41 protein-coding genes, 1 tRNA gene and 1 rRNA gene are annotated in these 43,554 nt (G+C 60.6%); 20 read left to right on the top strand and 23 right to left on the bottom strand.

Annotated features, from left to right (window positions below):
* Positions 1-428: 428 nt before the first annotated feature.
* Positions 429-971, top strand: a complete 543-nt coding sequence (locus ACRCYW_RS16320; protein ID WP_438551091.1) for a gamma carbonic anhydrase family protein — start codon at positions 429-431, stop codon at positions 969-971.
* 103 nt (positions 972-1,074) lie between these two features.
* Here ACRCYW_RS16320 and polA read toward each other — a convergent pair whose 3' ends face one another.
* Positions 1,075-3,840, bottom strand: a complete 2,766-nt coding sequence (polA, locus tag ACRCYW_RS16315; protein WP_438551090.1) for a DNA polymerase I — start codon at positions 3,838-3,840, stop codon at positions 1,075-1,077.
* A 402-nt stretch (positions 3,841-4,242) separates the two neighbouring features.
* On the opposite strand from polA, the gene elbB reads away from it, so the two are divergent.
* Entirely contained in the window at positions 4,243-4,893 is a 651-nt protein-coding gene (elbB, locus tag ACRCYW_RS16310) for an isoprenoid biosynthesis glyoxalase ElbB (protein WP_438551089.1), read from the top strand.
* A 164-nt stretch (positions 4,894-5,057) separates the two neighbouring features.
* Here the strand turns inward: elbB and ACRCYW_RS16305 are convergent, their stop codons facing one another.
* From ACRCYW_RS16305 to fieF, 4 genes are all read right to left on the bottom strand, one after another.
* Positions 5,058-5,267 carry a cell division protein ZapB gene (locus ACRCYW_RS16305; RefSeq protein WP_349920353.1) on the bottom strand — a complete coding sequence of 70 codons (210 nt, stop codon included), beginning with the start codon at positions 5,265-5,267 and terminating at the stop codon, positions 5,058-5,060.
* 248 nt (positions 5,268-5,515) lie between these two features.
* Positions 5,516-6,796 (bottom strand): hypothetical protein, encoded by a 1,281-nt coding sequence (locus ACRCYW_RS16300; protein ID WP_438551088.1) that lies wholly within the window; start codon positions 6,794-6,796, stop codon positions 5,516-5,518.
* Entirely contained in the window at positions 6,797-7,576 is a 780-nt protein-coding gene (gene cysE / locus ACRCYW_RS16295) for a serine O-acetyltransferase (protein ID WP_438551087.1), read from the bottom strand.
* Between the two features lie 8 nt (positions 7,577-7,584).
* Complete coding sequence (gene fieF, locus ACRCYW_RS16290) at positions 7,585-8,496, bottom strand: cation efflux pump FieF (RefSeq protein WP_438551086.1); 912 nt, start codon at positions 8,494-8,496, stop codon at positions 7,585-7,587.
* An 86-nt stretch (positions 8,497-8,582) separates the two neighbouring features.
* On the opposite strand from fieF, the gene ACRCYW_RS16285 reads away from it, so the two are divergent.
* From ACRCYW_RS16285 to trmL, 3 genes are all read left to right on the top strand, one after another.
* Complete coding sequence (locus ACRCYW_RS16285) at positions 8,583-9,275, top strand: response regulator (RefSeq protein ID WP_438551085.1); 693 nt, start codon at positions 8,583-8,585, stop codon at positions 9,273-9,275.
* The gene (locus tag ACRCYW_RS16280) at positions 9,272-10,627 is read left to right on the top strand and encodes an ATP-binding protein (protein ID WP_438551084.1); all 1,356 of its coding nucleotides are present in this window, start codon (positions 9,272-9,274) and stop codon (positions 10,625-10,627) included. Before ACRCYW_RS16285 ends, ACRCYW_RS16280 begins: the two co-directional genes overlap by 4 nt.
* 69 nt (positions 10,628-10,696) lie before the next feature.
* Complete coding sequence (gene trmL, locus ACRCYW_RS16275) at positions 10,697-11,161, top strand: tRNA (uridine(34)/cytosine(34)/5-carboxymethylaminomethyluridine(34)-2'-O)-methyltransferase TrmL (RefSeq protein ID WP_438551083.1); 465 nt, start codon at positions 10,697-10,699, stop codon at positions 11,159-11,161.
* Positions 11,162-11,238: 77 nt separating this feature from the next.
* Here the strand turns inward: trmL and dinF are convergent, their stop codons facing one another.
* The 4 genes from dinF to lexA form a co-directional block, all read right to left on the bottom strand.
* Positions 11,239-12,609 (bottom strand): MATE family efflux transporter DinF, encoded by a 1,371-nt coding sequence (gene dinF, locus ACRCYW_RS16270; protein ID WP_438551082.1) that lies wholly within the window; start codon positions 12,607-12,609, stop codon positions 11,239-11,241.
* Between the two features lie 22 nt (positions 12,610-12,631).
* Positions 12,632-13,258 carry an SCO family protein gene (locus tag ACRCYW_RS16265; RefSeq protein ID WP_438551081.1) on the bottom strand — a complete coding sequence of 209 codons (627 nt, stop codon included), beginning with the start codon at positions 13,256-13,258 and terminating at the stop codon, positions 12,632-12,634.
* Between the two features lie 227 nt (positions 13,259-13,485).
* A complete protein-coding gene (locus ACRCYW_RS16260; protein ID WP_438551080.1) occupies positions 13,486-13,776 on the bottom strand; it encodes a hypothetical protein in 291 nt (96 codons plus the stop codon).
* Between the two features lie 371 nt (positions 13,777-14,147).
* On the bottom strand, positions 14,148-14,774 hold the full coding sequence (gene lexA, locus ACRCYW_RS16255) for a transcriptional repressor LexA (RefSeq protein ID WP_438551079.1): 627 nt from the start codon (positions 14,772-14,774) through the stop codon (positions 14,148-14,150).
* Positions 14,775-14,988: 214 nt separating this feature from the next.
* Here lexA and plsB point away from each other — a divergent pair, with 214 nt between their 5' ends.
* Positions 14,989-17,412 (top strand): glycerol-3-phosphate 1-O-acyltransferase PlsB, encoded by a 2,424-nt coding sequence (gene plsB / locus ACRCYW_RS16250; RefSeq protein ID WP_438551078.1) that lies wholly within the window; start codon positions 14,989-14,991, stop codon positions 17,410-17,412.
* Between the two features lie 86 nt (positions 17,413-17,498).
* Here plsB and ubiA read toward each other — a convergent pair whose 3' ends face one another.
* Complete coding sequence (ubiA, locus tag ACRCYW_RS16245) at positions 17,499-18,362, bottom strand: 4-hydroxybenzoate octaprenyltransferase (RefSeq protein ID WP_438551077.1); 864 nt, start codon at positions 18,360-18,362, stop codon at positions 17,499-17,501.
* Entirely contained in the window at positions 18,359-18,910 is a 552-nt protein-coding gene (locus ACRCYW_RS16240) for a chorismate--pyruvate lyase family protein (protein WP_438551076.1), read from the bottom strand. Before ACRCYW_RS16240 ends, ubiA begins: the two co-directional genes overlap by 4 nt.
* 145 nt (positions 18,911-19,055) lie before the next feature.
* Here ACRCYW_RS16240 and ACRCYW_RS16235 point away from each other — a divergent pair, with 145 nt between their 5' ends.
* A complete protein-coding gene (locus tag ACRCYW_RS16235; RefSeq protein WP_438551075.1) occupies positions 19,056-19,481 on the top strand; it encodes a flagellar basal body-associated protein FliL in 426 nt (141 codons plus the stop codon).
* Between the two features lie 79 nt (positions 19,482-19,560).
* Positions 19,561-19,731, top strand: coding sequence for a hypothetical protein (locus ACRCYW_RS16230; RefSeq protein WP_438551074.1), 171 nt, complete (start codon positions 19,561-19,563; stop codon positions 19,729-19,731).
* Positions 19,732-19,811: 80 nt separating this feature from the next.
* On the opposite strand, the gene ACRCYW_RS16225 is transcribed toward ACRCYW_RS16230, so the two are convergent.
* The 4 genes from ACRCYW_RS16225 to ACRCYW_RS16210 all read right to left on the bottom strand — a co-directional run bounded on the left by ACRCYW_RS16225 (position 19,812) and on the right by ACRCYW_RS16210 (position 22,562).
* Positions 19,812-20,156 (bottom strand): DUF2799 domain-containing protein, encoded by a 345-nt coding sequence (locus ACRCYW_RS16225; RefSeq protein WP_438551073.1) that lies wholly within the window; start codon positions 20,154-20,156, stop codon positions 19,812-19,814.
* 185 nt (positions 20,157-20,341) lie between these two features.
* Positions 20,342-20,464 (bottom strand): hypothetical protein, encoded by a 123-nt coding sequence (locus ACRCYW_RS16220; RefSeq protein WP_349920384.1) that lies wholly within the window; start codon positions 20,462-20,464, stop codon positions 20,342-20,344.
* A gap of 72 nt (positions 20,465-20,536) precedes the next feature.
* Positions 20,537-21,517: an acrylyl-CoA reductase (NADPH) gene (gene acuI, locus ACRCYW_RS16215; protein WP_438551072.1), complete on the bottom strand. Its 981-nt coding sequence runs from the start codon at positions 21,515-21,517 to the stop codon at positions 20,537-20,539.
* Positions 21,518-21,539: 22 nt separating this feature from the next.
* Positions 21,540-22,562: a LacI family DNA-binding transcriptional regulator gene (locus ACRCYW_RS16210; RefSeq protein ID WP_438551071.1), complete on the bottom strand. Its 1,023-nt coding sequence runs from the start codon at positions 22,560-22,562 to the stop codon at positions 21,540-21,542.
* Positions 22,563-22,816: 254 nt separating this feature from the next.
* On the opposite strand from ACRCYW_RS16210, the gene ACRCYW_RS16205 reads away from it, so the two are divergent.
* The 5 genes from ACRCYW_RS16205 to ACRCYW_RS16185 all read left to right on the top strand — a co-directional run bounded on the left by ACRCYW_RS16205 (position 22,817) and on the right by ACRCYW_RS16185 (position 27,188).
* Entirely contained in the window at positions 22,817-23,260 is a 444-nt protein-coding gene (locus tag ACRCYW_RS16205; protein ID WP_438551070.1) for a PTS sugar transporter subunit IIA, read from the top strand.
* Positions 23,261-23,294: 34 nt separating this feature from the next.
* The gene (locus tag ACRCYW_RS16200; protein WP_438551069.1) at positions 23,295-23,582 is read left to right on the top strand and encodes a PTS sugar transporter subunit IIB; all 288 of its coding nucleotides are present in this window, start codon (positions 23,295-23,297) and stop codon (positions 23,580-23,582) included.
* Positions 23,583-23,650: 68 nt separating this feature from the next.
* Positions 23,651-24,907, top strand: coding sequence for a PTS ascorbate transporter subunit IIC (locus tag ACRCYW_RS16195; protein WP_438551068.1), 1,257 nt, complete (start codon positions 23,651-23,653; stop codon positions 24,905-24,907).
* A 225-nt stretch (positions 24,908-25,132) separates the two neighbouring features.
* Entirely contained in the window at positions 25,133-26,134 is a 1,002-nt protein-coding gene (locus ACRCYW_RS16190) for a glycosyltransferase family 9 protein (RefSeq protein WP_438551092.1), read from the top strand.
* 4 nt (positions 26,135-26,138) lie between these two features.
* A complete protein-coding gene (locus ACRCYW_RS16185; protein WP_438551067.1) occupies positions 26,139-27,188 on the top strand; it encodes a glycosyltransferase in 1,050 nt (349 codons plus the stop codon).
* A 49-nt stretch (positions 27,189-27,237) separates the two neighbouring features.
* On the opposite strand, the gene ACRCYW_RS16180 is transcribed toward ACRCYW_RS16185, so the two are convergent.
* Genes ACRCYW_RS16180 through rfaD form a run of 4 tightly spaced genes read right to left on the bottom strand, consistent with a single transcriptional unit; the run spans position 27,238 to position 32,019 of the window.
* Positions 27,238-27,990 carry a glycosyltransferase family 25 protein gene (locus ACRCYW_RS16180; protein WP_438551066.1) on the bottom strand — a complete coding sequence of 251 codons (753 nt, stop codon included), beginning with the start codon at positions 27,988-27,990 and terminating at the stop codon, positions 27,238-27,240.
* Positions 27,987-29,249 (bottom strand): O-antigen ligase family protein, encoded by a 1,263-nt coding sequence (locus ACRCYW_RS16175; RefSeq protein WP_438551065.1) that lies wholly within the window; start codon positions 29,247-29,249, stop codon positions 27,987-27,989. Before ACRCYW_RS16175 ends, ACRCYW_RS16180 begins: the two co-directional genes overlap by 4 nt.
* Position 29,250: 1 nt before the next feature.
* Positions 29,251-31,011, bottom strand: coding sequence for a polysaccharide deacetylase family protein (locus ACRCYW_RS16170; RefSeq protein ID WP_438551064.1), 1,761 nt, complete (start codon positions 31,009-31,011; stop codon positions 29,251-29,253).
* A 48-nt stretch (positions 31,012-31,059) separates the two neighbouring features.
* A complete protein-coding gene (gene rfaD, locus ACRCYW_RS16165) occupies positions 31,060-32,019 on the bottom strand; it encodes an ADP-glyceromanno-heptose 6-epimerase (RefSeq protein WP_349920396.1) in 960 nt (319 codons plus the stop codon).
* 156 nt (positions 32,020-32,175) lie between these two features.
* On the opposite strand from rfaD, the gene ACRCYW_RS16160 reads away from it, so the two are divergent.
* The 5 genes from ACRCYW_RS16160 (at position 32,176) to ACRCYW_RS16140 (ending at position 38,326) form a co-directional block, all read left to right on the top strand.
* Positions 32,176-32,820, top strand: a complete 645-nt coding sequence (locus ACRCYW_RS16160) for a TetR/AcrR family transcriptional regulator (RefSeq protein ID WP_438551063.1) — start codon at positions 32,176-32,178, stop codon at positions 32,818-32,820.
* 177 nt (positions 32,821-32,997) lie between these two features.
* On the top strand, positions 32,998-34,188 hold the full coding sequence (locus ACRCYW_RS16155; RefSeq protein ID WP_438551062.1) for a glycine C-acetyltransferase: 1,191 nt from the start codon (positions 32,998-33,000) through the stop codon (positions 34,186-34,188).
* Positions 34,189-34,278: 90 nt separating this feature from the next.
* Entirely contained in the window at positions 34,279-35,304 is a 1,026-nt protein-coding gene (tdh, locus tag ACRCYW_RS16150) for an L-threonine 3-dehydrogenase (protein WP_438551061.1), read from the top strand.
* A gap of 209 nt (positions 35,305-35,513) precedes the next feature.
* Positions 35,514-35,966 (top strand): c-type cytochrome, encoded by a 453-nt coding sequence (locus ACRCYW_RS16145; protein WP_438551060.1) that lies wholly within the window; start codon positions 35,514-35,516, stop codon positions 35,964-35,966.
* Between the two features lie 83 nt (positions 35,967-36,049).
* Positions 36,050-38,326, top strand: coding sequence for a putative bifunctional diguanylate cyclase/phosphodiesterase (locus ACRCYW_RS16140; RefSeq protein ID WP_438551059.1), 2,277 nt, complete (start codon positions 36,050-36,052; stop codon positions 38,324-38,326).
* Positions 38,327-38,377: 51 nt separating this feature from the next.
* On the opposite strand, the gene rep is transcribed toward ACRCYW_RS16140, so the two are convergent.
* On the bottom strand, positions 38,378-40,390 hold the full coding sequence (gene rep / locus ACRCYW_RS16135; RefSeq protein ID WP_438551058.1) for a DNA helicase Rep: 2,013 nt from the start codon (positions 40,388-40,390) through the stop codon (positions 38,378-38,380).
* A 153-nt stretch (positions 40,391-40,543) separates the two neighbouring features.
* Here rep and ACRCYW_RS16130 point away from each other — a divergent pair, with 153 nt between their 5' ends.
* A complete protein-coding gene (locus ACRCYW_RS16130) occupies positions 40,544-41,764 on the top strand; it encodes an aminotransferase class V-fold PLP-dependent enzyme (protein ID WP_438551057.1) in 1,221 nt (406 codons plus the stop codon).
* A 12-nt stretch (positions 41,765-41,776) separates the two neighbouring features.
* Positions 41,777-42,214, top strand: coding sequence for a SufE family protein (locus tag ACRCYW_RS16125; RefSeq protein WP_438551056.1), 438 nt, complete (start codon positions 41,777-41,779; stop codon positions 42,212-42,214).
* Between the two features lie 69 nt (positions 42,215-42,283).
* Here ACRCYW_RS16125 and tcdA read toward each other — a convergent pair whose 3' ends face one another.
* From tcdA to rrf, 3 genes are all read right to left on the bottom strand, one after another.
* Positions 42,284-43,090, bottom strand: a complete 807-nt coding sequence (gene tcdA, locus ACRCYW_RS16120; protein ID WP_438551055.1) for a tRNA cyclic N6-threonylcarbamoyladenosine(37) synthase TcdA — start codon at positions 43,088-43,090, stop codon at positions 42,284-42,286.
* A 157-nt stretch (positions 43,091-43,247) separates the two neighbouring features.
* A tRNA-Asp gene (locus ACRCYW_RS16115) sits at positions 43,248-43,324 on the bottom strand.
* A 97-nt stretch (positions 43,325-43,421) separates the two neighbouring features.
* Positions 43,422-43,536 (bottom strand): 5S ribosomal RNA (rrf, locus tag ACRCYW_RS16110).
* Positions 43,537-43,554 lie beyond the last annotated feature (18 nt).

Genomic DNA, 43,554 nt, shown 5'->3' with positions numbered 1-43,554 from the left:
TCAATGAATTGCTGAATTAACTGCTGCAACTTTCGTTGCGTTGGTCACTTCATCAGACATTGAAAATCAAAAATTGTTTTTGATGCTCGATGCTGTGAGTGCCCACACAGATTGCTTGATTCAAATTGTTAAAGAGCGTTGCAACGTTTCGTCGCTGCGGGAGTGGCATTCTACTCAACCGCCTTCTCGAGTCAAGCCTTATTTTCAAAGGCTTTTCGAGGCATCGACCGGCTTGTTTGCGTTGCCGCTTGCCCTGTCGATGGAGGCGCATTATAGGGAGCTGAATTCTTCTGGCAACCCCTGTACTGCAATAAATCGTCAAAAATCCGCATTTAGTTAGTTATTCATAGCCAAGCACAGCTTTTATACAAACTTATCCACAGATGGGGGCCCGAATTGCTAGAATGACCGAAAACAAGGAGGCCAAGATGGACCTGAGACTGAGACCCTACAAAGGAAAAAGCCCGACACTGGGCAAGCGAGTATATGTCGATCCCTGTGCCACCCTGGTGGGGGATATCGAGCTCGGCGACGATGCCAGCATCTGGCCCCTGGTGGCGGCACGGGGGGACGTCAACCACATCCGCATCGGCGCTCGTAGCAATGTGCAGGATGGCACCGTGCTGCACCTCAGTCGCAAGAGTGCCAGCAACCCCAACGGTCATCCCTTGCTGATCGGCGAGGATGTCACCGTGGGCCACAAGGCCATGCTGCACGGTTGCACCATAGGGGACAGGGTACTGGTCGGCATGGGCGCCATTCTGCTGGACGGGGTGATAGTAGAAGATGATGTGATGATCGGTGCCGGCAGCCTGGTACCGCCCGGCAAGCGACTGGAGTCCGGCTTCCTCTATATGGGCAACCCCATCAAGCAGGCCCGTCCCCTCAAGCCGGCCGAGCTCGCCTTCCTCAAGACCTCAGCCGACAACTATGTACTGCTCAAGGATGAGTATCTGCAAGAAGTAGAATAAGAGGTGGAATGATGACAACGAGAAGCCCGGCACGTGCCGGGCTTCTCTGCTTATGCTTCTCTTTATAAGGCCAGTGATATGGCCAACCGCGCGGATGACGGGATCAGTGGGCCTGATCCCAGTTGTCGCCTACCCCGGCCTCCACCACCAGCGGCACGTGCAGGTCGGCTGCGGCCGACATCTTCTCCTTGATGATGGTGACGTACTCTTCCAGCTTCTCCTCGCGGATCTCGAACACCAGTTCATCGTGCACCTGCATCAGCATATGGATGGAGCCATCTGTGATGCCCTGGATCCAGCCATCGACGCCAATCATGGCGCGCTTGATGATGTCGGCGGCCGTGCCCTGCATGGGGGCGTTGATCGCCGCCCGCTCCGCGCCCTTGCGCAGGCCGGCGTTGCGGGACTTGATGTCCGGCAGGTAGAGTCGGCGCCCAAACAGGGTCTCGACGTAGCCCTGAGCCTCCGCCTGCTGGCGGGTACGCTCCATGTAATCCAACACCCCCGGGTAGCGCTCGAAGTAGAGATCCATGTACTTCTGTGCCTCGGCCCGGCCGATCCCCAACTGCTTGGCGAGACCGAAGGCGCTCATGCCATAGATGAGGCCGAAGTTGATCGCCTTGGCGCTGCGGCGCATGTCGGTGGTGACCGCCTCCAGCGCGACGCCGAATACCTCGGCGGCGGTCGCCTTGTGAATGTCTTTGCCCTCGGCAAAGGCGGTCAGCAAGCCCTTGTCACCGGAGAGGTGGGCCATGATGCGCAGTTCGATCTGGGAGTAATCCGCCGCCACCAGCTTGTAGCCGGCGCTCGGGATGAAGGCCTGCCGAATGCGACGCCCCTGCTCGTTGCGCACCGGGATGTTCTGCAGGTTAGGATCCGTGGACGAGAGCCGGCCGGTCGCCGCCACCGCCTGATGATAGGAGGTGTGCACCCGCCCGGTCTGGGGCTTGATCATCAGCGGCAGCTTGTCGGTATAGGTGGACTTGAGCTTCGCGAGGCCCCGGTGCTCCATCAGCAGTTGCGGCAGCTCATAGGTCTCCGCCAGCTCGGCCAGCACCTCTTCGGCGGTGGAGGGGGCGCCCTTGGGAGTCTTCTTGATGATGGGCAACCCCAGCTTGACGAACAGGATCTCGCCGAGCTGCTTGGGGGACGAGAGGTTGAACTCCTGCCCCGCCAGTTCGTGGGCCTGGCGCTCCAGTTCCCCCAGTCGCACCTCTATCTCCTGGCTCTGCTGATGCAGCAGCTTGGGCTCTATGGTGGTCCCCATCAGCTCCATTCTGGCCAGCACCGGCAACAGGGGCAGCTCGATCTCGGTGAATACCTTGGCAAGCTCCGGCAATTTGCTCAGGTTGCCCCACAGGGTCTGGTGCAGACGCAGGGTGATGTCAGCATCTTCCGCAGCATAGGGGGCCGCCTGCTCCAATTCGATCTGGTTGAAGGTGAGCTGCTTGGCCCCCTTGCCGGCGATCTCCTCAAAGGAGATGGTCTCGACCCCGAGGTACTTGCTGGCGAGGGAATCCATGTCGTGGCGGCTGGCGGTGGAGTTTAGCACATAGGACTCGAGCATGGTGTCGTAGGCGATGCCCTGCAGGTCGATGCCGTGGTTTTTCAGCACGTTGCGATCGTATTTGAGATTCTGGCCAATCTTTGGACGAGCAGGATCTTCCAGCAGGGGCTTGAGCTTGCCCAGTACCAGCTCTTCGCTCAGCTGGGTCGGTGCCCCCAGGTAGTCGTGACCGAACGGCACATAGGCTGCCTTGCCCGGTTCGATGGCAAAGGAGACACCGACGACGCGCGCCTCCATGTAATCCAGACTGGTGGTCTCGGTATCGAAGGCAAACAGCGGGGCGGCCTTGAGGCGCGTCAGCCAGTCGTCAAACTCGGCCTCGTCCAGGATGCAGCGATAGTCGGTCTCGATGGCGGCGACTGGAGTGTCCTCGTCGGAGACATCCTGACTCGCACTCTCGCCACCGCTGGCCCCTTCATCACCGGATTCCAGCTCCTTGATCAGGTTGCGCAGTTCGTACTCGCGGTAGACCGCCAGCAGGGATTCCTTGTCGATCGGGCCCAGTTGCAACTGTTCCAGTTCCTGCTCCAGCTCGACGTCGGTCTTGATGGTCGCCAGCAGATAAGAGAGGCGCACCTGCTCTTCCTGCTCGCGGAACTTGTCGGCGAACGCCTTGGAGCCACGAAAACCGAGGGCGGCCACCTTGTCCAGGTTGGCGGCGATCTCGTCTATGCTGCCTATCCCCTGCAGCAGGGCCAGGGCCGTCTTCTCGCCCACCCCCGTCATGCCGGGAATGTTGTCCACCTTGTCCCCCATCAGGGCCAGGTAGTCGATGATGAGCTCGGGCGGCACGCCGAACTTTTCTATCACCCCTTCCCGATCCGTGGTCACGTCCTTCATGGTGTCGATCAGGGTGACATGGTCGGAGACCAGCTGCGCCATGTCCTTGTCCCCCGTGCTGATAAGCACGGGCAGCTGCTTCTCGGTGGCCTGACGGGCCAGGGTGCCGATCACGTCGTCCGCCTCGACCCCCTCCACCATCAGGAAGGGGAATCCCATCGCCTTGATCATCTGATGGATGGGGGCGACCTGGCTGCGCAGATCGTCCGGCATGCTGGCACGGGTCGCCTTGTATTCGGGGTAGATGTCGTCGCGGAAGGTTTTGCCCTTGGCGTCGAACACCACGGCCACGTGGCTGTCGGGGTACTGCTTGCGCAGGCTGCGCATCATGTTCGCCATCACCCGGACGGCGCCGCTTGGCAGCCCGGTCGATGTGCGCAGATCGGCCTGCTGGGAAGCGAAGAAGGCGCGGTAGAGATAAGAAGAGCCGTCGACCAGGATGAGGGGATTGCTAGAGGCCATGAAAATAGTCCTGCCAAGAATAAACAGTCGCTAGGATGCCACAGGGCCAGCACCACACCAAGTGGCGGGCATGCATGCTTTGGCGTCGGGGGCGAGCACTTTTTCTGTGGATAACTCTGTGTTCAAAATTGCAGACTCGCCGATACCACAGTGATCAAGCTGTGTTCAACAATATAAAATCGATTTTAAAACAATAAGATATAAGCACACCTAGAGTTCATCATTTCATTAGGATGATCTCGATCAATGTGGAAAAAATTTTAAGGGGGTCAATACGGCAGGATCCAAAACGAAACAATCCTAGCACAGCGGGATGACTTGACCAGCGAGAGGCAAGGGATAACCATACAAAAAACCAACAATCTACCCTGGCTCACATTTTCATCAATAAAGGAGTTCACCATGAAAAAAGTGGCAGTGATCTTGAGTGGCTGCGGCGTCTTCGACGGGAGCGAGATCCATGAGGCCGTCATCAGCCTGCTGGCGCTGGCCCGCCAAGGGGCCCAGGTCCAATGCTTCGCGCCGAACGTCCCCCAGCTGCATGTCATCAACCATCTGACCGGTGAGGTGAGTAAGGGAGAGAGCCGCAATGTGCTGGTCGAAGCGGCCCGCATCTGCCGCGGACAGATCAAGGACGTGGCTGAGCTGGATGCAGCCGATTATGACGCCCTGCTGCTGCCGGGTGGCTTCGGCGCCGCCAAGAATCTGTGCGATCTCGCCACCCAGGGCGCGAACTGCCGGATCCAGCCGGATGTACTCAGGGCCTGCCAGAGCTTCGCCAAGGCGCGCAAGCCGGCGGCCTACATCTGCATAGCGCCGGCCATGATCCCCCTCATCTACGGTGCCGGCACCCTGGCCACCATAGGCAATGACGAAGGCACCGCCAACGCCATCGAAGCCATGGGCGGCAGTCATCTCAACTGCCCGGTCAGCGAGTTCGTGGTGGATCAGGAGCGCAAAGTGATCTCGACCCCCGCCTATATGCTGGCCCAGAACATAGTGGAAGCGGCCGACGGCATCGAGAAAACGGTCAAACAGCTGTTGACCCTGTAATCGCAGCCCCTGGCTTCCGGGACTTGGCCTGCCCAGGCGCAAGCTCGGCAATCGTGGCTGCCATAGCACAAGCTGCTGCGACTGCCTCTGCAATATTCTGCCAGAAAACAAAAGGGCCGCTTATGAAGCGGCCCTTGTCATTCTTGCCAGCAGAAGCAGCTGGATTAGATGGCTTCGCCCATCTGATCCATCTTGCCCAGCAGGGCGCGCAGACGCTCTTGCCATGCAACGTGCTCGTTGCGCAGCTGATGGTTCTCGTCTTGCAGCTTGCTGTTCTGCTCTTTCAGCTCGTCCAGCTCCATCTTCAGCAGGGAGATGTTGTCGACGGCGGATTGGACTTTGGATTCGAGTTGCTCAAGGACTTCTAGTGACATATGTGCATACCTGTTTGTTCAATTGCGATGCCCCGAAGCGGGCGATTCAAGCGCGTGAGACGAGCATACCCCGATGCGCTCGGCACAAACAAGACGGTGCGCCGGAAAATGCGCCCTCCATCCCCGTATTGCCTAAATATGCGTCTATTTTTCTCGCAGGCAGCATGAACAGCGGGCTGGGCTGAAGGAGGCAGCTCGACGACGCGGTGAAACCCGGGGCCGGGCGGCCTCTCTTGCCGCCGCGATCATCAGCCATTCAGGGCGATGAAGCCCCCCATCAGCAGGCAGGCCACTCCGTACATCAACAGGCCGTAGAGCAGGTTCCAGCGCAGCAAGAGGCCGGCGCTCAGGTTGTAGCGCGATGCCAGCGCCAGGTTGGAGCCGGACAGCGGGCTGGTGCCGGTAGCGAGCCCCCAGCCCAGCAGGAAGCACATGCCGAGCAGGCTGGGGTCCGGCGAGAGGGGCCACAGCAGGGGCGCCAGTCCGGAGATGCTGATGAGCGGGTGCACGCCTACGATGGCCACCAGGAAGATCAGCAGCAGGGTCAGGCTGGCCTCCAGCCAGCCGAAGTGGTTGAACAGCGGCAAGCCGTGGCCACCCCCGAGATCCAGCACAGACAGCGCGCTGTTGATGCCCGCCGCCAGCAGGCCGGCCCCCAGGAACAACACCAGCTGGCCGCCGATGGCGGGGAAGCGCTCCACCACCTGGCGCTTGAGGGCGGCTCCGCGCCCGGCGTGTGGCATGAACAGCAGCGCCAGCAGGGGCGCCACCAGGGCGATCACCGCGAGTATGCTGAGGCTCGGCCAGAACTGGTGCACCAGCAGCACCAGCAATGCCAGGGTCACCGGCAACCCCAGCGTCTGCAGTCGCAGCGGATAGCCGGCGAAGCCCGCCACCCCGAGCCGTTCCACCTGCCAGGCGGTCAGCCCCATGGCCAGCAAGGCGGCGATGATGCCGAACGGCAATATGCTGGAGAGTTGCAAACCGGGGGCATAGGTCAGGGCCACCGCCATGGCGACGAAGAAGGGGGACCAGAAGGCGGCGGCGCAGAAGATCCGGCTCAGCACCATCACCTGGCGCCGCTCCAGGGTGCCGTTTTTCTCCAGCCGATCGCCGATGATGAAGAGCACCGAGAGGTTGATGACGGCCCCCAGCAGGTTGAGGGTGGCCATGGTGCTCCAGAGCCCCTTGCGCCCTGACCAGGAATGGGAACCGGTCAGCAGGCCGGAGGTAGCGAGGTTGAGGGTACTGACGGCGGCAAACATGGTGAGCATGTTGATGTTGGGCAGCAGCCAGGCGCCCGGGCTCAGGCTGGCGCCGCGCCACCAGGAGAAGAGCAGCAGCAGAAGCGCAGCTCCATACAAGGCCAGAGCCTGGCGCCGCGCGGCCCCTACCAGCCAGGGCCAGGTGAGCAAAGAGGCGACCCAGGCGGCAATGGCTGCCGGCCAGGGGGAGAATCCCAGATAGAGATGCAGCAGATTGAGCAGCCACATCCCCAGGATCAGGAAGCCTGACCAGCGCTTGACCACCTAGATGTTCTGATTCATGTCGAAGGAGGGTTTGTCACACTCCGGTCGGCCCACTATCTTGGCGGGCACCCCGGCCACCGTCGTATGGGGAGGCACGGGATTGATCACCACGCTGCCGGCCCCTATCTTGGCGCCCACGCCGACCTCGATATTGCCGAGCACCTTGGCCCCCGCCCCTATCATGACCCCTTCCCGGATCTTGGGGTGACGATCACCGCTCTCCTTGCCGGTCCCGCCCAGAGTCACGCTCTGCAGGATGGAGACATCGTCCTCGATCACCGCCGTCTCGCCGACCACTATGCCGGTGGCATGGTCGAACATGATGCCCTTGCCGATCCGCGCGGCCGGGTGCACGTCGACCCCGAACACCACGGAGATCTGGTTCTGCAGATAGAGGGCGAGGGAGCGGCGACCCTGGCGCCACAGCCAGTTGGCGACCCGGTAACCCTGCAGGGCGTGGAACCCCTTGAGGTAGAGCAGCGGGGTGGAGAAGAGATCGACCGCCGGGTCGCGCTCCTGCACGGCGCAGATGTCCGCGGCCACCATGGCCAGCAGCTCGGGCTCGCTGCGCAGGGCCAATTCGATCACCTCTCGCAGGGCGATGGCCGGCATGGTGGTGCTGTCGAGCTTGTTGGCCAGCTGGAAGCTCAGCGCCGATCGCAGATCCCCGTGGTTGAGGATGGTGGAGTGGAAGAAGCTGGCCAGCATGGGCTCCTGGGCCGCCATGCACTGCGCTTCTTGCTGAATTTTTTGCCAGGTATTGGCAACCAGATCGTCCATGTTACAGCCTACTGTTGTTCAGGGTGAGGGCCTTGTTGTTCTTTTGTCAGCACCGAGATGGGGTCCATGTGAATGATCACATCCATTCGCTCAAACGCCAGGCGTACCGCCAGTTCAGCCTCGTCGGCTATCTGATGAGCCTTGACCAGAGGCAGCTGATCATCCAGTTCCAGATGCAGTTGTGCGAAGCGGGTCGGCCCGGATTGGCGGGTACGCAGATCGTGAACGCCATGCACCCCTTCTACGGCGCAGCAGAGGGTCATTATTCTCGCTTGTTCTTCCGCTGGCAACTGACGATCGAGCAGGGCCTGCACCGATTCGTAGCCGATCTGGGCGGCCCCCCACACCAGGAACAACCCGATCAGGATGGCAAACAGACCGTCGGCCCAGTACCACCCCTGCCCCGCCAGCACCAGGGCCAGCAAGACGCCGGCGTTGAGCAGCAGATCGGAGCGGTAGTGCAGCATGTCGGCCTTGATGGCCACGCTCTGGGTGCGTTGTACCACCCAGCGCTGGAAGCTGACCAGCAGCAGGGTCAGCAGGATGGAACCGCCGCTGACCCAGAGACCGGCCTCCAGCCGCTGCACCGGTGCCTGATTGAGCAGGGAAGAGATGCCGTGCATCATCAGCAGCAGGGCCGAGCCCGAGATGAAGGCCGACTGGATGAGCCCCGCCAGGGACTCCGCCTTGCCGTGCCCGAAGCGATGCTCGTCATCCGCCGGTACCAGGGCGTAGCGAATGGCGAACAGGTTGATGAGGGAGGCGCTCACGTCCATGAAGGAGTCGGTGAGCGACGCCAGCAGGCTGGAGGAGTCCGTCATCAGCCAGGCGACCAGCTTGCCGATGATCAGCAGGGTTGCGACGGTGACCGCCGCCATGCTGGCCAGGGTGACCCAGCGAGAATATTGTTGATGGCTCAAAACCGGCTTTCCTCTGGCGCGTAAAAACCTATTATACCCTGACCGGAACGTCAGCTTGACGTTCAAAATCAACGGAGTGACTCCAGATGAACAAAATACTCCTGGTCGACGACGATCTCGAGCTGACCCAGTTGCTGACCGAGATCCTCACCCTGGAAGGGTTCGAGGTGACGGTGGCCGAGGACGGGGAAGAGGGTCTGCAGCGGCTGGCCGAGCAGAGGTTCGATCTGGTGTTGCTGGATGTGATGATGCCGAGGCTCAACGGCTTCGCCATGCTGACCCGGCTGCGCAAGCGCTACGAGACCCCGGTCCTGATGCTGACCGCCCGTGGCGACAGCCAGGACAGGGTCAACGGGCTGGAGGCCGGCGCCGACGACTACCTGGCCAAACCGTTCGACGATCGCGAGCTGCTGGCCAGGGTGCGCGCCATACTACGCCGCACCCAGAGCACGCCCCCCCAGCGCGGCGCCTCGGACGAGTTGAGATTCATGGATCTGGTGCTGCAACCCGGCCTGCAGCAGGCCCGTTGCAACGATGAGCTGCTGGAGCTCACCGCCACCGAGTTCGGCCTGCTGGAGTGTCTGCTGCGCAGTCCTGGCCAGATCGTCAGCAAGAATCTGCTGTCCGAACAGGTGCTCGGCAAGAAGCTCGAACCCTTCGATCGTGCCATCGACATGCACCTGAGCAACCTGCGCAAGAAGCTGCCGGAGCGGGCCGATGGCCAGCCCCGCTTCAAGACGGTGCGCGGTCGCGGCTATCTCTGGCTGGAGCAGGCATGACTGCCATTCGATCCTTCGGCGGCCTCTCCACCCAGATCTTCCTCTGGTTCTGGTTCATGCTGCTGGTTTTGCTGGCCGCCGTGGTCATATTGCCCACCCTGGATCCCCGCAACATCATCCCCCTGCCCGAACACGAGGTGACCCGGATGAACAACAACCTGCGGGCGCTGCAGGCGGGGGCAGCGCCGAGCCAGGACTTCGACCTGATGCAGGCCATCAATGCCGCCGGCCTGCTGCCGGTGGACAACGTCTACCTGCGGGACGCCAAGGGGCAGATGCAGTCCACCACCCGTCTCAGCAAGTTCGTCATCCGCTTCATGCTGGATTCGGACAACCCGGCCAAGCCCATGCTCGGCAGCGAGCACCAGAGAGCCATCGCCGGCCCCTTCCTGATGCGTCATCACGGCCAGGACTACCATGTCTACTTCGGCCTCAACGTCGAGAACTCCTACCTCTTCCTGTTCATCCAGATCCTGGATCACCCCATCCAGATCCTCGGCATCGCCATGCTGGTCAGCACCCCGCTCTGCCTGCTGCTGGCCTGGCGATTGACCCGCCCCATCTTGCAGCTGCAGCAGTCCGTCTCCCAGCTGGCGGAGGGCAAGCTGGAGACCCGGATCCCCAACCTGGGGAGGCGGGACGAGATCGGCCAGCTCGCGGATCATGTCAGCCACATGGTGGATACCCTCAAGCGCATGATCCAGAAGCAGAAACAGCTGCTCTCCGACATCTCCCACGAGCTGCGCAGCCCCCTTACCCGCATCCAGCTGGCCCAGGCGCTGATCCGCCGCAAGCAGGGGGACAGCAGCGAGCTGGCCAGGATCGAGGCCGAGATCGCCCGACTCGACAAGCTGATCGGCGATCTGCTGGATCTCTCCCGGGTGCAGCAGCACGTGGAGGCCCCCGTGGTGCTCCCCCTGGCGGATCTGCTGGAGCCCATCCTGGACGACGCCATGTTCGAGGCGAACCAGAACGGCAAGCAGCTGCGGCTGCCGCCCCTGCCGGCGGAGTCCATCCGCATGTGGCCGGAGCTATTGGCGCGGGCCCTGGAGAATCCGCTGCGCAACGCCCTCAAATATGCGCGGGAGTTCATCAAGGTGGACTGGTATCGGGAAGGGCGGGAGTGGGTGATGACCATCCGGGATGACGGCCCCGGCGTGCCGGTGGAGCAGCAGGAGCAGCTGTTCCTGCCCTTCTTCCGGGTGGATGACGCCCGCAATGCCAAGACGGGCGGGACCGGGCTCGGGCTCGCCATCGCCGCCGAGGCCATAGCGCGCCACGGCGGCACCATCCGGGCCAGCAACAACCAGCCGAACGGCCTGGTCATCACCGTACGCCTGCCCATGGCGTGACAATCCCTTTTCATCACGGCGGGCGCTGGGTATGCTGGCGCCCCTTATCCCGTCCCTCAGGACCCCGCCATGCTCGACATCGTGCTCTACCAGCCGGAAATCCCCCCCAATACCGGCAACATCATCCGTCTCTGTGCCAACACGGGTTACCGGTTGCACCTGATAGAGCCGCTGGGATTCGAGTGGGACGACAAGCGGGTGAAGCGGGCCGGGCTCGACTACCACGAGTTTGCCGAAGTGAAGCGCTGGCCGAGCTATGAGGCGTTTCTGGCGGCGGTGGCGCCGACCCGGGTCTTTGCCTGCACCACCAAGGGACGCACCGCTCACTCGGCGGTCCGCTTCGCCCTGGGGGATGCCCTGCTGTTCGGGCCCGAGAGCCGCGGCCTGCCGGCGGAGATCATCGAGAGCCTGCCGTTCGAGCAGCGCCTGCGCATCCCCATGCTGCCCCAGAGTCGCAGCATGAACCTGGCCAACGCAGTCTCGGTGTTCGTCTATGAGAGCTGGCGCCAGTTCGATTATCAGGGCGCCCTCTGATCCGCTCGTGCCAGGTGCCTGCAATCAGGGCTGGCTATCGCAACCCTCCAGGCTAACCGTTCATGTCGGCTGAACGGTCAGGCTGATGGCTCCGGCCTCGCCTGCTCCAGCAGACGGCCATCACGCTCCAGGCGCCAGCATAGCCAGCCCAGGGTCAGCCCACGCCCCGTCATCAGGGCCGCCATGGCGGCCCACAGGGCTGCCACACCCCACGCCTGACACAGCCACCAGATGGGGAAGAAACCGGCGAACACCGCCACCAGCATGCTGTTTCGCATCTCCCGTGCCCGGGTCGCCCCGATGAAGACCCCATCCAGCAGATAGCACCAGACCGCCAGCAGCGGCATGGCCACCAGCCAGGGCAGCTGGCGGTTCGCCTCGGCGATCACCGCCGGGATGTCGGTGATATGGGCGATGAGCAATCCGCCCCCCAGGGCAAACGCCAGGGTGAAGCCCAGGGCGATCAGTCCGGCCCAGCCCAGGTTAAGGGCGATGGCCTCCCGCAGCCCCTGCCTGTCCCGCCGTCCGATGGCGCGCCCCACCATGGCCTCCACCGCGTAGGCAAAGCCATCCAGCCCGTAGGAGATGAGCATCAGGAAGTTGAGCAGCACCGCATTGGCGGCCACCGCCACGTCCCCGAGCCGCGCCCCCTGCAGGGTCATGAAGGCGAAGCAGAGTTGCAGACAGAGGGAGCGGATGAAGATGTCCCGATTCAGGCCGAGCAGCCGCCGCAGCGCGGGCCACTGCCGCCAGCGCCGCCAGGCGCCGTGCCACACCTCGGCCGACAGGTGACGCAGACGGCGACTCACCAGCCAGAGCCCGAGCCCAAGCGCGCAGTAATCTGCCAGCAGGGTGGCGCTGGCGACCCCCTTGACCTGCCAGCCCAGCCCCAGCACGAACCAGGCATCCAGCACCATGTTGACCAGGTTGCTGAAGATCAGCAGCAGCATGGGACTGCGGGCATCCTGCATGCCCAGCAACCAGCCCATGATGACCAGGTTGCACAGGGCCGCCGGGGCGTTCCAGATCCGGATAGACACGTATTCGTTGGCGTAGAACTGTACCTCGGGCGAGCCACCACTCAGCGCTATGAGCGCCGGCAAAAAGGGCAACAACAGCAGCAGGAGCGCGGCGCCGAGGCCGACCGCTAGGCCGAGCGCCCGCGCCAATGTATCCAGTTGCCCCTCGGCACTGGCGGCGCCATGGGCCTGGGCGGTCAGGCCAGTGGTGGACATGCGCAGGAAGCCAAGCAGCCAGAAGATGAGATTGATGAGGGTCGCCCCCACCGAGACGCCGCCGAGGAACCAGGCCTGGCCGAGGTGCCCTATCACCCAGGTATCCACCAGCCCCAACAGAGGGGTGGTGACGTTCGAGAACACCATGGGCAGGGCCAGGGCAAACACGGCCCTATGGCGCCTGGGGTCGCGCAACCAGGGTGGGATCAGCATGAGCAGAAGACCAATTGAGGATTCACTCGTCCGCCAGCCGCACTATCTTGGCAAAGTCGGACACCATCCCATCCATCGACACCTGGGGCACCAGACCGGGCCCCGTCTTGGGACGGAACACGGCCACCAGCTTGCCCGCGGGGTCGATCAGCACGATGGAAGCCGAATGGTCTATCAGGTAGCCCTTATCGCCGTGTTCCACGATGGAATAGACGAGCCCCAGGTTGCGAATGAAGGGGAACAAGTTCCGGTGAGGAGCCGTTGCCGCCTTGAACTCGGGCTGGAAGAAGGCGGTGTAGTTTTTGAGGCGGGCGCTGTCATCGCGCTTGGGATCCGCCGAGACGAAGACCACCTGGCTGCTGGGAGCGATCTTTTTCAGCTCGGGGTAGGCGGAGCGCATCTCCGCCAGCGTGGTCGGGCAGATGTCCGGGCAATAGGTGTAGCCGAGAAACAGGAAGGTCCAGTGCCCCACCAGGCTGGCCTGGGTAAAGGGCTTGCCATCCCCGTCGGTCAGGGTGAAGGGATTGATGTCCCGCCCCGCCGGATAGTAGTCGGCCTGCTCCGGCTGGGCAGGCCTGGTCCAGTAATAAACGACCATGATGCTAACCACCAACAGCATGAAAAACAGGGGGTAACGGGGTTTGACCATATAAAATTGAGCCTTGCCAGGGGTATCAGCCAGAGGATCGGGCCAAATGAAGGGTTATTGTAACCTGCCTGCCCCTGTTTCTGGCTACTCCGGGGTCTGAATACCTCGCAAGACCCGACCTCGTCTGGGCTGGCAGCCGGTCGTCCTTGCCCCTGCCAGGCTGGCATGTGCCCAAGAAACAGAAGCCCCACACAAGGTGGGGCCAGGAACAAACGGGTGACGGGCACTCAGGGCCGCCACCGCTGCCGCACCTGGGGACGCCTGACGACGGCATGCAGAGGGACGACAGGAGCTGTCCAGGGTGCATCCGGCAAGCCGATGTCGTGATGGCGACGAAACAGGCGCACCAGGCGCACTATCTTGTCCTTGGGACACCCTAGCCAGATGGTCCAGCCACTCCCCTTGTGGTACACCCAGAGCGCATAGAACCACGTCATCCGGCTGCCCTTGATGAAGCGGGTGATGGAGGATGCGGGGGCCGTGTCCGGACCCGGATCCCATGGTGAGCTTGAAGCCATACCTGTCCTCCTTGCGCAACAGGCTACGTCGATCTGCGCCCTTGCCAGGGACAACACAGGATCACGTACTGACGCTATGGGCCGCTTCGGGTGAGCGACTCTCCCTTCTATCCCGCGCCGCCCCAGCGGCATCGGTGCTGCATCCCTGCGGCCTTATGCTGGCCCGCTCGGGCTATCAACCGGGGTATGGCGACCCCTCGGCCCACCGGCGCGAAGCGAGCCATATCCAAGGATATATCTGAAATGCCGGCCCTGCGGCGGTGGCGTGGTCTGAGGAGAACAAAAATGACGGGGAGGAGGAGGGGCAACGGAAACGAAAGGCACAGAAACGACACGGCCTCCCGCAGGAGGCCGTTTGATGGCTGCCGGCATCACATCCAGTCGGCGTTGCGGATAACCCCGACCGCCAGGCCCTCTATGGTGAGGTGCTGGCTGGCGAGATCCACCGAGATGGGGGAGAGCTCTTCGTTCTCCGGCAGCAGCCACACCTGGCTGCCCTTGCGCTGGAAGCGTTTGACGGTGACATCCTCGTCGAGTCGGGCGACCACCACCTGGCCATTGCGCACATCCTGGGTCTTGTGCACCGCCAGCAGATCCCCGTCCATGATGCCGATGTTCTTCATGCTCATGCCTTGGACCCGCAGCAGGAAGTCTGCCCGCGGATGGAAAAGGGCGGGATCCACCTGATAGTGGCTCTCGATATGCTCCTGGGCCAGTATGGGCTCGCCGGCGGCGACCTTGCCGATGAGGGGCAGGCCACTCTCTTCCGCCGGGGCTTCCTCTTCCTCGAGCAGCAGACGGATGCCGCGGGAGGTGCCGGGCATGATCTCGATGACCCCTTTCTTGGCCAGGGCTTTCAGATGTTCCTCGGCCGCATTGGCCGACTTGAAACCAAGCTTCTGGGCAATCTCGGCACGAGTCGGCGGCATGCCGGTCTCGTTCATGTTCGCCTTGATAAGCTCCAGCACTTCAGCCTGGCGGGGAGTAAGGGGTTTCATAACATGGGCACCTGTCTTTTTATACAGCACACTGGCAGTATATACAGTGCTGGGGCCAAGGCAAGGTGTTGCTGATATTTGTCCCGCCTCCGTCGCACTTATTGCCACAAATGACCCATTCTTGATCCTGTGCCGCCACTCATCCTACCTCTCGGCGACAAGCCAGCGGTGTTTTGTTATGCTCACGCCGCATTTTTTTGGAGAGCAGACACCCATGTCCATCGGACAGAAGATTTCCAGAGCCATTCTGCAATGGCCGGTCAGCGGCTTGGTCAATCACAAGAGCCTGCCGGAAAACCCCATTACGGAACTGGACCTGGACCCGGCCAGACCCATTGTCTATGCCCTGAAAACCAGCTCGATCACCGACCTGATGACCCTGCAGCAGTGCTGCGAGGATCTCGGCCTGCCCGGTCCCTTCACCCCGCTGGAACTGGGTGGTCAGCTGCTGCCGCGCTATGTCTGTCTGGATCGCCCGCCTCCCCTGTTTGGCAAACGCACCAAGCCGCTGCCCTTCCTGCAAGAGTTTCATCAGCTGCTGGACCTGCACAAGCAGGATCCGGCGCTGGATATTCAGGTCGTCCCCGTCACCCTGTTCTGGGGCCGCGGCCCGGGCCGGGAGGGGGAAGAAGCCTCCGGCTGGAACATCATCAGCAGCCTGGCGCCGAACCGCCTCAAGAAGGCGCTGATCGTGATCCTCAAGGGTCGCGAGAACCTGGTGCGCTTCTCCCCGCCCCTCTCCCTACGCTACATGGCGGACAAGCACGGCACCGACGAGGCCATAGCCCACAAGCTGGCGCGGGTGGCGCGCACCCATTTCAGCCGCCAGCAGCTCGCCGCCACCGGCCCCAAGCTGCCGAACCGCAACCTGCTGTTCAAGCAGTTGCTGGACTCCGGCGTGATCCAGCAGGCCATAGAGGAAGAGGCCGAGCGCGAGGGCATCAGCCTGGAGAAGGCGCAGAAGCGCGCCCACGCCTACATGGACGAGATCGCCTCCGACTTCTCCTACCGGCTGATCCGCCTCGGCGAGAGCTTCCTCGGCTGGCTCTGGAACAAGCTCTATCGCGGCCTCTCGGTCAACGGCGCCGAGCGGGTACGCCAACTGGCCCAGGAGGGTCACGAGATCGTCTACGTGCCCTGCCATCGCAGCCACATGGACTACCTGCTGCTCTCCTACGTCATCTATCACCAGGGCATGGTGCCACCCCACATCGCGGCGGGCATCAACCTGAACTTCTGGCCGGCGGGCCCCATCTTCCGCCACGGCGGCGCCTTCTTCATCCGCCGCACCTTCAAGGGCAACCCGCTCTACAGCACGGTATTCCGTGAATACCTGAACCTGCTGTTCGCCAAGGGCTACTCGGTGGAGTTCTTCACCGAGGGTGGCCGTTCGCGCACCGGCCGCCTGCTGCCCCCCAAGACCGGCATGCTGGCCATGACTCTGCAGGCCATGATGCGCGGGCTGGACAGGCCGGTGACCCTGGTCCCCGTCTATCTCGGCTACGAGCACGTGATGGAGGTGAACACCTATCACAACGAGCTCAAGGGCAGCCGCAAGGAGAAGGAGAGCTTCCTGCAGGTGCTCGGCATATTGCGCAAGCTGCGCAACTACGGCCGCGGCTTCGTCAACTTCGGCGAACCTCTGACCCTCAACGGCTACCTCGGCGAGCATGTGCCGAACTGGAAGGAGAGCATAGGCAAGGAGGAGCGCCCTGAGTGGATGGCTCCCACCGTCAACCAGCTGGCCGAGCTCCTGATGACCCGCATCAACGACGCCGCCGCCGTCAACGGCCTGACCCTGAGCGCCCTGGCCCTGCTGGCCGCCGAGCGCCACGCCCTGACCCGGGACGAACTGCAGGCCCAGCTCAACACCTATCTGGATCTGCTCAAGCAGGTGCCCTACAGCCCCCAGAGCACCCTGCCGGACGAGGATGCCAGGACCCTGCTGGATCAGGCGATGGAGCTCAACAAGTTCGAGGTGAGCGAGGACAAGCTCGGCCAGATCATCAGCCTGGACCGCTATCAGGCGATCCTGCTGACCTACTATCGCAACAACATACTGCACCTGTTCGCCCTGCCGTCCCTGGTGGCGGCGCTGATCGAACGCTGCGAGGGGATAGGTCGCTCGGAGATCGTCGCCCGCTGCGTCGACATCTACCCCCTGCTCAAGACGGAGCTGTTCCTGCGCTATGAAGAGGAGGAGCTGCCGGCACTGGTGGATGCCCTGCTGGCCGAGCTGCAGCGTCAGCAGCTGATCGAAGCCCGCGACGGCGGCTACTGGGTCAACCCGATCAACCAGATGCGGCTGCTGCTGCTGGCGGAGAGCATTCAGGAGACGCTGCAACGCTACGCCATCGTGCTGACCCGCTTGCTGGCCCAGCCACGCATCGAGGCGGAGCAGCTGGAGGCGGATGGCCTGATGATGGCGGAGCGCCTCGGCACCCTTCACGGCATCAACGCCCCCGAGTTCTTCGACCAGAAGCTGTTCAGCACCCTGATCCACTCCCTGCGCCGGGAAGGCTATCTGGACACCGGCAGCAAGCCGGATCTCGGCCGCTTCCAGGCCCTGGCCGACAACATAGTGCCGCTGCTCAGCACCCGGATCCGCCGCACCATAGAAGCGGGCAACCGGATCTGATGCCCTGATAAGGCATCATGGAAAATAAAAAGGCCGCATCTGATGCGGCCTTTTTCATGGGTTCTGCCCCTGGAGCATGGGTCTGCCTAGAGGTAATGGAGCACCACCCCGATCAGCACCAGGGCCCCCACGTAGTTGTTGTTCAGGAACGCCTGGAAGCAGGCCTCGCGCTGACGCTCCCGGATGAGCCGCTGCTGATAGACGAAGAGTGCCGCCGCCCCCAGCAAGCCCCAGTAGTAACTCGAGCCAAGCGCCATCAGCTGGCCCACCAGCAACAGGATCAGCAGGGTCGCCAGTTGCAGCACGCCGATGATCCGCTTGTCGTGGCGACCGAACAGGATGGCGCTCGATTTCAGCCCCAGCTTGAGGTCGTCGTCCCTGTCCACCATGGCGTACTGGGTGTCGTAGGCGATGGTCCACAGCAGGTTCGCGAGAAACAGCAGCCAGGCCACGGGGGGCAGGGCGTTGGCTTCGGCCGCATAGGCCATGGGAATGGACCAGGAGAAGGCCATCCCCAGCACCAGCTGGGGTATGGGGATGAAGCGCTTCATGAAGGGGTAGCAGACCGCCAGCAGCAGACCGGCGAACGATAGCCCTATGGTGAGCGGGTTCAGGGTCAGCACCAGGCCGAACGAGATCAGCGCCAGCACGGCGAACAGGGCCAGCACCTCCCGCGGGGCCACCTTGCCCATGGGCAGGGGCCGGCCGGCGGTGCGCTTCACATGGCCGTCGAAGTTGCGATCCGCATAGTCATTTATGACGCAACCGGCGGAGCGCATCAGGAAGACCCCCACCACGAACACCAGCAGGATCCAGAGACTGGGCACGCCGCCAGCCGCCAGCCAGAGCGCCCACAGGGTGGGCCAGAGCAGCAGCAGGGTACCGATGGGTTTGTCGATGCGGGCCAACTGTGCATAGGCCAGTCCCCGCTCCTTGGTTAACAGCTTCACTCCGGCTCCTTAGGCAATGGCGGCGAATGGGACAACAACGAGGGCAGGAAGAGTTCGTGGACCAGCAAGGGCCACGGCCCCAGATAGAGACGGGAACGACGCCCCCAGACGGTGGCGGCCGGGCAGAAAGCATTGGCCGCTATCTCGAAGCGCGCCAGCAGCAGGCTGTCTCGCCTTGTCGGCTCGGCACCGAATATGCGTTCCCCCAATGGCTGTTCACCCAGATCATGCAGACCGCTTCCCTGTAGCGCCGCCTCGGCGAACAGGGTCCAGCCCAGGATGGCGGGGCCGCCATCGCCGTGCAGTATCACCTCGCGGCACAGGCCCTGGGGGCAGTCGGCAGCCACCAGTGCCTGCTCATCGGCCGCGAGCGGCACACTGCGATTGCCCAGCAGTTGCACCGACAGCTGGCGATAATGGCGACGCAGTCGCCGGGTCATGGAGTCGGCCTCCAACAGCCAGGGACGCAGCGTCTCGGGGGGCTCACAGTGCTCTGGGGCCCGCCAGGGATCGAGCTGGATGAGGGGAACAGTCGGCTCGGACTTCACAGCTTCACCATCCGGAGGTTTCCGTTATCAGGTTAAAATCCGGTTTATTATCCGTAAATCAATGGCGAATTGTAAGAACATCCGTGCTTGACGGCCCCGATGGCAGCATCAAAAATGGGGCATCCGTCGTTGCCGAGCCATTCAGATGAAGATGATCCAGGTCCTGTTGATGTTAATGCTGAGCGTTACCGCCCTGACAGCCTCTGCCTCAGAGGAGGCTGGCGAGCCCGCCTCTGCGGCCGTCAAACCCGGCTTTGCCTATCATGCGCTGGATCCGGACATCATCACCAACTACCTGGGGGAGGGTAAAACCCTGGGTTATGTGCGGGTGACCGTGGAACTGATGGCCGAGAACGAGGCGGACCTCAAGCTGCTGGAACAGCATGACCCCCTCATCCGCGACGCCATCATCCGCCTGATTGGCAGCAAGACCGGCGCCCAGATCAAGTCCCTGGCGAGCCGGGAGGAGCTGCGCAAGGAGTGCGAGGATCAGGTCAACGAGCTGCTGGTGAAAGAGACCGGCAAGAAGGCGGTGCGCGAGCTCATCTTCACCAAGTACCTGTATCAGTGACCCCTGGGTGAAGCGCTTGATAAAGAGAGTGCAGACAAGCTCCCCATCCGTTCCCTATGTTGTCGAGGAGTGAAGCGCCATGGGCCACAAGACGCTGTGTGAATGGCGCCGCAACGAGATCCCGTTCGAGCTCAAGGCCTTGCGCAAGATAGTGCGCAAGCCCAAGTTCGTGTGCGGCAAGTGCGCCCGCAGCGCCAATGACAAACTGTATCTGTGTCAGCCGCTGCGCCTCAAGGAGAAGGAGGACTAGCCCCCTTCATCCCTGACCCTGATCCCGGTGTCACGCCAGGCCATCAGTCCAGCCATCGCCGGGGATAACCTGGACAGGGCTCATTGATCGGTCCAGCCCTGACGACCCTGCGCAAACAGGCGACGCGCCTGGACGTCGTTCGGGCAGACGCCACGATACTCCTCCCCCGAGCGACCGGCCAGGTAGAGATGCTCCGGGCGGCAGTACCAGGCCAACCCCTTCTGGCGACCCTGCTGCCACATGGCCACATCCACCTTGTCCCCGCACTGGGTCTGATGGAACTCGACCCGATCGGCGGTAAAGCCGAGCTTGCCGTCGGCTTCTCCGACGTCGGTCCAGACCTTCTCGCAGGGGTCGTCCGAGTTGGACACGCAGCCCCCGAGCAGGGCGGCACACAGCATGATGAGGAGTGAGCGCATAATCATCCTTGAGCGTCGTGTGAGTGGGGAAACGGCTCTCTGGCGTGACGAAATGCCGTCGGCTCATCCAATCTGAGCGCCATTTGAGCAGTTCATTCTAACCAGAGCCACCACGGCCACCAAGTCGCATCCTGCCGAACAGACAAAAAATTGGGCGAGCCCCAGGGCTCGCCCACGCACTCAACCGGGATTCATTGATCGTCGAGGGATTCAAAATCCTGCCACCCCTCGTCGTCCAGCTCCTCCAGTTCGTCCTCCCAGGATTCCGGCTCCCAGTCATCGTCGAGCTCGTAATCCGACCTTGGTTCACCCATGCTCATTCTCCTTGGATAGTGCACCGGCTTTCAAAGTCTATCCAGAATCGCGGGGCTCGCCAGTGGCCTCGCTCAGAGTTTGACCAGGGTACGGCCCACCACCCGGCCCTGGGTAATGGCCTCGGCGGCAGTCACGACCTGCTCCAGCCCTATCTCGGTCACCGCCTGCTCGAAGAAGCGGGCAGGCAGATCTCGAGCCAGCCGCGCCCAGGCCTGCTGACGACGAGCCAGCGGGCACATCACCGAATCCACCCCCTGCAGGCGCACGTTGCGCAGGATGAAGGGCATGACGCTGGTCGGCAGGTCGAAACCACCCGCCAGACCGCAGGCGGCCACGGCACCGCCGTAGTTCATCTGGGCCAGCAGCTTGGCCAGCACCTGGCTGCCGACGGTGTCGATGGCACCGGCCCAGAGTTGCTTCTCCAGCGGCTTGGCGGGCTCCAGCAGCTCGCTGCGCGGCACTATGCGGCTCGCCCCCAAGGCGGTCAGCATCTCGCCCTGCTCCTCCGGGCGACCGGTCAGGGCCGCGACGCGATAACCCAGCGCGGCCAGCAGGGCGACGGCTGTGGTGCCCACCCCACCGGCGGCGCCGGTCACCAGTACCTCGCCACTGCCTGGGGTGATGCCCGCCTCCTCCAGCGCCAGCACGCAGAGCATGGCGGTGAGGCCGGCGGTGCCGATGCACATGGCCTGGCGCTCATCCAGCCCGGCCGGCAGCGGCACCAGCCAGTCTGCCTTGACGCGAGCCTGCTCAGCCATGCCGCCCCAGTGCCCCTCACCCACACCCCAACCGGTCAGTACCACCTTGTCACCCGCCTGATAGCGCGGGTCGGCGGATTCCAGCACGGTGCCGGCGAAGTCGATGCCGGGCACCAGCGGCCACTGGCGCACTATCTTGCCCTTGCCGGTGATGGCCAGCCCATCCTTGTAGTTGATGGAGCTGAAGCTCACCGCCACCCGCACCTCCCCTTCCGGCAGCTGGTTCTCTGCCAACCGGGTCAGGGTGGGGATCGTCTTGCCATCTTGGTTTTCCAGTAACAGGGCCTTGAACATGCTTGCCTCTCGGGTTGTGTCGTCAGGTGCTCTGACGCTTTTGCAGTTGAAAATCCAGGGTCAGGGTCGTGCTTGCCACGGCGTCCCCCGCGAGCTGGCGCAGGATGAGCTCAGCGGCCTCTTGCCCCATCTGGTGATAGGGGATGCGGACCGAAGTGAGGGCCGGGTAGCAGGCCCGCGCCACGTCCAGATCGTCGAAGCCGGCGATGGCGAGCTTGCCCGGCACGCTCAGATGGCGGCGCTGGCACTCAAATAGCACGCCGGCGGCCAGCTCGTCGTTGACGCAGATCAGCGCATCCAGCTCGGGCCAGCGCAGCAGAAACTCCCCCAGCATGGCGGCCCCCGTGCTGAAACTGGGCAACTCAGAGGTGTTGATGATGGCATCCGGGGAGAGGTAGTTGTCCAGTAGCGCCTTCTGCCAGCCCTGCATGCGCTGCTGCAGCATCCACTGCTCCTGGCGGGCACACAGAAAACCGATATTGCGATAGCCGCGCTCGATGAGGTGCCGCGTCAGCTGATAACCCGCATCGAAGTTGGAGACCCCGACGTTCATGTCGATGGGTTGGCGCGCCATGGCACCCACCTCCACCACCGGCAGGCGGGCCGCCCTCAGGCGGGTGCGGACCGTCTCGCCAGGATCGCCGCCAAACAGCACCACGGCGGCCGGATTGTGCTGCAGGAAGTTGCCGAGCAGGCTCTCCTCCTGCTGTTTCAGGTGCTGGGCATCCCCCAGCATGATCTGGTAACCCTCGGCCAGCAGGGTCTGCTGCAGACCGGCGATCATGTCGCCACAGCCGCGCTCCGCCAGGCTCGGGACTATGACCACTATGGTCTGGGAGGTGGCGGAGGCGAGCGCCCCGGCCGCCCGGTTGGGGATATAGCCGAGCTCGTCCACCGCAGCCTCGATGCGCTCGCGCATCTTGTCCGACACCAGCTCCGGGGTACGCAGGGCGCGAGAGACCGTCATGGCCCCCACCCCGGCCAGCCTGGCGACTTCGTTGAGGGTCACCCGACCCGTGCTACGGCGTTTCTTGACTTCTGACATCTATTCCCTTCCTCGGCATGCGGGCTTGCCCACTTTAAGGCAAAAGCGTGGCACTGACTATTTGCTCAAGCCGGATTCTACCCTGTACCGCCCTATGAGGGGTCAATACGAATCCCTTTAAGTGCGAAAATGATAGCGCTATCACAGATCGCTGTTAGCGCTATCTGGTAGCGCTAACTTTCGCGATCAAGTTCACAGTTATGCCGAGGCAAGATCGCTAGATTGGCCCCATCTTATCCAGCCGGATCACGACCATGCTGACTCAACTGTTGACCGAAGAGGTCATCTCCATCGAGGCGGGAGCCCGCGACTGGCGCCATGCCATCGAGCTCGCCACCGCCCCCCTGCTGGCCAACGGCACCATCGAGCCTTCCTATGTGGCGGCGCTGTACCGCTCCCACGAGGAGCTCGGTCCCTACTATGTGCTGGGCCCGGGTCTCGCCATGCCCCACGCCCGCCCGGAAGACGGGGTCAACCGGTTGGGGCTGGGGCTGACGGTGCTGAAAGAGGGGGTCAACTTCGACTCTGAGGGCAATGACCCGGTCCGGCTGCTGGTAACCCTGGCCGCCAGCGACAGCAACTCCCACGTGGAGACCATCGCCCAGCTGGCCGAGCTGTTCATGAACGAAGAAGACGTGGCGGCCATCGTAGCGGCCGACACCAAAGACGACATCTTGCGCATCCTGGCGCGCTACTGATCTGCGCCCCGGCGCCCTGAAAGAGGAAGAGACAATGAAAATTCTGGTTGTATGCGGACACGGTCTGGGCACCAGCCTGATGATGGAGATGAGCATCAAGAGCATCCTGAAGGAGCTGAATGTGACCGCCGAGGTGGATCACCGGGATCTCGCCTCCGCCGGCAGCGAAACCGCCGAGATCTTCGTCGCCACCCGCGACATCGCCGAGCAGCTCACCAGCATGGGGGTCAACGGCAAGCTGGTCTCCCTGGACAACATGGTCGACAAGGCCGCCATGAAGGAGCGGCTCTCCGCTGCCCTGCGCGAGCTGGGCGCACTCTGAGTTCGCGACTCGCGGCGAGTTCAACACTGCGGCCCGAGGGCCGCATCTTCCATTGATTGGAGCTGACCATGGAATTTTTCAATTTTCTGATGTTTGACGTGCTGTCGGAGCCGGCCGTGCTGGTCGGTCTGATCGCCCTTATCGGCTTGATTGCCCAGAAGAAACCCGTGACCGAGTGCATCAAGGGTACGGTCAAGACCATCATGGGCTTCGTCATCCTGGGGGCCGGTGCCACCCTGGTGGTGAACTCCCTCGGCGACTTCGCCACCATCTTCCAGCACGCCTTCGGCATCAAGGGGGTCGTCCCCAACAACGAGGCCATCGTCTCCATTGCCCAGCAGTCGTTCGGCAAGGAGATGGCGATGATCATGTTCTTCGCCATGCTGGTGAACATCTTGATCGCCCGCCTCACCCCCTGGAAATTCATCTTCCTGACCGGTCACCACACCCTGTTCATGTCCATGATGGTGGCGGCCATCCTCTCCGCCGGCGGCATGAGCGGTATCCCGCTGATCGCGGTGGGCAGCCTGGTGGTCGGTGTAACCATGGTGCTGTTCCCAGCCATCGCCCACCCCTACATGAAGCAGATCACCGGCTCGGACGACGTGGCACTCGGCCACTTCTCCACCTGCTCCTATGTGCTGGCGGGCTGGATCGGCGCCAAGTTCGGCAACAAGGCCCACAGCAGTGAAGAGGTGCAGGTGCCCAAGAGCCTGCTGTTCCTGCGCGATACCCCGGTGGCCATCTCCTTCACCATGGGCATCATCTTCCTCATCACCTCCGCCTTCGCCGGCCCCGAGTTCGTTTCCAGCGTCGCCAAGGGCAAGCACTGGTTCATGTTCTCCCTGATGCAGTCCATCACCTTCGCCGCCGGTGTCTACGTCATCCTGCAGGGTGTGCGCATGGTCATCGCCGAAATCGTGCCGGCCTTCAAGGGGATCTCCGACAAGCTGGTGCCCAACGCCAAGCCGGCGCTGGACTGCCCCATCGTCTTCCCCTATGCCCCCAACGCCGTGCTGATCGGCTTCCTGTCCAGCTTCACCGCCGGCCTGGTGGGCATGGTGCTGCTCTATCTGCTTGGGCTCACCGTCATCATCCCGGGGGTGGTACCGCACTTCTTCGTCGGCGCCGCCGCCGGGGTGTTCGGCAACGCTACCGGGGGTCGCCGTGGTGCCCTGCTGGGTGCCTTCGCCAACGGCCTGCTGATCACCTTCCTGCCGGTGTTCCTGCTGCCGGTGTTGGGGGATCTCGGCTTTGCCAACACCACCTTCAGCGATGCCGACTTTGGCGTGGTGGGCATACTGCTCGGCCTGATCGTGCGCTGATCGCACCGATAAGCTGTCAACAAAAGGCACGGCCCCGGGGTCGTGCCTTTTGTATTGCAGGGCTCGCCCCCACCTTGAGTGGCGAATAATCCAGCGGCGATAGGAAAATCGGGCCATCAGAGTGTCGGGGATCGGATTTTCACGCCGACGCGGCAGCATCTGACCATTGAGTGCGATATGCTGTTGGGCCCACGAACCACCATGACCTCCGTTGAGGCCTTCTCCATGAAATACCTGGTAGTACAAACCAAACAGATAGGGGACGTGCTGATCTCCACGGCACTGTGCAACAACCTCAAGCAGCATGATCCCGCCGGGGAAGTGCACTATCTGGTGATGGACTACTGCGCGGGCATGGCGGAGGGCAATCCCAACATCGACAGGCTGATCATCATCGAGAAGGCACGCCGCAACGAGTGGCGCTACATGAAAGCGTTGCTGATGGGGATCCGCCGCGAGCGCTATGACGTGGTGATCAACAGCCAGGGTCAGATGATAGGCCTGCTGACCTGCCTGCTGTCAGGGGCCGGACTGCGCATCGGCTTCGACTCCTTCCCCTGGCGACTCGGCCATAACCGCATCGTGCGGTTTCGCAAGGACACGGAGCATCGGGGCAACAGCACCCTGGTCGACGACAGATTCTCCCTGCTAAAGCCCCTGGGACTCGCCAAAGAGGATCGCAACTACTACCTCTGGCTGAGTGAGGTGGAGAAGCGGCAGGGGCACGAGAGCCTGCAGGCGGCCGGAGTTGATCTGGATAGGCCGCTCGTCGCCATGGGGGTCAATTCCCTCGGTCACTACAAGCGCTGGCCCATAGACTGCTTCGCCGAGGTGGCACGCTGGCTCATCGAGGAGCACGACGCCCAGATCTTGATCTACTGCGGGCCGGGGGAGGAGGAGTACAACCGTGGCCTCAAGCCACTACTGCCAGAAACGCTGCAGGCCAGCTTGTTTGACCATATCCAGACCCGCTCGGTGCGGGAGCTAGTCGGCCTCTTCGCCCACTGCCAGCTGTTCGTCGGCAACGACACTGGACCCCGCCATATTGCGCAGGCACTCAATCTCCCCCTTTTAACAATTATCGCTCCACTGGGTCATAAAGATATCGCGAACCCAAATAGCCACTCCCGATTCCAAGCTATAGAATGCGATTTCAGCGAAAGATCATCTGAAATATCCGCAGTAAATATTAAATTAAGCCAACTTATTTCAGACTTTTGGATTTAAAAAAATGAAAAAAATATTATTTATTGTTGAAGATCTTTATGGTGGAGGTGCAGAAAAAGTTCTATTGAATACAGCATCTTTACTTCAAGAAGCTGGAGCTAAAGTTAGTCTTTATACCTTACGGGATAGAGTCGAGCATATCATCCCTGAAAATATAACACCGATTAACCTTGCCATCGTCAACCGTCTTACCAAGGCAATATCAAATACTTTTGTTGAAAGATTACAAGCTTCTTTTATTTATATAAAAATCTTGAAAGAATCTCCTGACATAATTATATCTTGCTCATGTGACAAAATAACACGACATTTGCCAAACAATTTAAATATATATTATTGGATTCATGGTAACGTGACTAGTTTTGCAGAAAAAAATGATAAGAGTTATGCCAAGTTCAAACGTTTTTATGATGGTAAAAATATAATATGTGTTTCGCATGGCATTTCCAATGATATATTAAATAATGTCAAAGCAAAACCAAAGTCATGCCAAGTCATTTATAATCCATTTGACATTGCAAAAATAAAGTTTATGGCAAATGAACGTATCAAAGTTCCTTTTGAGAAATATTTTATTCATATAGGTTCATTTGAGCACAGGAAGCGTCATGATCGCTTGCTTCAGGCTTATAAGCTGAGTGGTATAGATACACCGCTCATATTGATGGGTAAAGGGGTATTGCGCCAAAAAATTGAAATGATGATCGAGGAACTAAACCTCACGAATAAAGTCGTCATCATTGACTTCCAAAAAAATCCATACCCATATATCAAGTCTGCCCACGCACTTGTTCTAACATCTGACGCTGAAGGGTTACCTACAGTACTTATCGAGGCACTGATATGCCACACTCAAATCATCAGCGTTGATTGTCCATCAGGACCATCAGAAATCCTCACTGGAGAATTGCGAAAATACTTGTGCCCGATGAACAATATACAGACGTTAGCTACTTATTTAGAAAGTGCTGATAGAGAATTGACAAAGATCAACCCTGGTACTTATCAGGCCTTCTCACAAGAAGAGACTATAGACAAATTCATGAAGCTATAACCTAATATTTTAGGTGTGCTAAATTGCCCACCTAAAATACCTATTATTTCTAACCCTTTCTTATAAAATAATTAATATTGAACAGATGACCTTTAACAGTATTAATGAATCGATACATTTCTTTCCTCAATCGGGACATTAGGCTACGGCTTCCCTTATTTTCACGATCTGCATATCCAATTTCTGAGGGCAAATCCGTCTGCAACACTATAGGTGGTTCAATACCATAATCGCAGACACGGTGGAGATGTTCACTATCCATATAATCGTCCACCGGCCACCACCATGTTTCTGAATAGCGTAAGAATTTTTCCGCTGCTGTTGGTGATATTACGTACCCATGGCAACAACTGGGCCCTCGCAAATATTTCACCAATGAATAAAACTCCGGATCATTACATTTATCAATGCAATAATAAGCGCCAAATATTGGTTGCTTTTTTAATGGCCCACGTCCCAACCTGATGTACTTATATGTAGACGTTAATGCATCAGCTCTCTCAAAGAATTTCATAAAATTGTCAGATAGATCAATGTCATCCTCTAGGATAAGTATATTCTCCTGCAAAGACACACATTTTTGCCAAAGTGCACGATGGCTAGCAAAACAACCTATTTCACCTGCAGTTAAAGAATGGCCTTTTTCTTTCATTCTACGCTCATTGTCGTAGCCTGTTATTTCAGTAACTCGACCATCTATCGCGGAGAAAAAATCAAACTTCAGCCCCATACCTGACAGCAGTTCACTGACTCTCTGTCTTCGCTCAGTTGAACGAGCCATGTTAACGACATATATTTTCATGATTTATCATTCGCTCCCAAAGAAACGGACATGGCTAGAACTAGAGAAAAAAGAAAGAAGGTGATACCTGAATTATGTGCAAAATAAGCTTGGCTGAGATTGTAATCAATTGAAGTCAAACAGGTTGTCATAAGGACTGTTAGCCCACCAAATATAGGTGATGTGATGGGCATCCTAGCCATCGTCGATCTCACAACAATCATAGGAATAAACAATATTCCCAAGAGGCTGGACAAACCGATAAGACCACGCTTCGCCATATCCTCTAGGTACTGGTTATGAGCATGATAATTAAAGTTATAAATAAAATCGGTTATCTTGCCCGCTTCCAATTGTCGTGTTTGCGATATTCGCAAACCATCGTGTCCCCAGCCAAATATCGGTTTCTCAATAAATGAATCCCACGCACTCTGCCACAATTGGAACCTGATGCCTAATGAGGTGTTACGCTCCGAACCTCCGATGTACTTCACAATATCTGATTGCGCCTCATAGACTCTATTCATCACCCCAGATTGGGGGGTAAAAACGATGCATGAGGCGGCAAGCAAAATAAGCAACAGCCATTTGCTTTCCCTTTTAGAGATAGCACGTCGATAGAAGAATAGAATAGATAACACAACCAGAGGCAGCAGGATCCAGCCGCCACGAGTACCGGATAAAAAACTCCCGGAGAGACCAGCCAGAGTACTCAATAGGTAGAAATATGACCATCTGCTCCTCCCTTTTGCCCTATACCATAAAAAGCCACAAAAACAGAATAGTCCAAGGGACATGCAGATATTTCCTGTTTGAATAGGCATGGTATAAAAAGCAAAAGCACGCTCATAACCTAAATAAAACTTATCATAAATAGCAATACCTGAAGCTATGATCGCTCCAATGCCAAAACCAAACAACAACACCTCAAGCTTTATCTTATGCCGAGCTAATAATGGTAGTGTCAGCATAGCCATCAATGCCCGGCTAGGTCGGTCCAACTGACTTAATTTACTACCATCCAGAACCACTGAAGCCAGAAAAACTAAAAAGTATAACAATAGCAATGCTGCGACAATTTTATATTCCCTAGTGAGACAATCCAAATAATCTCGACGCCAAAAAACAAATAGACTAATAAATGCAAGTAACCCGGGACCGTATGAATATCCGCTTGGTATAGCAACTGCCAATGAACCAAATAAAAAAGCTGCGAGTTGAACCAACCAAGGCAGAAATTCTGCTCGCTTCGTAGGAAGAATTGAAATTACAGCAGACATTTTATTTCCTGAAAACATAATTACCACGGATCTTGCGCCAGAGCCCAAACACGTCAGTGCGGGGGAAGATGGCAATCCGGCGGATCTGAAGCAGGTCCTGATGCATTGCTCTGGGGCCGCTGTTGGTGGCCACAGCATAACGATAACCGGCAGCCGTCACCTGAACTTTCGCACTGTCATTCAGATCCCCGTAAGGGTAAGCAAAGGATACCAGCGAATGACCGAGCAACTGCTCCAGCCTCTGTTTGTTGGCGCAGATCTCATGAGCCTGTTGCTCGGGTGTCAGCTTGCTCAAACGTGGATGGGTCAAGGTATGACCTCCAATCTCGATGTGCTCCGATGCACCCAGCTGGCGGATCTCGTCGCCATTCATCAGGGCCACCGGGGTGTCGGGGTTCGTCGGGTGCGCCACATCCCAACGATTGTGATCTTCACCCGTTACTATGTATACCACGGCTTTGTAACCATATTTTTCAAGCAACGGCAGCATGCGGGTCAGGTTGTCCCGATAGCCGTCGTCGACGGTGATCATCAGGTACTTCTTGCCATATTGCAGGCGGTGGATAAACCCCTTGTCCGCCAGATCCGCGAATGTCAGTGTCTCGTAGCCCAACCATTTCATCAGTTTGAGGTGCTTCTCGAACATGGCGACGGGCAGCCAGGTGCCATGCACCCCCTTCTCGCTCTCGTGCTCGATAAAGCGGTGATACATGATGACCGGCATCTCGCGGCGCAGGGTCTCCACCACGGCATCCTGGTAGACGGACTCCAGCCCGGAGACAACCCCTTGCAGGTCATACTCTTGCAAAATACGTTGGCGCACGGCGTCCGGCACCGCCTTGCTCGCCAGCGCCTCGGCGATCTGCGGCTTCAGGGCGGCGAAGTCGATCGCCAGATCCTGTGGCCCTATGTCGCCAAAGTTGCTGGCAAGGGCCTCGTCCAGATTGTGCTCATCCACCAGCCCGATGGCCTTGGCTTCGCCGATGGCGAAGGCTGGACGACTGCAGAGCAGGGCCTCCATCGCCACCCGACCTGCCCCTATCACCAGATCGCAGCCCGCCAGCAAGGTCGGTACATCGTCCACATAACCGACGAACTCGACCTTCTCTTTGAAGCGGGTGAAACGTTTCGGCACCTGAGTGCCGCTGACGACTAGCACCTGGCAAGCCTCCAGATCCAGTACCTCATCCAGCAGGCGATAACAGAGCTCTCCCTTTGGGCCGCTCAACCGCCCTATGATGGCGATCACCGGCTTGGGATTCTCCGGCGCCGCCACAGGCTGGAACTTGTCGGTCTCAATGCCGTTACGCAGCACCTGTACCTTGGCGGGATCCACCCCCAGATTATCGATGATCTGATGGGCGATGTCCTCACACACCGCCACCGCCCGGTAGCCGAGCGCATGAAATGCCTTGCGAGAAGCATGCACCGGCTGGCGGCCGTGCACTGTGGTGATCATGGGGGTGCAGGTCAACTTGCAGGCCACGTAGCTGCTCCAGCCGGAGGCGCGCGAATGAGCATGCACCAGCTGGATATGGTGCTTCTTGATGAGGTAGACGAGGTAGAACACGTGCCAGAAGCGGCGCAAGATGTTGCGCTTGTTGAAACGCAGCTTGAACACCGGCCCTTGGGTTGGCTTGGTCAGGGTGTCTGAAACATAGAAGACGTTGTGACCACGGCGGGTCAGCTCATTACCCACAGTGGTGGCATAGACCTCAGCGCCCGTCACTTCGAGCTGGGAGAGTGCCATCAATATATTCATGCAGGGTATCCGATCGACGGGCGGCCAGGGCCGCCCGTCAGAGGGGGCTCAAGCCCGGTTTAGCCAGGCCATGTAATCGGCCACGCCTTCGGCCACTGTCTTGAACTCGCCGTCATAGCCGACACCGCGCAAGCGGGTGAGGTCGGCCTGGGTGAAGCTCTGGTAGCGGCCCTTCAGGTGATCCGGGAAGGGGATATATTCAATGGCGCCCTGCTGGTGATGCTTGATCACCGCCTCGGCCACGTTCTGGAACGGCTCGGCACGGCCGGTGCCGCAGTTGAAGATGCCGGAGTGCTGCGGATTCTGCCAGAACCAGAGGTTCACCTTGCAGACGTCGTCCACGTAGATGAAGTCGCGCATCTGGCCGCCGTCCGGGAAGCCGTCACAGCCTTCGAACAGCTTGGGATTCTCCCCCTGCTTCACCTGGGTGTTGAGGTGGAAGGCGACGGAGGCCATGGAACCCTTGTGCTGCTCGCGTGGGCCGTAGACGTTGAAGTACTTGAGGCCCACGACCTGGGAGTCGATCTCCGGCATCAGGCGGCGCACGTACTGATCGAACAGCTGCTTGGAGTAGCCATAGACATTGAGGGGCTGCTCGAACTTGGGATCTTCGATGAAGTTGTCGTTGCGCCCGCCGTAGGTCGCGGCGGAAGAGGCGTAGATGAAGGGGATCTCGCGCTCGATGCAGTAGTGGAACAGGTCCTTGGAGTACTCGTAGTTGACCTCCATGATGAACTTGCCATTCCACTCGGTGGTCGCGGAGCAGGCCCCTTCGTGGAAGATCACTTCGATACCGCCATCCCACTCTTCGAACTCGTCACCGGAGACGATGCGTGCCTGGAACTCATCCTTGTCCATGTAATCGGCGATGGTGAGATCGACCAGGTTGACGAACTTGGTGCCGTCGGTCAGATCGTCGATGACCACCACATCGGTGCGTCCCATGGCATTGAGTTGCTTGACCAGATTGCTGCCGATAAAGCCAGCGCCGCCAGTTACTACGATCATGGAGTTTGCCTCGCATACGTTGATGGCCACGTGTGACTGCCTGTTAAAGCTGTGTATAGTGAGCCAATTTGAAATTGCCGAAAAGTTTATCACGGGCCGCAAGGGGATTCGACCTCGATGACTTTCCCCAGCGGGGGCCCGACAGAGGGATCAGCGATGAAGACAAGAGACAGGATCATTCACAGCGCCACCGAGCTGTTCAACGATCAGGGTGAACGCAACATCACCACCAACCACATTGCCGCCCATCTCGGTATCAGCCCGGGCAACCTGTATTACCACTTTCGCAATAAAGAAGACATCATTCACTCCATCTTCGACCAGTATGCCCGCCACCTGAGCGAGAGCTTCACCCCGGCCCGCAGCAACGAGATCAAGCTGGAAGATCTGATGGGTTACCTGGATGCCATCTTCTATCTGATGTGGCAGTTCCGCTTCTTCTACGCGAATCTACCGGACATTCTGAGTCGCGATGCCCCCCTGCAGCAGAAGTACCTCAAGGCCCAGGAGCAGCTCAGAGCCGCGGTGGATGCCCTGCTCAGGAGCCTGCGCGATGGCGGCATCATAGCCGTCAGCGACGAGGACCTGCCCGACCTCGGCCAGACCATCAAGATGATGGTGACCTGCTGGATCCCCTTCCAGATAGCCCAGGCCCCCGCCACCCGCATCACCAAGCCCTTGTTGTATCAGGGGGTCTTGCGCGTGCTCTTCCTGCTGCGCCCCTATGTGCAACCCCAGGTGGCCGGGCAGATCCGTCAGCTGGAACAGCACTACCACCAGCTGGCCCAACCAGCTGGGTGAGATCTGTTTCACAATTGTTGAATATCAGCACAATAATTTGAATTCGTGGGCAACGGTTGCAGTAAAATGTTGCCCACTCCAGGGTCTGCTGGCGTTTCGTCGCCAAGGCCATCAGGCTCGCGCAGAAAGACCAACCAACCCTGATCACACAGCTAACACAGCGAATGAGGACCGAGGATGTCTAACGGATTCTATCGTCACCTGAGCGAGCAGCTCGAGCAGGTCAAAGCGGAAGGGCTGTACAAGCAGGAACGCATCATCACCTCGGCCCAGCAGGCCCGGATCGCGGTGGGCGGCGAGCAGGTACTGAACTTCTGCGCCAACAACTATCTGGGGCTGGCTAATCATCCAGAGCTCATCAAGGCCGCCCATCAGGGGCTGGATAGCCACGGCTTCGGCATGGCCTCGGTACGCTTCATCTGCGGCACCCAGGATCAGCACAAGGAGCTGGAGCAGAAGCTCTCCGCCTTCCTCGGCACCGAAGACAGCATCCTCTACTCCTCCTGCTTCGATGCCAACGGCGGCTTGTTCGAGACCCTGTTCGGCGCCGAAGACGCCATCATCTCGGATGCCCTGAACCACGCCTCCATCATCGATGGCGTGCGCCTGTGCAAGGCCAAGCGCTATCGCTACGCCAACAACGACATGGCCGAGCTGGAGGCCCAGCTCAAACAGGCCAACGCCGATGGCGCCCGCTTCAAGCTGATCGCCACCGACGGTGTCTTCTCCATGGACGGCGTCATCGCCGATCTGAAATCCATCTGCGATCTGGCGGACAAGTACGACGCCCTGGTCATGGTGGATGACTCCCACGCGGTGGGCTTCATCGGCGAGAACGGCCGCGGCACCCACGAATACTGTGACGTGCTGGACCGGGTCGACATCATCACCGGCACCCTGGGCAAGGCCCTCGGCGGCGCCTCCGGCGGCTACACCTCCGGCAAGAAAGAGGTGATCGACTGGCTGCGTCAGCGCTCCCGCCCCTATCTGTTCTCCAACTCCCTGGCCCCCTCCATCGTCGCCGCCACCATCAAGGTGATCGACATGCTGGCCGAGGGTCACGCCCTGCGCGCCCAATTGAGAGAGAACAGCGATTACTTCCGTACCCGCATGAGCGCCGCCGGCTTCATCCTGGCGGGCGCCGATCACGCCATCATCCCGGTCATGCTGGGGGATGCCAAGCTGGCCGCAGAGATGGCGAGCCGCATGCTGGCCGCCGGCATCTACGTGGTGGGCTTCTCCTTCCCGGTGGTGCCCAAGGGTCAGGCCCGCATCCGCACCCAGATGTCCGCCGCCCACACCCGTGAACAGCTGGACAAGGCCATCGACGCCTTCATCCGCATCGGCCGCGAACTGGGCGTGATCTGAGCCCATGGCTGATTGATTAAAACGGGGGCCAAGGTTGGGCCCCATTTTATTACCCTCTGTCTTCGGCCAAGCGCCCTGAGGAATGTTGTCATGAAAGCACTCTCCAAACTGAAGAAAGAAGTCGGCATCTGGATGACGGACGTCCCGGCCCCGGAGCTCGGCCACAACGATCTGCTGATCAAGATCCGCAAGACCGCCATCTGCGGCACCGACATCCATATCTACAACTGGGACGAATGGTCCCAGAAGACCATCCCTGTTCCCATGGTGGTGGGTCACGAATACGTGGGGGAAGTGGTGGCCGTCGGTCAGGAGGTGCGTGGCTTCGCGGTGGGGGACAGGGTCTCCGGCGAGGGGCACATCACCTGCGGCCACTGCCGCAACTGTCGTGCCGGCCGCACCCACCTGTGCCGCAACACCATAGGCGTCGGCGTCAACCGCCCCGGCTCCTTTGCCGAGTATCTGGTGATCCCGGCCTTCAACGCCTTCAAGCTGCCGGACAACGTGCCCGATGAACTGGCCGCCATCTTCGATCCCTTCGGCAACGCCGTGCACACCGCCCTCTCCTTCGATCTGGTGGGGGAAGACGTGCTCATCACCGGCGCCGGCCCCATCGGCATCATGGCCGCCGCCGTCTGCCGTCATGTGGGCGCCCGTCACGTGGTGATCACCGACGTCAACGAATACCGCCTGGAACTGGCTCGCAAGATGGGGGCCACACGCGCCGTCAACGTGGCCAAGGAGCAGCTCTCCGACGTCATGACCGAACTCGGCATGACCGAAGGCTTCGACGTGGGGCTGGAGATGTCCGGCGTACCCAGCGCCTTCCAGGACATGATCGACAAGATGAACCACGGCGGCAAGATCGCCATGCTCGGCATCCCTCCCGCCACCATGGCCATCGATTGGGGCAAGGTGATCTTCAAGGGACTCTTCATCAAGGGGATCTACGGCCGCGAGATGTTCGAGACCTGGTACAAGATGGCGAGCCTCATCCAGTCAGGGCTGGATCTCTCCCCCATCATCACCCACAACTTCCACATCGACGACTTCCAGCAAGGCTTCGATGCCATGCGCTCCGGTCAGTCCGGCAAGGTGATCCTGAACTGGGATTGATATCCACGGCACACCTTTCTCCTGTTTGACCCAGAAAACCCGGCAAACGCCGGGTTTCTTTTTGTCTGCCCCAAGTCGCCGACCGCTCTTTTTGCCGAAACTTTCTTCACAGATTGCTTAACACTTCACACACAAGCGTTTAATTGGCTGTAACTATTCGGTTATAATCCCGTCGTTTTCTAGGGATAATAAGAACCAGCTGGGAGTGGATGAGCGTGTTGAGAAAACTGAGCTATTTATTGGCTGCCGGCGTTGCGGCCATCAGCCTGTCCGGCGCCGCCTTGGCCGCCGATGATATGTCTCCAGAGGCCATCGCCGAGCGGATCGCACCGGTCGGCCAGGTCTATACCGCCAAGGATCTGGAAGGGATAGCCACGGCCGCCGCCCCTGCGGCAGCCGCGTCGTCCGGTCCCCGCGACGGTGAGACGGTGTTCAAGGGCGCCTGCTTCGCCTGCCACGATACCGGCGCAGCCGGAGCCCCCAAACGGGGTGACAAGGCCGCCTGGGAGCCTCGCATCGCCCAGGGCTTCGATACCCTGCGCAAGCACGCCATCGAGGGCTTCACCGGCAAGACCGGCATGATGCCCCCCAAGGGCACCTGCGCGGCCTGTAGCGATGAAGAGATCGAGAACGCCATCCACTACATGATCGACAAGCTCTAAGTATTTGAAAGGGCTCTATTGCGGCCCTTTCAATCTGTTTACTTCCGGCTAGCCTTGAAGGTACGTTCACTCGGGAGTGTTGCATGTCCGCTCAGCCCACCGCACCACAGGATTCCACGCCCCTGCTGGCGATAGTCTCTTCCATCATGGATTTCCCCGCCCTCGGCGCCGCCTCTTCGGAGGATTATCGCCGTCTGGTGCAGCAGCTCGACTCGCTCTGCCCCCTGCAGCACTTTGCCATGCTGGGGCTGGCCGACGGTGGTGTGCACTGGGTATATGAGTACCGGCTTCCTCAGGATCTCAAGCAGTGGCTGGGACGGGAAGAACCCCGCCTGACCGAGCAGCTCACCCAGCTCGATGAGCAACAAGGCTGGTGCGTGCAGCCCGTGGAGCATGTCGAGGTACAGTGGCTGCTGGCCCGCTCGGTACCCGAGCAGAGCTCAGCCCTGCGTCTGCTGCTGGAATGCCTAGCCAAGCGGCTTCACGAGACCCAGGCCGGCACCCAGTTGGCCGGACAGGCCTCCCCCCTGATGCAGCGGGATCCCAACTGGCAGCAGAAGATAGAGAAAATAAGCCGCATCATGCGCCTGGCCCACAGCCTGCCCCAGCAGGCCCTGCTCTCCCAGCTGGAGGCCGTATTGCGCCAGATGCTGGCCGTGCGGGACATGCTGCTCATCCGCCAGGGCAATCCACGGCTGGAGGCCATCTACCCGGCGCAGCTCTCCCACGAGGCCGACTTCATCGGGGGCCTGTGCCACAGCACCAACGGCGTCGAGCGGTGCGAGCTGGGCATGCACTGGTACAGCCTGCCTCTGCGCCAGCAACAGCAGTATTTCGCGCACCTGATCATCAGCACCCCCCAGCCCCTGGAGGCCGACGATCGGCTGTTCCTCGACTTCCTGCGCCATCAGCTGACCCTGCTGCTGGAGCTGAAGCGCGTCAGACAGCAGCTGGATGACCTCAATTCCGAGGAGTCCATCAACCGGCGGCTGCAGCAGCTGCGCCAGACCAATCTGCGACTGCAGAAGCAGCTCAAGCAACATCAGGAGCTGGAGCGCCGTCTGCAGTTCAACGCCCTGCACGATCCCCTGACCATGCTGCCGAACCGGGCCCTGCTGATGAATCACCTCCATCACGCCATGACCCGTTATCGCCGCTACCGGGCGGCCGGCTTCACCCTGATCTTCCTCGATGTGGATCACTTCAAGCAGATCAACGATGCGCTCGGACACGGCGCCGGGGATCAACTGCTGCAGGAGCTCGGCAAGCGCCTGCAGAGCTGCATCCGGCAAAACGACATGGTGGCCAGGCTCGGGGGGGACGAGTTCGTCATCTATCTGGACAACAGCCAGCAGGAGGAAGATGTCAGCCCCGTGCTGAACCGCCTCGTCGGCCGCGTCGCCCATCCGTTCCGGCTGCAGGGCAACGAACTGACCATCACCGTCAGCCTGGGGGTGGCCAGCGTGTCCGAGCAGATCACCGATGTCAGCGAGCTGCTGCATCAGGCGGATCTCGCCATGTATCAGGCCAAGCGCAACGGCCGCAGCCGCATCGTCAACTACTCGGAGGCCTGCAGGGAGAGCGTGGGTTCACCGGAGGAGCGGCTCGTCAACGCCTTGCGGGAGGGCAGGATAGTGCCCTACTTCCAGCCGGTGATCCGGCTCGAGGACAGCTGCCTGACGGCGCTGGAGGTGATGGCCCGCTGGATCACGGAGGAAGGGGAGCTGAAAGACGCCTTCGACTTCATTCCGCTGGCGGAACAGTGCGGCCTCATCCAGGAGCTGGACCAGCAGATCCTCAGCCGCACCTGCCAGCAGCTCAAGCGCTGGTTGCCGGTGTCGGGCCCCGGCCGCTTCAAGGTGGCCCTCAACCTGTCCGGCAAGCATCTGGCCAACCGGGAGCATATCCTGCAACTGGTCAACATCATGGAAGAAGAGGGGGTCATGCCGAGCTACTTCATCTTCGAGTTCAACGAGCGGGAGCTGTCCAGGCAGAGCGCGGACTCGCTCACCTCCCTGCACGAGCTCAGGGCCAAGGGCATCCAGATCAGCCTGGACGACTTCGGCACCGGTTTTTCCTCCCTCAACGCCCTGTTCCACTTCCCGGTGGACTACATCAAGGTGGATGACAGCTTCACCCACCGCATGCTCAACTCCCCCAAGGATCTCGCGCTGATCCGCGCCATGCGGGACATCTGCCAGGATCTCGACTTCACCCTGGTGGTCGAGGGCATCGAAACTCCCCAGCAGTTGCAGAAGCTGATCGATCTCGGCTGCACCATGGGGCAGGGGCGCCACATCTCTCCTCCCCTGCCGGGAGCCGACATCACCCCCTTGCTGGGCCAGGCTGGCATGGCTTGACGCAGGTTACGGCCGCATCGTGCAGCCAGTCTGAACTCAATCCTTCTTGCCTCAATCCTTTTTAAACAAGGCCCGCAGGTTGGCGACCCCGACCTGCCCCTTCTGCTGGCGCTCCTCGGCGGTCACTACCTTACGGTTCTCCCACTCCAGGTCGTCCTGGGGCAACTCCAGCAGGAAGCGGCTCGGCTCGGGGCGGATGGACTCACCGTACTGGCGCCGCTCCTTGCACAGCGTGAAGGTGAGCTCGGCCTGGGCGCGGGTGATACCCACGTAGGCGAGGCGCCGCTCCTCCTCCACATTGTCCTCGTCGATGCTGGTCTGGTGCGGCAGCAACCCCTCCTCCATGCCCACCATGTAGACGTAGGGAAACTCCAGCCCCTTGGAGGCGTGCAGCGTCATCAGCTGCACCTGATCCGCATCGTCCTCCCCCTCGTTGCGCTCCATCATGTCGCGCAGGGTGAGCCGGGTGACCACCTGAGGCAGGGTCATGGGCTCGTCCAGCTCGTTGCCCTCCAGCATCTCGGTGATCCAGCGGTAAAGGGTGGAGACGTTCTGCATCCGCATCTCCGCCGCCTTGGGGCTCGGCGATGTCTCGTAGAGCCACTCCTCGTAGTGGATCTCCTTGATCATGTCCCGCACCGCCTCCACCGGATTGCCGCGCAGGGCCTGATCCCCGAGCCGCACCAGCCAATTGGTGAAGGCCTGCAGGGCGACGAGGCCGCGGCCAGAGAGGTGCTGCTCCAGCCCCAGCTCGAAGCTGGCGGCAAACAGGCTCTTGCCGCGCTGGTTCGCGTATTCACCGAGCTTCTCCAGGGTGGTGGGGCCTATCTCTCGGCGCGGCAGGTTGACCACCCGCAAAAACGCGGTGTCCTCGTCCGGGTTCACCAGCAGCTTGAGGTAGGCCATGATGTCCTTGATCTCGGTGCGGGAGAAGAAGGAGGTGCCCCCCGAGATGCGGTAGGGGATACGGTTGGTCATCAGCGCCTTCTCGAAGATGCGCGACTGGTGGTTGCCCCGGTAGAGGATGGCGTAGTCCTTGAAGCGGGTGCGATTCATGAACTTGTGGCCCATCAGCTCGGCGGCGATGCGCTCCGCCTCGTGCTCTTCGTTCTTGGCGAACAGCACCTTGACCGGCACCCCGTAGTCGAGCTCGGAGAAGAGCGCCTTGTCATAGACGTGGGGGTTGTTGGCGATCAAGATGTTGGCGCATTTGAGGATGCGCTTCTTGGAGCGGTAGTTCTGCTCCAGCTTGATCAGCTTGAGGCTGGGAAAATCCTCGTTCAACAACACCAGGTTCTGCGGCTTGGCGCCACGCCAGGAGTAGATGGACTGGTCGTCGTCCCCCACCACGGTGAAGCGGGCCCGCTCACCGACGATCTGCTTCACCAGCTCGTACTGGCTGGTGTTGGTGTCCTGATACTCGTCGACCAGCAGGTAGCGGATCTTGTTCTGCCAGCGGGTGCGCACCTCCTCGTTGCTCTTGAGCAGCAGGGTCGGCATCACGATGAGATCGTCGAAATCCAGCGCGTTGTAGGCCACCATCTGGCGGTGATAACGCTCGTAGAGCTGGGCCATCAGCACTTCTTCCGGCCCGCGGGCGATGCGCATGGCGCGGGCCGGCAGGACGAGGTCGTTCTTCCAGTTGGAGATCTGGCTGATGAGGGCGGACAGCTTGTCCTTGTCGTTGTCGAGCTCGGCTTCCGTCAGCTCCTTGAGCAGCGCTAGCTGGTCGGTGTCGTCGAACAGGGAGAAGTTCGCCTTCAGGTTCAGGCTCTTGTGCTCGCGGCGGATGATATCCAACCCCAGGGTGTGGAAGGTGGAGACCATGAGCCCCCGCGCCTCCTTGCGGCCCAGGGTCTGACCGACCCGCGCCTTCATCTCCCGCGCCGCCTTGTTGGTGAAGGTGACCGCGGCTATGTTGCGGGCGCTGTAGCCACACTGCTGCACCAGGTAGGCGATCTTGTTGGTAATGACGCGGGTCTTGCCCGATCCGGCGCCCGCCAGCACCAGGCAAGGGCCGGAGACAAACTTGACCGCTTCGTTCTGATTGGGGTTGAGCTTCATGGGCCGGATCTCTTGGCTTATGATGAGGGGCGGCATTGTAACAGAGATCCCGCAGGCAGCCGAAACCGGACGCGGGACCCCACCACTTCGCCTTGTGTTTGACCGCCAATTTCAGGATCATGGCCGACTTTTCCAGAAGATGACGAGGGGAGCATGAACCAGCAACAGCACGGGAGGCTGCGCAGCCAGTTTCCAGCCTTGGCGCAGAAGGTCAACGGCCACCCCCTGATCTATCTGGACAATGCCGCCACCACCCAGAAACCGCAGCGGGTCCTGGAAGCGATTGCTCGCTACTACAGCACCGACAACGCCAACGTACACCGTGCCGCCCACGCCCTGAGCGGCCGCGCCACCCTCGCCTTCGAATCTGCCCGCGAGACAGTCGCCCGCTTCATCAAGGCCCCCCGCCCGCAGGAGGTGATCTGGACCCGCGGCACCACGGAGGCGATCAACCTGGTGGCCCAGAGCTGGGGCTTGAGCGAGCTGCAGGCGGGGGACGAGATAGTGCTCAGCACCCTGGAGCACCACGCCAATATAGTGCCCTGGCAGCTCGTCGCCCAGCGCACCGGCGCCCTTATCCGCGTCATTCCGCTGGATAAGAACGGCGATCTCGATATGGACGCCTACCTCGGGTTACTGGGCACCCGCACCCGGCTGGTGAGCGTCGCCCACGTCTCCAACGCGCTGGGCACCGTCAATCCGGTCAAGGAGATAGTGGCGGCCGCCAAGGCGGTGGGGGCCCTGACCCTGATCGATGGCGCCCAGGCGGTGGCTCATCTCGAGGTGGATGTGCAGGCCATCGGCTGCGACTTCTACGCCTTCTCCGGCCACAAGCTCTACGGCCCGACCGGGATCGGCGTGCTCTGGGGCCGCACCGAATTGCTGGAGCGCATGCCCCCCTGGCAGGCGGGTGGCGAGATGATCGACAGGGTCAGCTTTGCCGGCACCACCTTCAACGTCCTGCCATTCAAATTCGAGGCGGGCACCCCTCACATCGCCGGCGCCATCGGCCTCGCCAGCGCCATCGACTTCATCACGGATCTGGACAAGGCCGAACTGGTCCGCCACGAAGCGGCTCTCACCGACTATCTGGTGGCAGGACTGCGGCAGGTACCTGGCCTGCGCCTCATCGGTGAACCCAGGCAGCGCGCCGGCGCCGTCTCCTTCCTCCTGGACGATATCCATCCGCAGGATGCCGCCACCCTGCTCGACATGCAGGGCATAGCGCTGCGAGTCGGCCACCACTGCGCCATGCCGCTGATGGAGAGCCTTGGGATCGGCGGCACCATGCGCGCCTCGCTGGCCTGTTACAACGATCGGGATGACGTGGATGCCCTGCTGGCAGCCCTGCACAAGTTAAGCGACTTCTTCTAAGGGGTGATCGACATGAACGAACTCACAACCTATACCCCCATTGGCCGGGAGCCCGATGAGCATGCCATCCGCCAGCAGTTTACGGCAGCCAAGGGTTGGGAAAATCAGTACCGGCTCATCATCCAGCTCGGCAAGTTGTTGCCCGCCCTACCCACCGAGTGGCAGCAGGAAGAGTTTCGTCTCAAGGGATGCGAGAGCCAAGCCTGGCTGAAGGGGGAGCAGAGTGAGGATGGCCGCTGGCACTTCGCCTGCGACTCCGATGCCCGCATCGTACGCGGCCTGATCGTCATCGTGCTGGCAGCACTCAATCACCGGAGTACAGAGGCGATTCAGGCGTTCGACGTGGACGGCTATTTCGCCGAGCTGGGGCTGGAGAAACACCTGAGCCCGTCGCGGGGCAACGGCCTCAGAGCCATAGTGCAAGGCATAGTGGCGCTGGCGACGGCCTGACACCTAACTTCGCAGTAACCAAAAGGAGCGCCCCAGGGCGCTCTTTTTGTTGATGCATTGTCTGAAAATCTACTCGGCGGACTTCTCGGCCCGGGCGCCCCGCTCGGCGATCTTCTTCAACACGCGGGAAGCAGCCACCAGGCCAAACGTCGCCGTTACCGGCGTGACGGCGCCGAAGCCGGAGGCGCAATCCATCTTCATGTTGCCGTCACTGGCCGCCTTGGCCTGACAGGTGCCGCCATTACCGTCCGGGTAACTCAGCTGTTCGGTGGAGAAGACGCACTCCACCCCGAACTTGCGGGCCGGATTCTTGCTGAAGTTATGCAGACGGCGCAGGTCAGAGCGAACCTTGGCAGCAAGCGGATCCTGAATGGTCTTGGCAAGATCGGCGACTGTGATCTGGGTCGGGTCCATCTGCCCGCCGGCACCGCCCGCCACTATCACGGGGATCTTGTTGCGCTTGCAGAAGGCGATCAACGCCACCTTGGCCTTGACCGAGTCGATGGCATCCACCACATAGTCGAACTCTTTCTTGATGTGCTCGGCAAGGTTATCGGCGGTGACGAAGTCATCCACCTCGATCACGGCACAATCCGGGTTGATGGCACGGATGCGCTCCGCCATCACCTCGGTCTTGAGGCGACCCACGGTGCCTTGCATGGCGTGGATCTGGCGATTGGTGTTGGTGATGCAGATGTCATCCATGTCGATCAGGGTGATCTGGTTGATACCGGCACGGGCCAGTGCCTCCGCCGCCCAAGAGCCCACGCCGCCGATGCCCACCACGCAGACTCTCGCCTGACTGAAGGAGCTAAGCGCACTCTGCCCATAAAGACGGGCAATGCCCCCGAATCGCTGTAGATATTCTGCTTTCATACCACCACCTTGCTTGAGGGCGGCCATTATAACGGCAACGGCAGCCCGCGACATCATCAGATAGGATAAAGCGGGTAAGGGAGAAGGGGGCAAGGTGCTGAGTCGTCAGACAGCACAAATAAAAAAAGCCCAGTCGTTAGACTGGGCTTCTTGTTAGTGGCGGAGCGGACGGGACTCGAACCCGCGACCCCCGGCGTGACAGGCCGGTATTCTAACCGACTGAACTACCGCTCCGCTGTCTGGTTAGCTTTTTGCTAAATTGTCTGCCGTTTCAACGAGGTGTCATCCTCTCGGCCAACGTCGTGATGTGCACGGCGCTGTTTAATTGGGTGCCTGGCAGTGTCCTACTCTCGCATGGCGAATGCCACACTACCATCGGCGCTACCGCGTTTCACTTCTGAGTTCGGCATGGGATCAGGTGGTTCCACGGCGCTATGGCCGCCAGGCAAAAAACTTCAATCTCG

This window comes from Aeromonas sp., from assembly GCF_051657805.1.
GTDB lineage: Bacteria > Pseudomonadota > Gammaproteobacteria > Enterobacterales > Aeromonadaceae > Aeromonas.
This window is presented reverse-complemented; position numbering and strand designations above follow the sequence as displayed.

What these genes read in the sequence shown, in the direction of transcription:
- ACRCYW_RS16170 (WP_438551064.1), bottom strand. Translation starts at nt 31,011, where the DNA reads ATGAATATATTGATGGCACTCTCCCAGCTCGAAGTGACGGGCGCTGAG.
- ACRCYW_RS16320 (WP_438551091.1), top strand. Translation starts at nt 429, where the DNA reads ATGGACCTGAGACTGAGACCCTACAAAGGAAAAAGCCCGACACTGGGC.
- ACRCYW_RS16220 (WP_349920384.1), bottom strand. Translation starts at nt 20,464, where the DNA reads ATGGGTGAACCAAGGTCGGATTACGAGCTCGACGATGACTGGGAGCCG.
- ACRCYW_RS16285 (WP_438551085.1), top strand. Translation starts at nt 8,583, where the DNA reads ATGAACAAAATACTCCTGGTCGACGACGATCTCGAGCTGACCCAGTTG.
- trmL (WP_438551083.1), top strand. Translation starts at nt 10,697, where the DNA reads ATGCTCGACATCGTGCTCTACCAGCCGGAAATCCCCCCCAATACCGGC.
- ACRCYW_RS16195 (WP_438551068.1), top strand. Translation starts at nt 23,651, where the DNA reads ATGGAATTTTTCAATTTTCTGATGTTTGACGTGCTGTCGGAGCCGGCC.
- ACRCYW_RS16140 (WP_438551059.1), top strand. Translation starts at nt 36,050, where the DNA reads ATGTCCGCTCAGCCCACCGCACCACAGGATTCCACGCCCCTGCTGGCG.
- ACRCYW_RS16175 (WP_438551065.1), bottom strand. Translation starts at nt 29,249, where the DNA reads ATGTCTGCTGTAATTTCAATTCTTCCTACGAAGCGAGCAGAATTTCTG.
- ACRCYW_RS16130 (WP_438551057.1), top strand. Translation starts at nt 40,544, where the DNA reads ATGAACCAGCAACAGCACGGGAGGCTGCGCAGCCAGTTTCCAGCCTTG.
- ACRCYW_RS16210 (WP_438551071.1), bottom strand. Translation starts at nt 22,562, where the DNA reads ATGTCAGAAGTCAAGAAACGCCGTAGCACGGGTCGGGTGACCCTCAAC.
- ACRCYW_RS16190 (WP_438551092.1), top strand. Translation starts at nt 25,133, where the DNA reads ATGAAATACCTGGTAGTACAAACCAAACAGATAGGGGACGTGCTGATC.
- ACRCYW_RS16230 (WP_438551074.1), top strand. Translation starts at nt 19,561, where the DNA reads ATGGGCCACAAGACGCTGTGTGAATGGCGCCGCAACGAGATCCCGTTC.
- rfaD (WP_349920396.1), bottom strand. Translation starts at nt 32,019, where the DNA reads ATGATCGTAGTAACTGGCGGCGCTGGCTTTATCGGCAGCAATCTGGTC.
- elbB (WP_438551089.1), top strand. Translation starts at nt 4,243, where the DNA reads ATGAAAAAAGTGGCAGTGATCTTGAGTGGCTGCGGCGTCTTCGACGGG.
- ACRCYW_RS16205 (WP_438551070.1), top strand. Translation starts at nt 22,817, where the DNA reads ATGCTGACTCAACTGTTGACCGAAGAGGTCATCTCCATCGAGGCGGGA.
- ACRCYW_RS16235 (WP_438551075.1), top strand. Translation starts at nt 19,056, where the DNA reads ATGAAGATGATCCAGGTCCTGTTGATGTTAATGCTGAGCGTTACCGCC.
- cysE (WP_438551087.1), bottom strand. Translation starts at nt 7,576, where the DNA reads ATGGACGATCTGGTTGCCAATACCTGGCAAAAAATTCAGCAAGAAGCG.
- tcdA (WP_438551055.1), bottom strand. Translation starts at nt 43,090, where the DNA reads ATGAAAGCAGAATATCTACAGCGATTCGGGGGCATTGCCCGTCTTTAT.
- ACRCYW_RS16225 (WP_438551073.1), bottom strand. Translation starts at nt 20,156, where the DNA reads ATGATTATGCGCTCACTCCTCATCATGCTGTGTGCCGCCCTGCTCGGG.
- ACRCYW_RS16265 (WP_438551081.1), bottom strand. Translation starts at nt 13,258, where the DNA reads ATGGTCAAACCCCGTTACCCCCTGTTTTTCATGCTGTTGGTGGTTAGC.
- ACRCYW_RS16125 (WP_438551056.1), top strand. Translation starts at nt 41,777, where the DNA reads ATGAACGAACTCACAACCTATACCCCCATTGGCCGGGAGCCCGATGAG.
- ACRCYW_RS16305 (WP_349920353.1), bottom strand. Translation starts at nt 5,267, where the DNA reads ATGTCACTAGAAGTCCTTGAGCAACTCGAATCCAAAGTCCAATCCGCC.
- ACRCYW_RS16200 (WP_438551069.1), top strand. Translation starts at nt 23,295, where the DNA reads ATGAAAATTCTGGTTGTATGCGGACACGGTCTGGGCACCAGCCTGATG.
- plsB (WP_438551078.1), top strand. Translation starts at nt 14,989, where the DNA reads ATGTCCATCGGACAGAAGATTTCCAGAGCCATTCTGCAATGGCCGGTC.
- ACRCYW_RS16185 (WP_438551067.1), top strand. Translation starts at nt 26,139, where the DNA reads ATGAAAAAAATATTATTTATTGTTGAAGATCTTTATGGTGGAGGTGCA.
- rep (WP_438551058.1), bottom strand. Translation starts at nt 40,390, where the DNA reads ATGAAGCTCAACCCCAATCAGAACGAAGCGGTCAAGTTTGTCTCCGGC.
- lexA (WP_438551079.1), bottom strand. Translation starts at nt 14,774, where the DNA reads ATGAAACCCCTTACTCCCCGCCAGGCTGAAGTGCTGGAGCTTATCAAG.
- ACRCYW_RS16280 (WP_438551084.1), top strand. Translation starts at nt 9,272, where the DNA reads ATGACTGCCATTCGATCCTTCGGCGGCCTCTCCACCCAGATCTTCCTC.
- dinF (WP_438551082.1), bottom strand. Translation starts at nt 12,609, where the DNA reads ATGCTGATCCCACCCTGGTTGCGCGACCCCAGGCGCCATAGGGCCGTG.
- ACRCYW_RS16155 (WP_438551062.1), top strand. Translation starts at nt 32,998, where the DNA reads ATGTCTAACGGATTCTATCGTCACCTGAGCGAGCAGCTCGAGCAGGTC.
- ACRCYW_RS16160 (WP_438551063.1), top strand. Translation starts at nt 32,176, where the DNA reads ATGAAGACAAGAGACAGGATCATTCACAGCGCCACCGAGCTGTTCAAC.
- tdh (WP_438551061.1), top strand. Translation starts at nt 34,279, where the DNA reads ATGAAAGCACTCTCCAAACTGAAGAAAGAAGTCGGCATCTGGATGACG.
- ACRCYW_RS16260 (WP_438551080.1), bottom strand. Translation starts at nt 13,776, where the DNA reads ATGGCTTCAAGCTCACCATGGGATCCGGGTCCGGACACGGCCCCCGCA.
- ACRCYW_RS16145 (WP_438551060.1), top strand. Translation starts at nt 35,514, where the DNA reads ATGAGCGTGTTGAGAAAACTGAGCTATTTATTGGCTGCCGGCGTTGCG.
- acuI (WP_438551072.1), bottom strand. Translation starts at nt 21,517, where the DNA reads ATGTTCAAGGCCCTGTTACTGGAAAACCAAGATGGCAAGACGATCCCC.
- ACRCYW_RS16180 (WP_438551066.1), bottom strand. Translation starts at nt 27,990, where the DNA reads ATGAAAATATATGTCGTTAACATGGCTCGTTCAACTGAGCGAAGACAG.
- polA (WP_438551090.1), bottom strand. Translation starts at nt 3,840, where the DNA reads ATGGCCTCTAGCAATCCCCTCATCCTGGTCGACGGCTCTTCTTATCTC.